Origin of the sequence: Thermosipho sp. 1244 (assembly GCF_018588215.1) — a bacterium.
Lineage (GTDB): Bacteria > Thermotogota > Thermotogae > Thermotogales > Fervidobacteriaceae > Thermosipho > Thermosipho affectus.
Map to the genome: position 1 here is coordinate 1 of NZ_LNGA01000011.1, position 48,488 is coordinate 48,488.

Below are 48,488 nucleotides of genomic sequence, written 5' to 3' on the forward strand. Positions count from 1 at the left end.
CGTATATATTCTAACACTTAATAACAGTATAGATAAAATAGGATATTTGATAATAGATAGAGATGTATAGTCTCAAAAAATATTATCATCTTCTTTTATTTAACTTCTTTAATTTATTTCTTCGATTGTAAAGCTTCATATTACCTCATCTATAATTAGATGGCAACCACCATAATGTTATACATAATAACGGTCAACAAACATATTAATTTTTGTAAATCTTATAGCACTATATTTTTAACTTCAAATATCTTAAAAGAATAAGTTTGATTTTAGAGCCATCAAACTTAAATAATACTTCTCAAGTCCATAAACAAAACTACTAGCCATTGCCAGAGGAATCTTTCTCCGTCATTTTGAGGGCGTAGGCTCCTTTGTTACTATGTTACTCAGAATGACAAAAAGAGGAAGTGTCATTCAAGATTCTTCAGCGCTTTACACCATTCAAATGACAAAAAATTTCAACACTTGCCAATCTCACTAATCTTTCTAAGCTTCTTTTTTCTTATAATCCTTATACAAAAGTATAACAAGAACAATTAAAAAAGCTATCATTAATGCAGGTACAACCCATAAAGTATCCAAAGTTAATTTAAGACTAACAAGTAAAATTGATACTGACATAAAAACTGACATCACCATAAAAATTTTAGTGCCATAATACCAACCATATGGAAAAAAGTGTGCGCTCGTTATCATGGCAAGAAAAATTATCATTTCTTCGGGACTTTTTATCATAGCCCATATCACTATTGGATAATATATAAGCTGTGCTATGTTTAAATAAAATCCCAAAATAGAAAGAGGATTATCGTCTATCTTCCATTGTGCCTTAAAGATTTTCGAAAAAAACATTGCAAGCGGAAATAACAAAGCCGTAGACCATAAAATCAATGAATTCTTTGTTTCTAATGAAAATGGGGATAACAATATAACAAGCATAACTCCCCAAACCACAGAAGCAGATAATAAAAACGCTATCCCATTTTTACACTTTACAGACAACTCTTCTTTCCAAACCTTTAAATCCATCATGAATCCCCCTCACCACTATTTGTTATATATTTCACATAGAAAATAAAATATCACACACATTTTAACATATCATTATAAGATCGTCAATTAAAGTTAGAATTCTCTTAAAAAATAAGAAACAAGTATTATAAAAAGCGTATTCAATGGGATGTCATCTAAAATCCTTTGAGCATATGCACTCAAAATGATTAAAAAGTTCAATACTTGCCAATCTTTCCAACTCTTTTTTCATTATTTTCTGAACATATTCATTAACTATTATCATCTGGAATATTCCAATAAATCTAAATATAACTTTTCATTCTTGATATAATTTAGGTATTAAATAATGTTGTTTGTTTAAATACAGAAGAAATTATTCAAATCTTAAAAACTATACACAAAAAAATAAATAGCGGTAAGCTTTCAGATTATTGGGATAACTTTAAACCACTTTCCATAGCTTTTTATGACAATTCATATGTATACATAATAGGTTTTGACAATCCTCCTAAAAACTTTATAGAAGAACAAGGGATTTTCATAGGAAAATGGAATGAAAACTTTGTAGGAAATACTGCTATCAATTTCAACGGAAAATATATGGGAATATGGAATATCTCAACAATGGATAAGCTCGAAACATTTCCATTTTTTTATTCGAAAATAGTACACGAACTCTTCCATGGTTTTCAATTTCTAAATAAAGATAAAAGATTTGCAAATGAATTTCTTGCCTTTCAATATCCATTCACCTTGGAAAACATTGCCCTGAGAATCTTAGAAAGAAAATACCTTTTAAAAAGTGTTTTTGAAACAAATAAACAATTAAAAACAAAATATGTGAAAAAATTCATATCCTTTAAGAAAAAAGACGACACTTAATAAATAACTTCCTAGATTACGAGCTTGAATTAGAAAGTACAGAGGGAACTGCAACGTATGTAGAATATAGAGCATTATTAGATGAAAGCAAGTTTCCAAAAAGCTTCTTAATTTCATTGTTTGATGAAGATTTAATAAAAATTAAAGATTTAAAAAACTTTAGAGCCAGTTGTTACTCAACAGGCATGTACACCTCACTCCTCCTTGATCAAATAACTACCAATTGGAAAATAAACTATACAACCTCAAAAAAATATCTTTATAACTTTTTGCTTGATATTGTAAAATATCAACCATCTGACTTAAAAGATTTACTTGCATATGAACAAACTAAAAAACTAGCGCAAATACTAATACAAAAATGTCGAAATGACATAACCAAAGCACTCGAAACGTTTGAAAAAAACAACGGCTACAAAATAGTGTTAGAAGGAGAATTTAATCTATCGGGATTTGATCCCATGAACATTCTCAAAAAAGATAATTTGCTGCTACACAAAACATTCTTGAAAATTAAATTTAAAGAGAAAGAGTTGTTTATAAAAGGTCCTGCTGTATCTAAAATGGATAATAATGTATGGAAATACAAAAAAATTATTTTCTTTTCAAATCAAAAACCAAAAATTGTAAGAGGAAATACGATTGAAATTGACGATGTAATTAAAATAGAAGGCACACTGTATGAAAACAAAGCAGGATTTTTTCATAAAAATAGTGTATAGACAATGGCAAGGTTTTACGTAAAAAGAGAGCACGTAGTGCAAAGGGAGCTTACACACTCGAAAAAACATTCAAGATTCTTTGTGCATATACACTCAGAATGACAAAAATCCAATACTTGTCTTGTTAAATACCATCTACTTTTCCCATATGGATGGTTTATTTGAAAAAGTGAACTTATCTATATTATTTTGTCTTATTTAAACTTTCTACATTATTTTCATAATATTTGTGCAGATTAACAACTAACTTCCTACTTCTATAAAAATATATAACAGTATCTACTTTACTACCCTACACTAAACTTTCCATAGCTATTTCTAACATTTCTTTTGCAGAATACTTCCCCGTGTCATATAATTCTCCATAAATTCTTAAATACTTATCCGATTTAAATTGAATTAAATCATAAGTAAGCTCTTTTGCGAGTACCATAGTATTGTAAAATTGTGCCAAACATTCATATGCCATATAAAACTGTTGAAAATGCTTTACCTCAGCTTGGGTTTGCAATCTATCATTGGAAATAAATTTTTTTATCATAGGAAGGCTCAAATCTATCAATATATGAGTACCAACCTCATGACTTATAAAATCAAGCAACCAATCTAACCTGGAACCAGAATAAAAAACATTTCTGTCATACCCTAAGGAATTAGCATTTGGACCATTTTCTATGGAAAATACAAAAACTATCTGATATTCTTCAAACTTAAAATCAATCCCAGTTACCTCTTCCCAAGACCTGATAAGATCCAACTTTTCCAACTCTTGATTTACAACTTTTGCTTTTTCCTCAATGTTTCTACTCACATCTGGCCACACCATCGATTCATAAGACGAGAAATTTTCCTTATAAATTTTTCCCACTTTTTCAATAAAATCTGCTTTATCTTCTATATTCTTAAACCACTCATCATTTATTTCTGGAAACCAAAACCTTCTCTTTTTAACATAATCAGCATACTCTCTTAAAAAATCCTCTTTTGTTCTTCTCTTTAAAGCCTTTAGCAATAAATAAAAATACTTTTGCAGCTTTTCTTCTGAGTCAAGATTGAGGTATGCTGGAAAAAAAATTAATGGATCTACAAGCTCTGAGGCAGTCCCATTTTGAAAACTAAGCATCTCTCTATTCATTTTAAGAAACTCAAGGTCCTCTTTTCTCAAAAAACAAGAATAGTCTTTAGTATAATCATTTTGAAAATTTACACCAGAAGCCGCAAGAACATGAAATATATAATTTACCCCCTTTTCAACTGTTGCAACCACTTTCTTCAAAAAATCACTCCCTCCCAAATAACCTGCCATAATCTTCACAGCTTGTATACAGTCGTTACACTAGTCACAGAAGGTAATATTCTAGATGCTAAATTTATTTTACCGGTCCCCTTTCAATAGATGTAGAAATTATTTCTTCAAACTCTTCTTTTGTTATATGTTGTGGTGTGTAATCTCCTCCTATATTCTTGAGATTTCTGTAAAAAGACCTCATGTGATTCCTTGAACCTTTCATTAAATTGCTATATACAGCTTTTATATCTTCGTTGTCAGCCTTTTGAATCCAAGATTGAAGATCAGCTATATCAAGGTCCTCTATTATCATCCCCACTATTAAAGCATCCTTGTAGGATTTTGAACCAATCTCAATAAGTTCATTATAAAGCTCCTGGATTTCTTGATTTACAAATTTTCCTTCTACATCTTCTTTCACGGGATCATCTATATTGTATTTGTCAAGTAATATCTTTACAGTATCCATATGTGTTTGCTCAGATTTTGATATATTCAAAAATATCTGTACTTTCCAAAGTTCATAAAGCTTGAAATACACATCTCTTGCAAGTTTTTCTTCCTCTCTCATAATCAAAAGCCCACTTATTTCATCTGATGAAAGTGCTTGTTTCGGCATAGAAATAAGCTGATCTTTTACAGAAACAAAATCAAAACCAGCATTCATTCCATTATTTAAAGGCACGTTAGGCCCAGCTGCCATGAATAAAACCAAAACAATCCCCAAAAATATTACCACACTAAGTTTTTTCAACATATTATCACCTCCTAGATAAATAATACACAAACAATCTTAGAATAATCTTAAAATACATTATTTTTTATCTATTTCCAAAATCTTTCCCACTACATATGGATTTTTCCTTTGTCCATCAATTGAACGTTTATCTGCTGTTATCACATACGAAATTTTTCTTCCAAATTTCAATTTATGTGAAACTTCTTTTACAATATACCCCAAAAGAGTTGTTCCACCTGTTAAGTTAACTACAATACTTCCAAAGTCTTTCAGAAATTCTTTTGCTTTATCAATTACACTTTTAAGCTCATCAATCCCCTCAAATGGATCATCTATTAAAATCTTTTCACATTCTCCTCTAAAATTTGCCTTTTACTTAATTTCATCTAAAAGCTTTTCACATTCCCTTGAGGTTATTACTACAAGTTTTTCTGCACTGTATTTTTTTAACACAGTAAAAAGCGCTCCTTTCGTTGTACCAATTTGATTTTTCTTCTTTAATTTTTACTTTAATCAAACTTGCTAAAGTCTTTGTATAACCATATTCTTTAAACAACTTTGCCGCATACAACCATTCTGTAAATTCTAAAACCTCTACTTTATTTAAAGCCCTTGTTTCATCTTTATCTTTATAATATTCCCCATACCAAATTCCTGTAATTTTTGAATTTTTCGCCTCTTTTAAATACATAGCCGCTACAAGTAAAACCATTGGAAACCATCTAAATGCATGGGTAATATCTATTTCAACTTCATCATTTTCGTCTATACCCCTTAAAATCTCTTTCAAAAAATCTTTTATTGATATTTCTTCTGATATATCAATTACATCATATGATATGTTTTTTCTCTTCAATTTAAGCTTTGTATATTTTATCCAATTTTCACTATCTTTTGCATCTTTAGTTAAAAAGAAGATAATTTCCAAATTTTTCGAATCTTTTTTTAATACTCAAAAAGCGCTAATGGAAAAATTCTCTGTCTTACTTGAATTTTCGCCATATCTTCCCGTACCCAAAAATGTTAAAAGTTTTTTCATAAAATCCCCCTATATCTTTTTATAAGGAATTATACCATTTTTTATTATTCATATTCTCCTTGCATCTCTTTAAAAATTTTGCTTTTTTCATCATCTCCTGAAATATAATCCATCTTTAATGGTGTAAATGGGGTTTCTTTGCAATATGGTGGTTTTCTTTTATATTTTAATATCGAAATCAACTTATTTTTCACAAAATTTAATACAAACATCCTTTCATTTCCCCTTCCATCAAACTTTTTTAGCGCGCATAGTAATATATACCATATAGTTTGTTTTAAGTCTTCATATGACTCACATTTATAACCATACCTTTTAAAATACCTCCCTGCTATCATATCGACCTCTTTTTTATACTTTTCATATACATCCATTAAAAACCCTCCCACCGAAAATTAAGAATATATAAGAATATATACATAAGTATACCATGTATACCAAAAAAACAGGAGGGGATAATCCCCTCCTGCAAAATGTTATTTAATCAAAATAAAATACCAGAGAGATAATCTATCGCAGGAGATAAAATCAAGTGTAGCATTTCCCTTGGTATATCAATGTTCAAATCATCAAATATGTTATCAACAAGTTCGATAACTTCTTTCTTTTTGTTTTCACCATCTCCTGGTCTTTCTACAAGAATCATAAAAAGTTTAACCACATCCCACAGCATACAATTCACCTACTTACTGAATTAAATCAAGAACAACGTTTGTGGTTGTTTCAATAACGCGTGCTTCATCAAATACGTATCCTGCTGGAACAAGTCCGTTGTCTATTAAACTTTGTGCGTCTTGTTCTAATTCAGTGGAATCAATATTGTCTATTGGTTCTGGGATATTGATCCTTAAACTTTTTCCTTCTGCTTCATTTCTATAAACCAAACTCAACCTTTTCATCCTTATCCCCCCTTATTTATTTTTTCATTCAAATATCATTATTACTCAACTATCTCATAAGTAACAACCATAGCAATATCTACGGAATAATTTGTGTATTTGTCAATAATCTGGACAATAGCATTTGCCTTAACAACATCAACAGTATCTTCAACATTTAATGTTTGTCTTTTAAAAACTGGTTCTCCATTTTCATCTGTGCCTGTAAGATACTTAACAGAAAGTTTTTTCATATCATTACAACCTCCTTTGATTTTTTTGCACGTTGGCCGGCCACGTACATATAAATATATCTACTCAAGATAGTCTTCTTAACAGTATTGTATACAAACGTATAGATATTGTTACATAAAAATTTTTGTAGTGTTCTATCAAATGTACGAATGATCAAGAAAGGGAATGGGGAAGACCAGAGAAATGGTATTTAAGCTCAAATAGATTTGACAACATGAAATCTGTTGTTGACTTTACTGAAATATGAAAAACATTCAACAATAACAATAACTAATACTCCGTTCTTATAATAAAGCGATATACTTGTTTTTCCTATACTATATCAAACAATATTAAATAGATTATTGCATCATTCTTACGTAATTTTAATCAAAGGAAAAATTTGAATTTTTCTCTAATTCTTCTAAAACTACAAGTAAATCTTTACCATCTCTATTTTCAACATATATCAAAAGTATAATCACGTACCATATTATTTATTCTATCCATTAAATGAACTAGTTCTTTATCTGGAATACTACCTATTTCCTTTGTTCAATCTTTTATTACAAAAATTACAATTCCATATGAACCAATTGCAAATGCAACAACAGTTTTTAAAAATGACTCTTTATTTTTACTAGAAAGTTTTTCTTTAAACTCAAGATTTTTATTTTCACATTTCTTAATTTCATTAAGTATTATTCAATCACCTTAGAGTCCAAAAATAAATTTGAAAACTTGGCATAATTCTTTTCTAATTTATAAATCTCTTTGTTCATTCTCGAAAGTAGTTTTTTTTAGTTTCTTTTATTACCCAAATATGATTCTTTTGAAAAATATCATCTTTATTTATTAAAGTTTTTATTTCAAAAATTTTTCAAGTTCAATAATTAATTTATAAACAAAGGTTTTGTATTACCTTGCTTTTTGTGCTTATTTTCCATACTTTTTGCATTTTCAATAGCTACATATTTTTTATCAACAATTCTATAATAAACATCACCAAAATTTTTCCTGTATACAGGAAATCTATCTTTTAGTTTTTTTATACAATCTTTAGTTGTTAATGGTGTATTATAATAATCAAAATGCAACAAAAACCAATATTCAAAGCAAAGAACTCGACTACTGCTTTTAATAACGTGGGATGAAGCTGGGTATCTAATTCATCTATAAACAATATTTTTCCCTCTTTTAATGCATAAATAATTTCACCAATTATATTGAAAAGTTTTTTTGTTCCAGCAGATTCTTCTTCTTCAAAATTAAATTTTTCTACATCAATAACATTTCCATTTTCATCGTATACATTATGATATGTATAAAGTTTTACATTAAATAACTTATCTGGTTCTCCAATATTAGCATCTACAATCGTATTTTTTACCAAATCAGGCAACTTCGATATATCTATTTCACTTTTTGTATATTCGAAATCTACTATATCAAAGTCTGCCTTTTTTAAAAAACTAAGTATTTCTTCCTTTGTAATTTTTCTTTTTTCAAATAAATTTAGAGTTTGAGCCGGAGAAGAAAAATAAGGAAATTCCCACATTATAACGTTAATCTTTTTGAAAAAACTAACTATTTGTCTTGCAAGCTTACTATTCCATTGAGCAAGAGAAGAAAGAAAAAGTGTGTTTTCACTTGTTTTCTCTTCCACACATTTTGCTTCAGAAAAATTCCCTCTTTCTATCTTTTGGTCTATTCTTTCAAATATTTTAGCTTCTTTTAATCTTTTGTTTTCAAGATTTGCGCGAAACAACCATTCGCTTTTAATTTTTTTACCATCAACTTCAAATCCATATCTATATATGAAATTTCCATTGATAAACCTACTCTCAAATATAGTATATAGTTTAGGAATAGAAGAAGTATCACCTGGGACAGTTTTTGTACATTTTTATTTTCCCTTCTTTATGCATTTTTATCTTGACTTTTACATTCGAAAGACAATCCAAGATTTTTCGCACATATCGTTCAGAATGACAAAAAACTTCAATCTCTCCAACCTCGCTAACACTTGCCAACCTTGCTAATCTATCCAACCTATCCAATCTCTCCAACACTTGCTAATATTGTCATTCCGAGCACATGCGAGGAATCTTATTTAAAAAAACAATAAAAATAAATAAGGGGGGATAAGGATGAAAAGGTTGAGTTTGGTTTATAGAAATGAAACAGAAGGAAAAAGTTTAAGGATCAATATCCCAGAACCAATAGAAAATATTGATTCCACTGAATTAGAACAAGACGCACAAAGTTTAATAGACAACGGACTTGTTCCAGCAGGGTACGTATTTATGGAGAAAATAAAAAGAAAGAAGTAACAAACTTAATAGACGAAATATTTGACGACTTAAACATCAATATTCCAAGAGAAATGCTTTATGCTATTTTATCTCCTGCGATAGATTATCTTACAAGTGTGCTGTTTTAATTGAATAAAGTTTTGCAGGAGGGGATTATCCCCTCATGTTTTTTTGGTATGCGTGGTATATTTATGTGTATATCTATGTATATTAATCTGTATGGTATATGCTTTTCATATTTTACCGGTGGTGTCATGGATGGAGATATATAAGAAATATAAAAAAGACGTTGAAATGGTGGCGGGAAGATATTTCAAACGATATGGTTATAAATGTGACTCTTATGAAGACTTAAAACAAACTATATGGTATATATTACTATGCGCAATAGAAAAATTTGATAGAAGGGGAAATGAAAGAATGTTTGTATTGAATTTTGTAAAAAATAAATTGATTTCAATTGTAAAATACAACAGAAAATCACCATATTGCAAAGAAACTCCATTTACGCCATTAAAAATGGAATATATCTCAGGAGATGATGAAAACAACTGTGCATTCAAAGAATTCCAAGGAGAATACATAGTATAAAACACATTATTAGCATAGTTAATGGGAGTGACATCTTCTCTTTTCTGTCATTCTAAACGAATTGAAGGGAATGTCATCCTGAGGAGTGTAACGACGAAGGATCTTAGATTCCTCAAGATGACATTTCCAAATTTTTGTTAATCTTGACAATTGTTTTCCATAATTTTTTGTGATAAAATTAGTTTCAAATGCGAACTGTTTACATTGGGGGTAAAACGTAATGGGTGTATATCGAAAAATATTCAAAATAGCATTGCCAATAGCTCTTCAGCAATTTCTTTTTACAAGTGTAAACTTTGTTGACACGGTAATGATAGGTAGACTGGGAGAAATTCCAATAGCTGCTGTAGGGCTTTCAAATCAGTTCTTCTTTTTGTACAATCTTGTATTATTTGGACTTGTATCCGGAGGAGCTATCTTTTTTGCACAATTTTGGGGAAAGAGAGACGAAGATGGCTTGGCACGTTCTTCTGCCATCACAGTTATCTCAGCTCTTGCTTTTTCGTTTATATTTTTTGTATTAAGTTTTTTTACCCCACAATTTGTAATGAGATTTTATTCTCCAGATCCTGAAGTAATAGCAGTTGGTATTACGTATTTAAAAATAGTTTCCTTTTCTTATCCCATATTTGCAGTAAGCATGGTATTTTCATTTGCCCTTAGAAGCGTTGAAAAGGCAATTGTTCCAATGTATACAACAATAGTGGAACTATTGTCCAACGTGTTTTTTAACTATGTACTAATATTTGGAAAACTTGGTTTTCCAAAATTAGGAGTAGAAGGTGCCGCGTGGGGAACACTTATTGCAAGAGTTATAGGTCTTACATCCCTTTTAATTATTATTGAGGTAAAAAGATTACCAGGTCGCTTTAATTTATACCACGTACAAGGATTTGCCTATTCATTTACCTTCTCTGTTGCATCTGCTGCGTCAGTTATAGTTGGAAACATCCTTGGGGCTTCAGAATATGAAAAAGCCTATGAAGTTTCTAAAAAAATTCTGAAGCTTGCAGAATTAGTAGCTGTAATTTCTGGAATAATTACTATCCTTGTTACTTTCTATGCAGTAAACCTATTTGATGTATCAAATGAGATTAAAAACTTGGTGAAAGTTACTATGATTATTTCCATGGGATTTATACCAATAAAAGTTTTCAACGGTGTGAATATAGTAGGTTTTTTAAGAGCAGGGGGCGATACTAGATTTTCATTTGCCATTGAAGCTTCAACGCTATGGTTATTGGGAGTCCCAATTGCAGTTCTTTCAGGCCCTGTTCTAAAAAAGATTAATCAAATCATTTAAACTAAACAATAGGATATTTCCACTAACCTTTGAAAAATTAACAACTTCATCTGTAAAACCATTTTTTGAAAAAAATACGTAAAATTTGTTTTTAAAATCAAACAAGACACTTTTGTCTATCATCTTTTTTACAATAGTCATATCAACCAAACCATTTTTCCATTTGCATTCTCCAAAAAGTATATTTTCTTTATCATAAGCAACTATATCTATTTCCTCTTCTTGCTTTTTTATAGGATTATTTCCCCACCATTTTCCTATTCTTTCAAAAACAAATGGTAATTTTCCATTTTTATTCATCTTTTTTAGATATTCAAAGGCTATATCCTCAAATACAACCCCCAAATAATCATTTATAAACGGTTTAATCTTTTTTTCTAACACGGTATCCGACAATCCTTGATCAATTAATTCCCTATTTTCAAAGACAAATCTGTACCAAAATCTGAAAAAATTGTCTTTAATTTTAAAAATGCTGCTTCTTCCAGTTTTGCCTATTGGTTCTGGTTTGATTTTTTCAACTATTTTCAAATTAATTAGCGTATCTATATATTTCGAAACCTTGGCATTATTAACTTTTATTTTTGTAGCAATTTCATTTAATTTTGTTCTTCCAGTCGCAAGTGCTTCTAAAATAGAATTGTACAACATTGGCTCTCTTAACTCTTCACGCAATAAAAATCTTGGCTCTTCGTATAAATAAGACAACTTATTTAAAATTTTTTGTTTTACATTTTCAAAAACATCCAAATTTTCATCAAAAGTTATTAGATATTGAGGTGTTCCACCTAAAATTCCATACACACTAACTTGACGTTTCAAATCATACTTTAGAAAGAACTTTCTACTATCAAAAAAATTAAATGTTGTGATTTCAAATTGTGCGGTTCTCCTACCATACAATGGACTTTCATATCCTAAAACCTCTTTTTCCATAAAACTAACATACGAACCACAGATAATCAAAAATAATTTAGTATTTTTTAAATGATGATCTATCAATTTTTGTAAAATCGATGGTATACTTTTGTTGGAATTCACAAGATATTGAAATTCATCTATTACAACAACCAGCCTTTTTTCCTTTGACCTTTCACCTAAAAAATTAAATGCCTCTTCCCATGTTCTAAAACTACTTAAACCATTTAAATGAAAATATGAAAAAACTTCTTTTGAAAACTTCTCTAAAGATATACTGTCTACAGATTCATCAGCTACATAAAAAATACAAGGTTTTTCCTTGCAAAACTCTAAAAGTAAAGTAGTTTTTCCAACTCGTCTTCGACCATATACAACAACAAATTGAAATTTATCATCTTTGTATAATTCATTCAAACTTTTCAGTTCTCTTTCTCTGCCTATGAACATATTGTCACCCCATCTATATACTTATAAGTTACTAACTTATAAGTAAGTAACTTGTGAGTTAGTAATATTATACCATAAAATAACATCAAAAATACAAATAAAAATTAAAACTCCTACTTTGTCATTCTGAGCATATGCGAAAGGTATGCCATCCTGAGGAACAAAGCGTCGAATGGGATGTCATCCTGAACGCATGTGAAGGATCTTATACATTCGAAAAATCATTCAAGATTCTTCGTCACTTCGTTCCTCAGAATGACAAAAAGCTCCAACTCTCTCCAACCTTTCCAACCTTGCTAATCTCGCTAATTCTTATAGGAATTGTCATTTGTTTTTTTGTCACAACTGTCACAATTTGTAGACAGTTGTCACATAAGTCACAATTTGTGCTATAATATTTTTAAACGGTAAATAAGTTTTTCAATGGCGGTGAGATAGTGAATGAAAATGAAATAAGAGAAATCCTTCAAGCGCTTTATGATACTCCCTTATCTTCAAAAAATCTGCTTGTTAATAGGGATGAAGAAATAAACTCCCTTAACGCTATATGTTTTTATCAACCAAAAGGGGTGTATGGTCTTTGCGGTGAGACTGGTGTGGGAAAAACAACAATACTGAACTTTATCGAACCTGGTGTGGGAAAAAGAGTTTACGTAAGGCTTACAGAAAAAGAAAGTAAAGAAATAATAATTGGTGATATGCTGTACAAACTTGCCAAAGAGATAGAAAAGCATGAAGAAAAAGGCAAGCTTTTAACTACTGCAAAAAAATCAATAGAGTTTATTATTGAGGAAAGAAGCGAGACCAGGTCTATAGGAGCAAGTGGGGGAATTTTTGTTAGTGGAAACTTCTCAAAAACTACTACTCACACAAGAAAATTTAATATCTATCATGCTTATGAGTTGTTAGATGATATTCTCAACTTATTAATTGAGAAATATAACAGAATAATATTACTTATAGACGAACTTGACAAAGAAAAAAAAGAAGAAGTATTAATAATTTTAGATTCATTAAAAAACATATTCGATAAACAGGGATTGATAGTAATACTATCTCTCCCATTTGCTATATATAGAGAATATGCAAAAGACAGATTAAGATGGAACGAATCTGGTAATCTGGAAAATATTTTAAAAGACACTTATTTTTTAGAACCTCTTAGCAATGAACAAATACAAGAAGTAATCTTAAAAAGGCTAAGAAAATATCCTGACTTTTTAGATAGCGATGCTTTATACGAAATAGCAAGATATAGTGATGGAAACCCAAGGGATGCTTTATGGATCTCTCAGCAAATAGTTTTAAACAACCTTCACAAGAAAAGAATAACAGGCAATATCGCTGTAAAAACCATTAAAAAAATCACAAAAAAATATTTTGAAAATTCATTACAACTTACAGACCTTCAAGAGGCAGTGCTAAACACCATAACCCAATATAGCAACAGAAATATAATTGTGAAAAAGCTGGAGGAAAAGGGTATAAAAAGACAAACAGCGTATACCTATATAAATCGTCTAAAAGAAAATGGATTAATCATTGAAAGGAATGGACAACTAAAAGTTTCCGGTAAAATATTTTATATAATATCCAAGTAGTATTCAAATAATCTGTCACAACTGTCACAATTTGTAGACAATTGTCACATAAGTCACAGATAAGATTCTTCACCCGCTTGCTACTCAAAAAGACAAAAAGCCTCTTAGATTCCTCACCCTTGCAGGTTCGGAATGACAAAAAAGGATTGTCATCCTGAGGAGTGTAACGACGAAGGATCTTACACATTCGAAAAATCATTCAAGATTCTTCGTCGCTATCGCTCCTCAGAATGACAAAAAAGCTCCAACTCTCTCAAACCTTTCCAACCTTGCTAACCTCTCCAATCTATCCAACCTCTCCAACACTCTCCAATCTTGCCAATCTTTCCAATCCTTGTATCCCACTAATCTTGTTAATTATAGCAGTAAGAATGCTATAATATATTTAGTAGAAAAAGTTAAAAAATTGATAAAGGAGGTCTCAAATGTGAACAGGCAAGAAATTTTAGAAGAACTCAAAAAACATAAAAAAGCTCTTGAAAATTTTGGAGTAAAGAAAATAGGAATTTTTGGTTCATATGCAAGAAATGAAGCAACAAAAAAAAGCGATGTAGATATAATTATAGAATTTGAAGAGGGAAAAGCAACTTTTGACAATGTTGCTGGTGTTGTAGATTTTCTTGAAGAGTTATTAGAAGCTCCTGTTGACTTACTCACACCGGCAGGTATAGAATCTATAAGGATAAAAAAAGTAAGAGAAACTATAAAAAAGGAGATTGTATATGCATAAGTAGAGTGATAAAGAATACTTACTTGACATATACGAAGCTTGTAATCGAATTCTTAGATATATTCAAAATATTGACAAGTCAGCATTTATGACAAATGAGGAAAAACAAGACGCTGTTGTGCACAACCTTGAAATCATAGGAGAAGCTGTTAAAAAACTTTCTGAACAATTGAAAAACAAATATCCAGAAATTCATTGGAGAAATATTTCAAGGACACGTGATAAGTTAATTCATCATTATTTTGGGATCGACTATGATATAGTATGGGATATAATTGCAAACGATATACCAAAATTAAAAGCACAGATTGAACAAATTATCGAGGGACTTCCTAACTACTTTTAACCTTGTAACGGTAATTCATATAAGCTATATTTTTTCGCTCGTTTTGTCATCCCGAGCGCATGTGAAGGATCTTACACATTCGAAAAATCATTCAAGATTCTTCGTCACTATCGCTCCTCAGAATGACAAAAAGCATCCAACACTCGTTAACCCTGCTAACCTCGCCCACACTGTCATCCTGAGGAGTGTGTAGATGATAGAATACAAATGAACGAAAAAAGCAAAAGTTTCAAGTAGATAATCTTATTATACTATTAGGTAATCCTACCATCCATCGCTTATCTTTGTGAGTTAAATCAATTAATTCGGATGTTTTCATTTGTCCATATTTTTCTATAATAGCCTTAATAAATTCTTTCTCATCTGAATCCAAATATTCTTCATACGAAAGTTTTTTAAGATATAGCAACGTTATAATATCACTGTCATATGAAGGATTTTTAACAATTTTATCTTCACACCCAATAACATTTGCATATATTAATAACTCAATAAAATCTTCATAGTAATTTGGTACAGGCCCCATTCGTAACCTTGCAAAAGCCAATCCTGTTAATGGCGCATTATATTTGTCCCAATAACCACTTTCAACAAACCATATCAATTTTAGGAATTTGGTCTTACTTACAAACTTTATTCCTAATTTGTTTAAGAAATATAATATCATACCCGAAACAGCATACAATTTCTTAAAATTTATATTCATAGATGAATTTCTTTTTTGAAACTCTTTTTCTAACTTTTCAAGAGTTTTGTCAGCATTATTGTCCAATTGTACCTGTAACAACTTTTCTAACGTATAAATTACTTTCTCGTATTCATTTTTTGATATATTCAATTTATCTTTTCTTGATTTTAGAATCATTAAAAAATTCTCTGGATTACTTACACTTTTAATTAAATTACTTATAGATTTTGTAGGCAGAGAGCCTCTTTCATAACGTTCAATGGTGGCTTTACCTATTCCAAGAATTTTAGCAAATAGCTCCTGACTTAACCCATATTTTTCTCTTATTTTTTTAATTTCTTCAGGTAAAACCAGCCCATGCTTTCGTACATATTTTCTATAAAGCGCCTTTAAATTTTCATTTTCTAAATATGGCTCAAACAATTCATTGCCGCATATTTTGCAAATAGCGATTCTGGCTTCTATTTCTATTTTGTCTCCCCTAATATTGTGCTCTTCCTTTTTTGTTTTTATTTTGTAGTCAACCAGGTCATCACATTTCTCACAATATAACTTTTTTGTAGGCGATACAATTTTTATCACACTACTCACCTCTTTCCTCATGGAACGAAAGAATAATAAAATAATTAGCTTCCGTTTTCTTCTTTATTTTTACGTACACTAACAAATGTTCAAATGGCATTTTAAATATGTACACAATACCCGAATCATAATTGGGATTGTTATCTGGTTCAGGTCCTTTAAATAAATGCAAAGGAGATAAATTTTCATACAGATAATTCACAACATCTTCAACTGTCCAACCTATTTGCATTATGAAGTCCAGATTTTTCTTCCTATTAACAAAATAATAATTTCCTGATACACATGCTTTTTTAAATTCTTTAATAAACAACTCCAGTCCAAGTTCTCCCACTTCATCCCTCCTAATTATACCATCAATTGATGGTATAAATCAATAAATATTTTTTTAACCCAGCATAATTAAACCTCTTTGTAAATAACTTCATTACGATGAAAAACAGTTGTCGTTTTAACTCTTTTTAATGAGTTTGATATTTTTTTGTCGTTTGTAGCTAAACGTTGGCAGAGACAAAAGAAATGGTATTTTGGGAGTTTTACTTGAAGGTTCTTATTTTACAAAACATTTTCTACTGCAATTTCTTTCATCTCACTTAATACAAGGTGTTTTCTCATCAAGTATTTGGATAGATTCATAACTATAGTTAACATCTTTTATTTTGTAAGCATATAAATATTTCAAACATAAGTAATGTTCAAAATACTCTATCTCACTATCTTTAGGTCCAAAAAATAAAACATAATTATAATACCCATCGTTTAAAGAGCTTTGATATTTTATTCCTTTATAACCAAGCTTTCTAATATACTCTGATAATACCTGTGTTGGTACATATTCTATCTCGTCGTTTTCATCTGGTATCATTGGTTTACTAATTTCTTCAGAAAATCTGTTTACAAAGTGTTTTGTAAGCATTCTTGTGTCGTGATCATAATTTTCACAAAATATGCTTTTTATAGGATTTCCAGTTAAATCTAATATCTTTATATCCTTTGTTAACTCAAATACACCAACTATAACTTTGTCGAAAAATTGCGGATCAATTTCTTTAAAACATGTTTCTTCATCTTCTGACAAATACATATATGATATACCAGCTGGACTAAACCTATTGTTTCTTGTTCTTTTTACAGGTGCTGGACCGATTCCATCCGGTCTTTTCAAGTTTTCTAAAGAATTATTATAAATTCTAGCCCTAAATAATCTTGTGCCCTTTTGAAGATTACTACTTAGCTTCCTGAATATAAATTTTAGTTTTTCTAACAATTCTTCTCTCTTTTTACCTTTACCTATATCAAAAAATCTATATCTATACTTAGTAACTTTCTTAAACTCATCCCATGTATAATATAATTTTTTACTTTTGCTTCACCCAAATAATATAATTCATCTTTTAACATCCAGTTTTGACTTTCAATATCAAAGTATAAATCGTCAGCTCCTCTGATCTTTTCACGAAAACTTGGTTTAACAGAATCCATTAATTTTTGTAAAAATTCTTTTGCTTTAGACTCACTAAATTCATTAGAAAATATTTCTTCCTCATAATACAAAATATCAAACATAGATTCTCCAAGGTTTGTACCTGTAACAGGATCCGCATACCTTTTTTCCTCAGAATCCCAAAACCCTTCATTTTCAATATTGTCATACGCTTTTCTAAAACCCTGTATAATAAATTCAGCCACAGATTTAAAGTTCATAACAAAAACATTATCTCTACCACACACGTCACAACTTCCTTCAACAGTGTTTTTTCTCACAAATTTTTTAATATACTCATCTTTAAAACATTCTTCACAGCAATATTTGTTGCTTTTTAAATTCATCTTTTCACCTCTAATTTGAATATAAATTATAATAAAAAACATCAAAGATTTGAATTTAAAAGGTTTTTGTCAAGAAAATGCTGTAAAAATAACCCTGCACCCCAAAATAGACCAATAGCCCATATCCAAGTGTCTTCTTTAAAGTTACCATTCTTTCTTAATATCAAGTAAGATTGCCACAGTTAACTTTAAAAATGTCCCATCATTTGGAAAAGCTCCTACTACTTTAGTTTGCCTTATCTTTTCTTCTATTTCTTGCTCTTTCGTAATAGTCTGCTCCTGCCTGCAAATATGCTTCATATTCCATAACTGTGTTCAAAAACCAGGTTAGAAGATTTCTCGTTCACTTTTCATTTTCTGTAAAAAAATTGTAGTATAATATCTTTGATTTCCATGGCTCTGTATCCCTCCTTTGTAAAAGGTTATCTTATTTATCTATTTTAGGATACAGGACCTTTCTTATTTTTATACCGTTTATTTTACACTGTAGATAATTATGTTTTGTATCTTTTTGATGTGTAAAAGTTCCCATATATTTTTCATTCAACAGAATTGCATATGAAACGTTTACCGTCCATTTGTTGCCTCTATGAGTTCGACGTCTTTACTATTTAAAGTATCATCTATTTTTCTCGAAAAAGCACCTTTATTCATATTCTCAGCTTCATTATACTAAATTGATTCAAAAAAACTAAAAAATATCGTAAACTACATAAACATTTACCCACATATGTTGCAAATACTTCAAAGTCTCTTAACTGATATCTCCTCGTCTGCGTGTTATTTCTCTTACTGCTAAAACGCCTGCACACTATGCACAAAAACAACGTACGCAAAATCTGACTTACAATCTCTTTCAAAGTTCTTAAAAACAGTGCAATCTTGTTTTTGACCTTTATATATTCTTTCATAATTATAAAACTTCTGTCTTTACTTATTTAAACTGATATCTACGTTTCAATCACTGAGTTAACTTCTTTTATCGCTGCTGCTCAACTGTCCTCGTTATAATTGTCCAGCTTAATTATTACTTAATAGCTCATCAGATAAATAAAACTAATTCCCAACAAAATGAACAAAAAGCCATAAAGTATTCCAAGTGAAAGTGTATAATCATCTATCCATTTTTCAAAATCATTTTTCGATAAATTTACTGAGCGAATAGCATTCTCAAGGCCTACTAAATTAAATGTTGCTTCATATCCTGAAGCAGATATAACTAGTTTCTTGCTTTTAAATAAATTCATGACAAAACTCTTTTTAGTATTTGTTAAAAAAAGGTTTGGATAAACTATTGTTGATTCGTCTATGGCGTACCATTCTGCTGAAATAGTTTTCTGTGCATCGAATTTGTATTTACAATAGACTTTAGCTATCGAATAAGTCCTTCCAGAAATTGCAGTACTACCTATTGTATAAAATGCTTGCGTTTCATTATACATCCTTAGACTTGTTCCCTTCCAAAAGACAAGCACTGTTATATCTTTTATTTTGTTCTCCTCATTTAAGGTTACCGCAAGTAGTAGTGTAGGTTTAAACAAAGTTTCATATTTAACTGCTACAGCAATGTTCTTTAGGATTACTACATTTTCAAGTTCTGTATTTGCTCTATAAACAATCCACTCAGCAAAAAATGTTGAAGTTACAATCAATAATAAAATGAGAGACAAAATTTTCTTCATAATTTTCCCCCCTCCAATTATTGCAAAGTTGAGTAATATTCCAGTAGTTATTTTCGATAAGTTTTTGTATTGTTTCACTAAAAATTTTACTAAAAATATTTGAACACATAGAATTATCTTATAACGCGGCTTTTAATATAAATCATAAATAGTTAACCAAATATAATTCTTTATTAATTGTGGTTTGTTTAAATCACTTATATCAAAAATAATTAATCCATCATCTCCATTTGCAATATATAAACAATTTCTTATTGTTGCAAATTTGCTTTTCAGATATTCAATATTAAGATTAGGAAGAAATTTTCGTTTTATCTCAAACATATTTTTTGGATCACTTATATCATAAATTTTCAAATGTGCCTCTAAATATAAATCGTCATTCGATAGGTAATTAGTGAATATCATAAACATTTTGTCATCGAAAATGTACACATTTCTTGGTTGTTCATTTAATCCATATTCTTTTATTTTAATTGGATTTTGAGAATTTGAAAAATTATAAACTATTAGCTTTTTAAAACTTGTCAAATATAAATAATTTTTATATATAAGCATTTCATATATATAAAAGTCGAAATCCAACTGATTTACTAAAATTGGTAAATAAGGAATTGATATATCATATATTAAAAGTTTACTTTTATTAAAAGTTTCTCTTTGTTTTACAAACATGTAATTACCTATTACATCGAAATTACTTACATCATCAATTTTTAATTCTGTTACTTTATTTATATTATATGGATTGGAAATATTTAAAACAACAATGCTTTTTGATTTACTATCTAATAGTAATGCATATTTCTTGTATATTAATCCCTTTATATAATAATCATTAAAAGTTGAAAAACGTCCTAATAATTTTAAATTTAATTCTTCTTCGTTTTCTAATTTAAAAATTTCAAAAGAAAAAGTTCCAATTAAATAAACATAATTTCCTTTTACAATTATTTCTTTTGCATCAAAGTAAGTTTTAAATTTTTTAACAAGCTTCGGATCAGTTGGAATAGTAGAATCAAATAGTAAAATTCCTTCTTTATCTGCTGCCATTAACATATAATTATCATTAATCTTAGCGATATCATTTGCATATCCACTAAATGTGTCATAATTAGCCAATAATTTTGGAAAATATGGTTCCTCTATATCTACTACATAAAGACCTTTTTGTCTACTTGACAAAAACGCATAATTATCAATGACTAAAATTTTTTCAACATCTTCTAGTTTATCGACTCGAGCAACTTCAAAATAATCAAAATTACCATAGTCATCATTTATTTTATAAATTTTAAATCCTCCGTAACCCAATGCAACAAAGGCATATTCTTCTTTAAATTCTATGTCATAGCCTTTAAGATATCCTACATTTTTAATATTGCTAAAATCAGAAAAATCTATTATAGAATATTTATCATAATCACTTTGAATAAATAAATAATTTTTAAATATTTGAATATCCGGAAATATTATTGAATCTAATTCAAACTTATATTCATTAATTAATTTCAAATCATTAGAATCGCTAAATTTATAAAACAATAACTCAAGGTTATCTAAATCTTGTTTTAAAAGAATCATATAATTATCATCAATTATTTTAAAATTCTCTACCAAAGCAAATTGTTCTAATTTACTTAGCGAATACATTTTAATAATATTTAGATCGTTTGTATCTTTTATATCCATAACTAATAATTTTCTGTCAATATCATTTAAAATGTATAAGTAATCACCCTTGATTTCTAGAATATCAGCTCTAAAACTGAAGTATCTAAATACTTCAGGATTTGATGGATCACTAACATCCATCAAAGTTAATCCTTTTTCTCCATGAGCAATAAATAAAATATCCTTTTTTATCGCAAGATCACTAATATTTTTAAAATAAGATATAGTATTCACTAATATAGGCTTTTGAAGGTTCGATACATCAAATAAATAAATTCCTTCCGCACCTTTTGCCACTAACAAATTGTTTCTTTCACTTAATTTATTTATGGTTTCTGATTTTACAAATGTATTATCATTATTATTGTCATAAGAAACTATCTTTAAATTGTCAATGTATACCTTATCGGAAATATCATCTGTAAAAGTTGTAATTGTAAAATAGTTTAATTTTTTTACATTTGTACTGCCTTCTCCTACTTTTGTATCATTTATGTATACTTCATAAACTCCACTTCTTTCTAAATCAAATTCCATTCTAATCTTATACCATTCATTTGGCCGTACTTTTTTTAACTTAATTAAATGCTCATCTGAGTTGGTTGAATATGAGTATAAATAATTCCCTTCAGTTGAATAATAGTTAACCCCAACATAAGGGCCTATATTTTCCCATCTGTATTTTCCATTTTTGTCCATTTCCCAAAATCTTAGTCCAAAATTAACTACTGGGTTATTTATTTCAGGAATATAAAATTCAAATTCCAAATACCCTTTACTAATATTTATATCTCTTGCGTATATTTTAGTATACCCATCATAAGTAGGATCGAAAAATTCTAACACTTTTCCATGTGATTTAAAATCTATCACTCTTGCATATGAAGTAGATGAAGAAACATATGTTCCCCATATTGGATTCGGCTTTGAATTTACTGGATAAGATTCAAAATTATCGTAAACAACAGTTGATTCAGATGATTTTATTGTAAAACTCCACACATCACCACTACTTATTCCTCCTCTACTATCTTTTGCTACTACTTTCCAATAGTAAGTTGTATTAAACTCTAAATCATTCAATTGATAACTCGTCGATGAATAATTGCTCTCTATAAGAGGAGGAATTGGACTCCTTCCAAAATATATTTCATATGTCAATTTATCACCGTCAGGATCACTGCATTTCCATTCTAAAATTGGATTTGTGTCTGTTATATTAACACCGTTATCTGGAAAAATTAGAATTGGAGTATATGGTTTCAAGTTACTTATTTTTGTTGTAAAACTCCATATAGGACTTTCTACTTCTCCGCCTTTTCCATCTCTAGCTATCACTTTCCAATAATATGTTGTGCCTTCTTTTAACGTTGGAAGTTCATAGTAATTTTTGAAATAATTGCTAACTAGCTTCTCTAAATTGCTTATTTGTTCCCCAAAGTATATGTCGTATGTTAATTTATCCCCATCAGGATCACTGCATTCCCATTCTAATCTTGCATTTTGAATATCTACAAACCCTTTGTTAATAGGTGTTTTATTTATTGGTGGTTTTGGGAAAGAAGTGGTCTTAAATTTCCATATTGGACTTTCAGTTATTCCTCCATTTTTATCTCTCGCAATTATTTTCCAATAATATGTCGTATTGGGCTTTAAACCTGTCAAATTATATTGATATACTTTTATATCTTTCGCTATTAATGGTGGTTGAACTTCTTCTCCAAAATAAAGATCAAAAAATATTTCATCTTTATCCTCATCATATGCAAACCATTTTAATACTGGAGATAACTCAATGTTAGAAGCATTGTCTTCGGGATAAGGTTCATTTAATACAACAGGTGGCATATTTGTTTCATCACATGAAGATAACAAAATGATAATAATTACACCGATAACCAAATAATAAAATTTGATTTTTTTAAACACTTCTCTTACCCCCTAAAATAAGTTTTATATCGTCAATATAAAATTGAATAAAATAATTAGTAACCATAAATATTCAGAATTTGTTAAATTTTTAAATTTGTATTATTTGCCTGAATCTTCTTACCTTTTAATTCTATATGCTTTGCTTGATTAATTGCGGATCAGTTCGTGTATCTTTTAATTAAATTTTTCCTATTTCAATAACCAATAATATTATTATTTCAATAAAGTTTCAACAACTTTTTCAATAACTTTTTCTTCAATAACCCTAAAACTTGCAAACACTGTTGACACTTTAGTTTTCGCTTGTGCTTTCCAATATATAGGCTTCCGTATATAAATTCTTCGTCGCTTACGCTCCTTGGAGTAACATAAAGGCTTTTATTCTCTACCACAGTAAAATTAATAATTTTTCAAGTCATAATAACTACAAACACATTCCTCAAAATCACTAATAAAATAGATAGAAGATTCTTTCATAACTATTCTTTTCTCGTTTAAATAACACTATTTCTTTTGTAATTTAAACAACAAGCTATTTAATCTTTAACTTTATCAAATAAACATATGGAAAATTCTTCTTCCAATCTTTTAAAAACATCAGGTAATTTTTTTAAGGTATTTATTGAATTATTATATATTTTTATGTTATACCTATTTTTTCCAAAATCTCTTATTCTTACTCTATTATTACCACCGTTTTTTTCTATATATTGTATGTGAATATGATTTCTATAGTTTCGTAATGAGTCTAATTCATTATGAAATTTTTTGTTTATCAATCCAGCATTTAATAGAAAATCTATTCCCTCTTTAAACTTAACAAATCGCTTTTTATCATATATCTTTTTTAGATTCTTCTTTAAACTTTTATTTTTATATATTGATTTTTTAATTTTAGAATCACATTTTGCTTGCTTGGTACATTCATAACATTCGTTTATAACCTCTTCTACCATTCCCGCTATATAAGCTTCTATTACAGTAACAACACTTATAATGGCATTTTTCCTAAAAATCGAGCCAATCGATAAACCATTATTTCCCAAATTTGTTCTGTTAAAAATATAGTTTAAAAAATCTGTATACTGAATAGCATAAGCTATATTCCTTGCCAGCGTCTTGTCATTAAAAAAATATAACTTATATCTTTCATATATATCTTTAATTTTTCTAAAGTATCCCCTTGGAAAACTTAATTTATATGGTATTCTTACCAAGTCTTCTGGTACATTAAATCCTTCACTTTTGATAACATCTTCTATTTCTTGCAATATTTTTTCAACTTGTTTTAATTTTTGTTCTATCACTGCCTCATTTTTTAACTCATTAACCTTTATTGATATCCCCCCATTTTAAATAACTTTTTATTATTTTCTACAATATTATCGTCTTTACTAAGTTAACATTTCAGTTAATATCTTCTTTTTTTGTATATTTTTACAGCTTCATAAAAAGGTAAATAAAACTGTGAAATTATAGCTTCTTTGTTCGCAAACCTTCTTTAAATCGTTTCATGTTCACCAACAGGTCTCGATATCAAGCTTGAAGTAATTTTGTAATCATATTCACTATTTGACATGTAACTCCCTCCTTTATTAATTCTCTATAACATACTCCTCCCAAAAACGTATAGAAACAGTTTTATCATAATACGCCAAAATTATCGAGGTATCTAGATATTGCATATCTCCACTTGCCCACAACGAAATCCAATATTTATTGTTTATATTCCAATCGATTCTTATTTCTACAATTCCTCCAGTAATATATTTCCACATTTCCTCATCATTCAAATTTAAACTTTTTTCAAATGCTTTTTTATTACCTTCAAATGATATCTTTCCTGTTCCATATTTTTGTTCAATTTCATGCTTCAGTTGGTTAAAAAATTGATTTATCTAAGAAATCTCATAATTTCTAAAATTAATTCCATAAATCCCAACTATTAACACATCATCATAGAAGTCATACATTACAACTCCTTCTTTTTCAAAAATGTTTTTGATGTAAACCAATCGTGCATACTTTCCCTTTTTATCAAAATACTTCGGTTCTCCTTTTGTTTCATAAACTTCATTTAAAGTAGTTTCAGATAATACAAACTCTCCAAATTTCAAAGATGAAGAAGTTTGTAAATTAACCTTTTCCTCCTTTTTAAAACTTGAGAAAAAGCTAACTATTTTGTTATAAATAAATTTCACTTCCCCAGCATATTTGGGAAACATTACCATATTCCAGAAAAACACAAATACAATTAAAAACACTAATGATAAAATCATTCCTATTTTTCGTAAAATATATACCACTCCTTTAATTGGTATTTACAGAATTAACTTAAAAACAACTTCATACTTCATATTACTTCTTTAAAAGGAATTTATCTCACACCATCAATTTTTACATATTTCCATTTTTCTTATAAAAGTACTTTATGTGAAAAAGAGAAATCTAGGCAATAATTATTAGAAATATGTACCTGTCAAAATGAAAAATTGTGTTCAGTTTATTGTAGACTTTTACAGGCAGAAGTACTAATTTGCTTGATTTTTGAAGCAAAGTTGCAAGGCGCCCTCTTTCTAAAAACCAACTTTAAATCTTTAAAGAACATTTAATATTTTTCTGCTACCTCTGAAAACTTAGCTTTTTCACCAATTTACATTACTTTGCTATTATTCTACCTACAAAACCTTTTATTATTTTTTTATCATCAAACATACAAAATGTAGGTTCTTTTCCTACCATGGCTTCCAAAATTTGCATGTATTATCTTTCTATCAACCGCTTCTTTCTTTGGTTCATAAGTATGTTTCAAATACAACAAATATTTTTCCAACCCTTTTCTTAAAAACTTTTGACCAAGCGCAACAAACCTTCTACATCATATTCTGAATAATCTCCAGTATATTCTTTACTAACAGGAAGGAACAATTGAGATTACTGGTTATTCTAAGTTATTCGTCATTACCAGATAGGCCAAAAAGGAAAGGAGGGATTGATTTTTACAAATTACTTGATATAACTGTTTCATTTATCCCTATCCCCCCTGTATTTTATAACTCCCCCATTACTATATTATCATTTTCATATTGACAAAGTCAAATTTTAACAACATAATTACAACAAAATGTTAATTATTGTTTTTATAACGCATTTGGAAGAATCTTGGATGATTTTTCGAATGTATAAGATCCTTCGCTTACGCTCAGGATGACATACCCTTCATACTACGTGTTCAGGATGACATCCCCTTCGCCTGCCCGCTCCTTTCGGATGACATTCCCTTCGATTACGTTCAAGATGACATCTCCTTTTCATAGTCATTCCGAGGAGTTACACGACGACGAATCTTTCCCTGTCATTCTGAGCGCGTGAGCGCGAAGAATATGATTCTTCGTCACTTCGTTCCTCAGAATGACAGAAAAAGGAAATGTTATCCAAGATTCTTCGCCCGCTTGCTACTCAAAATGACAAAAAAGAGTGCTTCTTCTTTCATTGTCATCTTGAGCAAAACAGTAACGGAATCGAAGGGTAGGTCACCCTGAGAACGAAGTGAAGAATTTCTCCAAAAATTCTTTAAGATTCTTCACCCACTCGTTCCTCTGAATAACAAAAAAGGAATTTCTTAGGATGAAAAAAGGATATTTCTCATGGTATAACCTTTTAATTGCCATAATGAGTGAAAAAAACTTATTTTTAAATCCTAACAAATTCATTCCTTCTTTGGGAATTTTGCTTAGTGGAAAAATTCATAACAGAAAATTTCTTGCCAAATTTATATAATTAATAGTCTCTACTTTTGATTCAAGCATGAAAATTTAAATTAAAGGCGTCAGAAATCACCTAAAAATTTTCCAAAATTCTACCTACATACTTGAGCAATTTTTACTAAACACCGCTTCTCAATAAAAATACTAACATTTACTCTTCTCTCCAAATCTTAAGAAAGCTTACTATGTTATTTTCTACTCGTTATGGTTGTTTTAAAAGCCATCAACAAACCTTACTGTTGCAACTGCTCTATTCATTTTAAGATAAACCACACCATCTGAAACTTCTAATTTTTCTATATCACGTTCCCTTGCATCACAAAGGTATGCTTCTTTGAATTCAAAATTTGGTATTATCTTTAAAACCTCATTCACGCCAAAAGGAGCATAAAATCTTGCAATTATTCCATTTCCTTTGAAAGCTCTCTTTACAGAAACTGTTAAGACCTCATCCGGGTAAACTTTTATCAAAGAATCAAATTCTCTTTTTAGCTCTTTATAACCATCTTCCCAAGGAAATGATAATTCTTTTAGAGATTTTATTACTTTCTCTTCAACATCATCCTTTTTATCAACCAGCATCACACCATAATCTACCACTTCATGTTTATGTTTTTTCAAATTCACAGGATTGGCTGGAAGACCTATTATTCCAAAAGCTTTCTCCCTTTGAGCACTTCTCATAAGAGAAATTTCTATCCTTCCATTTTCCTCACACGAAATAGCCCCCGGAAAAGATTTAAATATAACAAGATGATAACTTTTTGCTTTAAAAAACGCAAACTCATTAAGCGGCCAGAAGGTGGGTGCATATATTTTTTTACATGGACGGTGTATAACGCCCCCTGGAGCATGCATGTATATACCATGAAAAGATGCATTAAAGTTAAAACGAACGCTAAGCGCGTAGTCTTTTTTCAATCTTCCTTCTACTCTGAAATATATTATTGGATCTTCATTCTCTATCCATATCTTTTTTTTGAAAACATTTCCTAATATGCTGATAACACTGACAATTTCCAAAGCATTATTATGTTCTATAACTTTTGTTTCGTAAACTTTTACTGGCTTTTTAAATTCTTTCCAAATACCCCCATTAAACTCATATCCCATTCTCCAAAGTCCACCAGAGTCGCGGTAAAGGGCACTATCATTTGAAGGTAAACTTAAAAGATTTTCCTTGTCTTTAAAACAAAGGCGTGTTATAAGAGAAGTCCTTTTGTTAATTTCAATTTCATAGCACGTCGTTCTTATGAAAATTTTCTGATTATTTTCTGAAAATTTTGGAAAAAATCTAAAGTTTTTTTCTTTTTTAGGGGTACGCTCATTGACTTTTGCAAAAACTTCTTCTAATTCACCTTCTGCGTCTTTTAACCATGGAAGCTGCTCCCTTTCAACAACTTCGTCAGTAGATGTCCCGGTTATAAAGTCGTGATGATTGGAAAGAGAAGCTATCCACCAAACCTTCTTCACCTTCTCCCAATCAGATCCATTATAGTTTTTTGAATAAATGAGCATTTTTTCAAAAAGAAGCGCTTTTTCCACAAGAGAATGGGTAAGTTTTTTAACCTCTGGTCTTGATACGTAAAAGCCGGTCCAGTAAGGATTTGGATCCACTTCAAGGACAGGTAATTTATCCTCATGAAACCCAACAAGGGTAAGATAATCATCAAGGCCTGCAACTACGGTCCATATTCCCGTCTTTGAATAATACTCTCTGTTGTAGCGCTCAAGTAGCTCTACAAGATCGGAAATTGGCTCTACAAAATCGAATCCTATTGGGCATAGCATGTATGGCGTTTTGCTGAAAGGTTCTAAGATCCTAACATAATGGTGAACTTTGCGGGCAATGTAACATCTTGCCCTTAAAGGAATTGCAAATCTTGCAAGATATACCCTGCTTATTCCTATGTATGAGAGCATGTCCCCCATACCATAGGTAAAAGCATTCCAGTGAGCAAGAACTTTTCCTCCATTTTTGTCTTTCCAGATAAAATCAAGAGTCTTTTCCTTCTTTAGCAAAATTTCTGCCGTTGAACCTTCTCTTGGAAAATGTTTCCTGCTTTCAAGATCACAACCTGGAAAGTACATTCCATCCACACGAGTTATAGCCGTCTTTTCAAACCCTGCAGCGTTTAAAAGGGATGGAAGAAAAGGTGATGCTCCAAAGCTATCGGGGAAATATGCAACTTTAGGTTTTTGAGTCATTTTGTTCTCTTCAAGCCAAAGCTGCCCAATCAAAAAATCTCTTAAAATAGACTCTACTTTTGGAAGAATGGTATCTGCCGAAGTTGGTGCGCTGCTCATAAGGCGAAGCCTTCCCTCGTTAACAAACCTTTTTACAACTTCTCTCTTTTCCGGATTTTTATCCCAATACATCTTCAAAAAGAAAATGTTTTCAAGTGAGTAAATCCTTCTTGGCTCTTTTTCTAGTTCCTTAAGTGCAAGATCAAGGTTCTTCTGGACAAATCTCCCAAAATACTCCTCTGATGTGTAGAGCCAGTTTGGATCCCAGTGGCTAGATTCGGTGAAAATAAGCAACCTCTCTGCGTCATTTGGAATTCCAAGGCGCCTCCTTACTTCAAGTTCTTGTGTCATATTTCACCTCTACGATTTTTTCAAAAGATTTTTTATACTTGGCTTTTTCTTTTTACTTCTAACTCCTGGAAGAAGTTCAACAAACGCATAACCAACGTGTTTTCCATATAAATCAATTACCTTTGCCATAAGCTCAAAATACGCTATATTAACTTGACCATCCATCATGGGAACTACTTTGTAAAATTCTTTCTTTACACCTGGAAGCATAACATCCCACCCAAATGAAAAAACATATCCATCCACCTCTACAAGTTCCTTCTCTTTAACCGTAAAATCGCAAATCCTCTTGCTCTTTCCATATTTGTCAACGTATGTTCCATCCTGATACGGATGTTGTGGAAAGGAAAAAAGCATAACTTCTTCATCATCAAAAAATCGAAGAGAAAACCACTCCCAGTGCGTTGCAGGATCAACAATGTTAAAAGGTCCCCATTGCCTGTCAAACCATGATTTTCCAAGAACATCAAATTTTCTTTTTTCTTCTTCAGACTTTATAATAATCCTTCCTTCTGTTGGCATATTCGTAAAAGAGTAATAAACAGTTCTTTGCTTTGAATCTTTTGGAACGCCCATTATCAAAACTCCATTATCTCCATGCCACACTCCGCCTTTCCCATAGCCAAGTTTAAGCTCAAAAGAGAATTCATCAGTATTCACCCAAAGATTCATTCCATCCTTTGATCTCTTTAAAACGGCATAAGGCAAAACATCTATGGTCCTTTCGTCTTTAAATACTTTTCTTTCAAAAAACAATGCCTTTTGTTTAAAATAGTGCTTCTTTCGTGAAATATCTGTGAGAGCAAGCTGGAGCACTTTCAGAGTAATACCATACACTCTGGCCCTAAGAAACGTGTATTGATACGAAAAGATTCTTTCTGAACTTTCTTTATCCATAAGATATCCTGTGATATACCACCATCCAGAAACCCCTTTATGAGGAAACCATTCTTCTTCAAAGTTTTTGTGATCTTCCTCTTTATATGGTATTAACAAACGCTTTCTCATACTTACCATCTCCCATGAAAGTTTATATTCTAAAAAACGTTCGGTAAACACTATATGAATTAGATAAATATCCGATAACTTTTTATTTTAATTATACACTTATTCACAACTAATACAAAAACATTTGCAGTATTGTTTAAAATGATTCTATTTTAATTATTTTTTTAATTAAAAAATGTTATAATAGATTAGCTAACTTTTTATGAAAGAAGGTGCTATCATGGCAAAAGTAACAAGGGAAATGGTGGAAATGGCAGGAGTTGATGTGGACCAATTACTTGAGCTTCTTGTAAAAAACGCGGCAGCAGAGCTTACAACTTACTATTATTATACGATTCTCAGGGCAAATCTCATTGGAATGGAAGGAGAAACTCTAAAAGAAATAGCAGAAGTTGCAAGGATAGAAGATAGAAACCACTTTGAAGCTCTTATTCCAAGAATTTATGAACTTGGTGGAAAGCTTCCCGATGATATGAAAGTCTTCCATGACATGTCAGCATGCCCGCCGGCAAGGCTTCCAGAAAACGTAACTGCAGAAAATATCTTAAAAGTGCTTGTGGAAGCTGAAAGGTGCGCCGTTCGTGGATACACCCAGATATGCAACATGACATTTGGGAAAGACCACAGAACCTATGATCTTGCCCTTGCAATACTAAACGAAGAGATAGAACACGAATCATGGTTTTCTGAGTTCCTTGGAGAGGGACCATCGGGACACTTCATGAGAAGAGGAGAAACATCACCGTTTGTTTCCAAATTCCTAAAATGAGAGTTTTTACAAAAAAAGATCTTTTAAAATATAATGGAAAGAACGGTCGCCCTGCTTATATAGCTTACGAAGGTCTCGTTTACGACGTTACGGAAAGCTTTTTGTGGAAAGATGGAAAACATCAGGCACTTCACAAAGCAGGACAGGACCTAACAGAAGCTTTAAAAAGCGCTCCTCATGGAAAAGAGTTTTTGAAAAAATTTCCAGTTGTTGGTATTTTGAAGGAATGAAACTTATCAAAATGGAAAAAGGTGGAATCTTCCACCTTTTTCTGATTTCAATTTTCTTTAATAAGATTTTCTATATCTGTAGCATGTATACCACTCCTTGGAAACTCTACAAGCCTAACCTTTCTACATTTGTAAAATGAAGAGGAATATGTTTCTTGGAATAACAAATAAAAAATAGTATTCTAAATAAAGTGAAGAATATGATTAAAACTCTCGAAAAAACGATAACTTCATGTTTTCATATATTATTAGAGTTAACTATTTCAAAGAATTTTTTGAGCTCGTCTATTTCCTCTTCTTCTAACAAATCACTTAAATTATTTACCAATCCAGCTAAATTTAAACTTTGTTCTTTAATCGTTTTAAATCGATTATCTTGTAGAAATGGAAAAATACTTTTCGACATATAATATAGGAAAAACTTTAACATTTTAACGCTTTCAAACTCCTGAAACCCTCCATAAGCTTTTCCAAATATCATTTTTTCTGAATCCACAAAGAAATATCTTTCTAAACAACTATCTAAAAACTCTCTAAAAGTTTTAAGGTCATCGCCGTTAACTATTTCAAGAAGCAAAGATAACATTTTCTCGTGATTTTCTTTACTTTCAAATATGATAGAATCCAAGACAGCCACAAGAGTTCTAAGTGCTTTATCTACATATTCATTCTTGCATAGTTTATTTTTATAACAATGTTTAATGATAAATCCTCCAAGCAATAATATACCGTATATAATCTTTTTAACAAACAAAGTTTTTAAACAAACTTTCTGCTCATCTTCTTCAATATTATTATCAAAAATAATTTCTAAAACCATTTTAAAAATATTTCCAGGCCAAATTCCAGTAAGATACTCCCAAATAAAATTATCTTCCTTTTTAAGGTATAGATTGAATATGAAATCTACAACTAAAGCCGCTGAATAGTTTTGAAGTTCATAATTTTTGGCTATTTTCTCTTTGAACTTGGTAAACATCACCATAATAAGTTCGTTGAACCTTCTTATATATTCATAATTTTCATCGACTTCGATAAATCCCCTATTATAACTTAACAAATTATTAACTAATGTTTTAAAAATTGCATCATCCTGTTTGTTAGTTAATCTGTAAATAGTGGAACTTAAAAATGAGAAATCCTTAAATAAGTATATTTGATAAAAACAAACTTCCAAAATTTCATCAAGTACTATTTTTTTATATTTACTTTCCAAATTTTGCTCGTTCTTTATGAATGAAGATATAATAATATCAAAGTACATTAACCGTTTATCTTCAAAAACTTTTGAGGCTATTTCCAAAATGTTTTCTATTTCCTAAACAAATCTTAATAAAATTTTGATCCTTAGTTTTAAATATATTATCCAGAACATATGAAAATAATTCCTTTTTATCATATTTAACCAAATTTTTTACTAAGTTTAAAACATCATCGAAATTTTTCTTAGAAATTATTCTATCAATTATCTTTTCAGGTTTATATTGCAAGATTGATACCCGATAATATAATAAAACTCCTATTATCATATAAGAAACTCCTATAAAATCAGAAAGTATAGGAAATTTATTATACAAAAAAATGGAAACTATCATCCACACCACAAAGAAAATAGAAAAAAGAGATAAATAAACCAGACTATTTCCCCCCATAAATCTTTGTACAAGCTTTTCTGGTAAACCCTTATCTACAATCCTATTGTAAGACCAAACACTTAAACTAATTAAAATAGATAAAACCGTTAGAAATACTCCAGCAAAATTTGCCGTAGATTTCATATATTCGTAAATATAATTATTACCAGACATTTCAAAAAACACTTCTGGAATTATTATTTCCGTATCTGTCGAAGAATTTAATGAACCAAATTGAATATTTACAGATGTTTGTGTATCTAAAGGTATCTTCAATACTGTCTGTGAATAACCAAAAGCAAATAATATAAATAAAAAAGTTAAAATTAAACCAAACTTTTTCACTATACTCTATCCTCCTTGTGATTTAATTTTCTAAATAAAAAGCAGAAAAGAAATTCATTTGAATATAAACACTAAGTATTAAGTAAGATGAAAATTTTAATAGGCGGGAACGAAAATAGTGGAAATTTTCTTAAGGACTTTAATGTCTAATCTTAATACCTTACACTAATTTTTTTGTGAATCATATCTTGTTTAAACCTTATAATTTTTCCTCTTTCAGTCTCTTTCCAGCACTTTTCTTTATGAGTTAATTCTGACAATTTTTTCGAACTTAAATTACCGTATTCTTTTAAAACTAAGTCTATTATCATGTCTTCTTCTTTTGAAAGATTTTTAATTGATTTATAATTTTCACAGTAATTTAGACAGTATTCTTTATCTGGATGTTCTGAAACCACACCTTTTTTCTTGAGATATGTAAGAATAAGATCGTAATTATAAGGTGTTGGACCATATTTATTAGATTTATATCGCAACCCAGTGATAGATTTATCAATCATCGTATAAGATACTGCATCTATATAAAAAATTAATTTGAATAACTTCATAATATCTAAGGTTTTTTTAATGGACATTATTCTTGATACAACACTACAAAATTTTTCTCCATCAAATACTGTATATCCATTCAAATCAGAAGGAATATTTCCATGTTCTGATAAAATTTCTTGTTCAAATATTACATCGATTGTGTTATTTGACAAAGCAATCCTTTTTAAAAATTCATCTCTTTCTTCTTTTGTAATCCTTCCCTCAATTAAAGCTTCATTAACAAGCTGTGCAAAATTTTCCCCGCCTGGAATTATGTAATCTAAATACAATTTAAGCAATGGCTCAGTCAATCTTCGGGTCCCATTTTCGAGCTTTGAAATTAATGATTTTGTTCTTCCTATTATTTTTGCAAGCTCTTCTCCTGTTAATTTAAGATTTTCCCGAGCCCTGCGTAAAATATCCGGAGAAGGTATATTGTTTCCTTTTTCATATTTATTCCATATATCTCTCCATGCTTTTTCTATTGAAGAGAAATCTATAAAACTTGACTTACATTGGGGACAAACAAAAACATCATAGGAAACTTCTACTTCTTTTCCTTTAAACATTTGTTTCTCTTTTCCTCTTCTTTTTTTCAATTCTGCTCCACATTTCGGACATTTCATTATTTCACCTCCCTTCAGAGATGTATTCAGGTAAATGCAACGAAAGACAAATAACATTTTCTGAAGCATTAAAACTCAATTTAAAATAAACAAATTCGTCTGATGCATAACCATTTGGAGGTTCAAATTCTTCAGGTAAAAGATCCAGATTTGAAAGAATTTCATCCAATGGCAAGAATTTCCATACAACCAACCAATTCCCATCTCTCATTTGATCTTCGTCTATTTCATCGGGTTCATATCTACACGCAACATTCCAAACAGATTCAAGAATATCGTATCTATCCAAAACACCAGCTTTGAAAAATGATTCTATTAAATCTTTATTTTTCTTTCTTTCATATAAAAATGATATATCAACTCTTTTCTCTTCTATTACCTTATTAATTAATTCTTTAAAATACTTGAAAATCTCTTTTCTAAATTTTTCCAATAAACTCACTCCTATTATACATCTTTTGTGTCAACTTTGTCAACTTTTTAATGGGCCTGTTTCAAAAATAGGAAGAGATTAATCCAAAAAGACAAATTAGATACAAAAATATAATGAAATACTTTTGAATAACCTTTGAATAGCCTTTTCTAACAATAAACAAAAAAATTGCTACATACAAATTGTAGATTAAAAACTTTAATAGAGCCAATATTCTTGCCATATCTTCTCTGTAGGCATAAACATATCCACCAAGTTTTGTTTTTATGTTTCCAAATAAATATTTCGTTTCTTTGTTTGTAATCTTTTTCCAAAGGTTGTTTTCTAAGAGAATTTTTCTTTCTTTTAACATCGTATAGTTTGTCAGCTATAAACTTTTTTCCTTTGAGTTTTATCTTACTCAAGATTTTTTTAAGAAGTTTTATCTCACTTGAGTATGCTTTATCTACTTCCACATACTGAAAAAGTTTATACTTTCCTTTTGTCAGAATCACTTCACATCTTACATGATTTTTTACTTGTCTTACATATGTACCTCTCATCCAGTGTAAAGAAGTTTGCTTCTTAAATCCTATTCCTGTACCATCTACAATAACACTTTGTATATCTTCTTGAAGTTCGTCGTGAATGAATTTTATAAGAAGTTTTATAACTTCTTCTAACTGAAGAAGTCTGTAATGAAAATCTCTAAGAGATGGAACTCTCTTAAAGTATAATGCACCCATTTCTAATGTCTCTCTAAACGAAAGAGCAAACAGTTCTTTTAAAACTGCTTAGGTCTACCTTTGGAGGTAAATTTTATCATTTCCTCTTTTATTTTTGAACCTCTTCCTCTTATTTTTGAAACAGTCCCGATTATAATTGAGTAGCTCCAACCTACAGTTCTATTATTTCACAATTATCAATTTTCTCTTTATACTTTTCAATAGTATTCTTATGCACAGCAATACAAAGTAATTTTTTAGGTCGACTCATACCCACATAAACTACTTTTAATGTTTTTAAGATGTCTTTATTCTTGTTTTTCTTCTCAATGAACAAGTATTCTAATACCCTTCCAATGTCAGTTTTTTTGTTAAAAAAAGTCTCCAAATATAACGTAGCAGTGTGAGTTTCACCTTTTACCCCATGAACAGTATCAATAACTATTCTTACGCCATTTCTAGTATATTCATTTTTTTCATTTTTCCTTGCAAATATTATTTTTTTCATGTGCTCTTCAAGTTTTTTTCTAAAACTCTCAACTTCTAAAACACCAAGTTGCTTAAAAAGTCCTTCATTGATAAAGTTATAAATTTCCTCAGTTATATTTTCGTTAGTGTTTCTGCATTTAAAATACCAACTTATGCATTTTGTCCTTAAGTTTACATAAAAATCATTATAGTTTTCTTTTAGAAAAGATATTACACTTTTTTTGTTATTACCGTTGGGAATACTACTTTTGTCTTTTAAAAAATCCATAATACTAATTATTATGACATCAAATAAGTTAATAACTTTGTTGCTTTTCATAATGGTGCTTTTGTTAAATTTAGGGTAATATGACTTTATTGACAATTTTTTATCATCACTAATACTTTTTCTCCAACCAATCGCTTTAAAAATTCCCTTTTCTTTTTCAAATTTATATTCCTCTATTAAATCGACAAATTTATCAAGAACCTTATCAATACTATTATCATCAAAAATAATAATATGTGGTTTAAAAGAATCAACTTTATCGTTTCCTTTTATTTCAATCCCATTGTTTGTTTTTAATTGATTTACAAAAAAAGCTATATTTTTACCAAATCTTTTACTCGATGATATATACATTAGCTTCTCTTTTACGTCCCAATCTATATCTATACTGTCATCTTCATCATTAAAAATAGACTGATTTGGATCACCAAATCTTTGAACAATGATTTTTTTATCATCAAATATCCTATTCAGCACATCAATTTGATAGCTTCTCGTATCCTGCATCTCATCAATAAAAACACACTTAAATCTACTCATAAAATAATTCTTCAACATTGGAAATTTATCTATATATGCGTTGGCAAAAGTATAAGCTAATTTGTATTTTAAAATCCCATCTTCTTTTATTACTTTCTCCCATATAATCTCTTTTGCTTCTTTGTATGCTTGCCTGCCCTTATCTTTTAAACCATTCTTTTTATTAAACCTAAACTCTATGTCATTATTTTCTTTTATTCTAATATCCATTTCTTTCAAAGTATTCTCTTTCTTCTGAAATTTATTTTTTCTTTTCTTTTCAAGAAACACCGATAATTTTTGATGTTTTTCTAATTTGAAATGTTTTTCTATTGCTCTTAAATACATTATATCATCTATAGCCCTTAAATTCTTTTTAAACATATGCTTATACATAGGTATTGTTAAAAATTTATCCACAAACTTTTGAATAGTTCCAAAAAAATTGGGATAATCAAATAATATTTTACTTCTCTCTCCCAATTTATTTCTAATTTCGTTAATAGCAACATTTGTATGAGTCAGCACACAAATACCTTTTCCCTCAGGAAATGGCATTCTATTTAATAATATTATTTAATAATATTATTAATTTTGCCAACAAAACTGTCGTTTTACCGCTTCCAGGCGCAGCCACTATATCAACAGACCTATCAAAACATTTTATTATTTTCCTTTCTTCCTCTCCAAAATATCCATCACGCGGAAGTAGTATTTTTTTAATATTATTTATTTCTTCATCACTAACAATAACAATTTTCCTATTAGTCATACATTTATTCACCTTCAGTTTTTGTAACAAAATTTATAGCATCAACAATGTACTTTATATAAGGATCTTTTTTAATGATTTCTTCTACTTCATTTCTATTTTTCAATAAATTTTTTGCGAGATATTGAGCTACAACTGCTTTTGAAGCTTGTGATTTAAAGAGAAGTTCATAAATCTTATAAGCAATTTTTTCATTGTCATATCCTTCTTCTTGCCATTCTTCAATTTCTTTTCTAGCTTCATCTAAAAATTTTTCGAATTCTTCTTCTTCAAATTTGTCGTTATTTTTTATATTTTTAGCAATCTTTATAGCTGCATACAATCTATCTCTTATTCCACTTAATCCTAAATCATATTCAAGTGTCCAATTATTTGTAAACGTTTTTATTATTTCACTTTTATCATATTTCTCCTTCTTTTTCTGTCTAGCTTCTTCCCTTTGTTTATTTATATCTATTTCATTACTATCTTCTTTGTTTATTTTGCCTCCTTTTAAGTCGTAATAACATTCAGGCTTTACATCAAGGTCTGTTATAATTGCAACCTTTACTCCTAGGCCTCCTCCTTTTTTTCTTAAAAATATTTTTGAGTATCTTAAAAAAGCAAGGTTACCAACATTAACAATAGAAACTCCATATTTATCCAAAGGTTTATTTATTATCTCTGCAATAGCGGGAACTAAAAGATTTTCAGCAATTCCTTCAACCATTATGACCCCTTTAGCAAAAAATAAATTTGCTTTTGTTGCATCAAGAAATCTTTCAAGAAATTCATAGTCTCCCTTTTCAAGTTTTGTATAATTACTTCCCATGGGATAACACTGATTATTGGAACATATGATCAATCTTTCAAGATTAACAACTGATGCCAAAGTTATGCTGTGGGTTGTTAAAATATATTGACTTTTTTCATTGCTCTGTTGTTGCAGATATTTTATAAGTCTCAACTGTGCCTGTGGATGTAAATGGGCTTCAATTTCCTCTATTAAAATAATCTTCGAAACCTCACTTTTTTTGGAGAGTAATAATTCCATTGCTATATACAATTGATTTAAAGAACCCAATCCTGTTTTATTTTCTTCAATACTCAATCCCAATTTTGATAATATAGAATACAAATCTCCACCGGATATATTCACTTTAACTTTATAATTCTTATTTTTATAATCTATTCCCATAAAGCTTTTCAGAGTATTGTTGATAAATTCTGTAACTTCTTTTGCGCCTTTTTCTCCTTTTTTTATATCAAATTCTTTATTTTCTTCTAAAATCTCTGTTTCAAAGTAATTTTCTATGAGAAGGTTTGTTTTATCCATATATCTTTCTAAAACATGATTTTTTTCATCATTTTTAAAAAACAAATCATAGCTTTTCAATATTTGATAAAATCTAGATCTATATCCAGGAGTTAATTCATTTTCTGCATCTCTTAATGGCTTAAGATACGTTGTTCTCAATAAATCTCTGGCTTCAAAACTAATATCAAGATATTCTTCTCCAGCAGTAATTTTTGTTGTAATCTTATTATCTTTCATCTTAGCTACGAGTCTAACTTTTAATTGTGGAATATTATCTTCGTCAAATGTAATCCACTCTAAAAATCTTCCCCCTTCATCTTCTGTTAAATCTCTAAATATACATTCAATTTTTAGTTCTTTTTTTATCGAATCTTTATAAAAATCTCTTTCATCAATCCAAATTCTTTCGTAACTTTGAGTTCCTAGAACTAATTTTATTGCGTCAATTATTGTAGTTTTACCACTATCATTTTCCCCAACGATCAGGTTTAGACCTTTTTTAAAATCTATAGACACTTTTGGTGGCCCGTCTAATTCAGCATAACCAAACTTTCTAAAGTTCCATATGTTCAACTTAGCTAAATACATAAAATCAGCTCCTTGCATATTTAAAAATTTTATCGTATTTTTTATTCTGTTGTTTCTTTGTACTTGATAGAAACTTTTATTTTAAACTGGTTTAAACACTTTTTATAAAATTTCTTCCCTTTCGGAGAACCCTCATACCCTTGGCAAACTTCTAATGTTTCCAACTCTGTTTGTCTGTTTTTGACCATGTTTCGTAGTATCGCTCCCATAGAAAATCCTCCATTATAACAAAGAGGATTCCTGCAATCAATATATTCTCCGGGAAAGTTTTGTTTTGTATAAGTACGTTTATAATTCCACTTATTAATCCACCGACCTGATTCCTCGACATTTATTACTATATCTTCTATTTCCAGAAATGCTTCTTCAAAACTTACTTTTTCACCAAATACGTACTTACTATTTTGAAAAACATCTGAAGCTTTTAATCTTTTTCTATGATTTGACATTTTTTCACCTCAAATTTTATAGAAGTTTATTTGTTGCCTTTGCCATTCTGACCAGAGATCTCAATCCTTATAAATTCCACCAAAATTTTTTATTTATCACAACCTACATATTTCTCCAAAAATTGACTTAGAATTTGTAGCAGTTACTAAGTTACTACTAAAACTCTAAAACGTTGCTATACTTCCTTGTATTCTTATCCAAGAGAAAATGCCTCAAATTCCTAATTTTCAAACCTTTCATTCAATCGTGATACCACTTTTTTGTAATCTTGAGCGCAAAACTTTCCTTACGTTTCAAATGTTCATTCTTTTTAATATCTGGCAGTACAAATTTTAGATATTCAATATAACCGTTACTCATTTCCTTTGTCCATGAAAAAATTAATTTGTTTAACATTCATATCAAACAGTTGATTTGTTTACAATCTTTTAAATTTATAACACTTTTAATTATTGCTTTTATTTTTCAAAACACATTTTTAAAAAGTGTTCTTTACATACATTTTCTGGATCTACCGAAAATTTTTCACAATAATAATTGATAAATTTTTCGACTATTGTTCTATTCTTAATTGAGGTATCTTTTGACAGGTTAGTAAAAATTGTTTTAAGATTGTATGCTGATTGGCCAGATGCAAGTATTTGATTTATGTTTGCTTTTCCCACTCCTTTATTTTCCTTTACTTTTTCAAATAATAATTTCAAATCTTCTCCTTTTTCGATAAGATATAGTAAAGGCGCAAGAACCTTTTTTATAAATCTTGCAGAATAATCAAAAGAACTAAGCTCGGGAAGTTTGAATATGGCTGTTTTTAAGAGTATTTCTCTAAGTTTTTTAGAAAAATACTCAGAATGATAAATTTTATAGTTCCTTAGTCTTTCTAGGTTTATATAATCGATATGTTCTTTAATAAAATTTATAAGTTCTTCATTAACTCCTTTATTTAGTTCTTCAAGTATTATTCTTAAAAATATCAAGTTTTCAATTTTCTCCACAGAAAAGTCACCAAAAATTTCAATAAAAGGATCTTCTTCATGTTCTCTAATTAGTTCTTTTATAGTTTCGTCTAAGTATTTTACAATCTTACTAAAGCTCAATTCTAAATATCTAATTACGTTAGGTACGTCCATTATAAGCAATGTTAATTTTTCTATCTCCTCTTTAGAGCTTATATTACTAAAATATTTTCTCACTTTTTCTTCATTAAAATATTCTGATTTATACCTTAATAAAACCACTAATAAATTTCTAAGTTTTTTTATATCATTGTTTTCGTTAAAGTATTTCTTAATAGTTTCCCATAAAAGATTTTTAATAAAATATTTTCCACCCTTACTAATGTATTTTTCTAAAATAATTCTTTCAAAATCCTCATAAAGTTCCGGAAAATATTTACTAAATATATCATCAAACACATACTCAATTGCTTTTATTTAAAATAGGAGGTTGAGACAATAGTATCTCTATAGCATTTCTAATACACATTCTTGCATCCTCGGCAGTAGGTGCAAAATATTTTTCTTTTATTATATACATTGACATATGTGCAGACATATTTCTAAGGTTTTTAAGACAGTTTCTTGAGTTCTAAATTATCAATTAAATCAAGTTTTTTATAAATATATTCTTCTATCAAGTCCCATTCTCTTTTAATATTTCCGCTTTTTAGATTTGTTTCAATTTTTGAAACAAGATCTTTAGCTTGATTATCTTCGAAATTTTCTGCTAAATACTTGTCTTTTTTATAAAAATCATACAAAACAGTATTCCAAGTAAGTATAATAGCAGCCCTATATGCTCCTATGTTATAGCAATCTATTGCTTCTTTCATAAGTTCTTTGACTTCTGTATCGTAAATTGTAAGCAATGATTCTTCTAAATCTACTATTCCCTGGTTATAAGTCATTAAAAATCACATCCAAATAGAGAGACTACTAATTAGCAATTCCTTCCACATAAATTTTGTAATTTATCTCCTTGTCTTTTATAAAGTTATCCCACCACAAAATTTTAAGCTTTAAAATAAATGAGCCTAAATCATTAAGATTAAATTCATTGTTTTTAATTTTATCTGAGTATGTCTTTTGTTTAAAGCCTAATAAGAGTGCATAAGTTTTTGCGTTCAAAATTTCTTTTATTTTCTCCATACCAATGTTATCTAATTTTCCCTTAAGTTTTTCTGATAAAACTGCTTTACTATCTTCGTTCAAGCAATAAACTCCTTGATAAGCTTGATCAAATGCATAGCAAAAAGCTGAATTATCATCTCCTAATTTTATTGTTATCAATTCTCTATTTTTATATAAATCAGCTAATTCGATGTTTTTAACTTTGGTTTCATTGAAAGAAAAGTTAATAAATACCTTATGAAGTTTGATAGCATCTGGAAATTTATCATTTATCTTTTTTATATATTCATTTTCATCTTTAAAGTCTTTTATCCCAAATTTGTTTAAAAATACTTTTTCTCGAGTAATTTCATTTAACTTTTTTTCAACTAATTCTATAAAGGAATTGTTATATTCACCCCAAAAACTTTCATTTAAAATATACCTTTTTTTATCATTCTCTAAATGAACCAAAAGCAAATCTTTTAATTTCAATACCTTTTCCTCTGACTCTTGCCCTTCAACAACTACTTCCACATTTTTTAGTTCTTCAACATCAAATTCACTTAAAAATTCGCAAATGTTTTTAAGAGTTAGTCCTTCATATTTTTTTGAATGTTTTTTGTATTTAATAATACACATTTCATTTGTTGGTAAAGTTCCGTATTGAAGAAAATTCGGAAGAGAATCTATGATAATTTCAGCTTTTTTAAAATCATTATTTTTTAATCTCTCTAAAAGAATATTATCAAGCTTTTCAGTAATAGAATCGGACTTTTTATATCTAAAAATTCTTGGGAAATTAAGCGTTGTAGTTGTTGACAAAATTGTCCTTACTTTCGCTACAAATTCAGTAATGTTTACCAAAGAATTTCTATCTTCTAAAACAAGTGGTTTTGAAAATTCCACGGAGAGACCACATTTTATTCTTTTTCCAAAATACATATCTTTAGGTTTTCCAGAAACAAGATAAAAACTTTCCCCTGGTTCATACCGAAGATTACTTCCATGCCTGTAACTAATCAACTCCTTTATTTTTGTGCTTTGAATGAAAAATGAACTTTTTAAGTCAACACTTGAAGGCTCTATTTGTACTTCAGCAAACTTCATTGCAAATTCTGGTTCACATATTTCGCGCAATATATGAAATGCATATCCAAATGGGATTCCAAAAAAGTCTTCATTAACACTAACAATCAGTATGGCATTATATATTTCTCCAAAATTGAAATTCACTTCTTTCAAGTCAAATATTTTAATCAACCTATCTAACCATTCTTTTTGTTGTCTATTCTTTTTATTAATATACAGATAAACAATTCCACTACTAGTTTCCACTTTACTAGCTAATTTATAACCACTCTTTTTTAATCTTTTAGAAAGTTCTTCAACACTTTTGGAATCAATTTTGTAAAGGTTGATTTTCATACAACCTTCACCTTTTGATCAAAATTTTATTTAAAAAATTTTTAAATATATTTATTCTTTCACCATTTTTAAAAATCTTTCAACATTTTCTGGAACAGTACTCAGATTTTCAAGTGTTCTTATAAACTCATCATTTATTTCTTTTTCTAAAATTTCACGCTTGTTTTGAACAAGTTTCTCAAAAATAAAATTGAATTTTTCAAAAATAAAATCAATCTCCTTTTCAGATTGCTCTATATTATCAGTTGAATGAGCTTTAGTTTTAATTGATTGCTTAAAATCTTCTATAAAATCTTTTATAAATGAATTACTCTGAATAATTAAAAAATCAGCTATTTTTTCAATATTATCTTTACTAAAATTTTCTAAATTATCCAAAATTGCTTTAAATACGTTTTTGTGCAAATTCCCTATTAATTTAACTTGATAATTAGCACAGCATTCATAAAAAACAGGTTGAGTAAATAATTCTTCTCTGATATTTTTATCTATTTCTTTGTTTATAATTTTTTCAAATTCCTCAATTAATTTTTCTTCATTCCTTATACCAAATAAATAGTTTAATAATTCGATACTATGTTTATCGATTCTTACATTATCAAATGAGAATTTACTACTTAATCTTTTTACACAGTTTTTGATTTTTTCCAAAGAAACTTCTAAATCTTTTAAAAGTTTGTAAAGATTAAAAACCCAGCTTAAATCATATTCTTCTATTTCTAATAAATATTCGTATATATTTCTATATAAATTCGTTATCTTGTTCTTTTGTGAAGATACATTTTCAATGAGATAACTATAAGTTTCAAAGATTTCTTCTTTTTTAAAAAATTCTTCCATTTCATATTCTTTTTCTTTTATAAAATCAAAAATACCTTCAATATCTGCTGAACTAAATATCGAATTTAAAAAATTAATATTTATGTTCTTTATGTCGTTATAAACCAGAAAAAACGTGGCAAGACTTGAAGGCAAAACTTTGTTTTGATCTTGAGGTAAGTTAGAAATAATTCTTTGATAATTATTGATTGAATTAATTAGCTTACGTATTTCATTAGCCGTTTCTAACGAATAAAAATAGCTATAAAAAGTTAGAAGGAACCGTATGTAAATAAAATCCCTGCTAAAATTATTTACTGATAAAATCTTACTTAAAAAGATGGAAGAAAACTTATTTAAAACCAGTGTTTGAATTTTCCCTTTTTGTTCAGCAAATTTACCAAAAAGCAGTATTCTCCCGAGACCTTTCAAGAAATCTATGATTTGCGAAAAATAATCATCGTTTGTGGGGGCTTTGTTGATTTTATTGCTAAATATTTTCAAACATTTGTCAATCATATCATCGGTGACAACTATGCATTTGCTTATTATACTCTTAATTAACTCATCCGTCTTTTTATCAAATGTTTTTCCAATATAATCCAGTAATTCAATCAAATATTGAGCATCTCGTTCTAAATCATAGAATGTTTCTCTTAGCATTTCTATATCTAAATCAATCTTATTCTTATTTTCTATTAAGCTTTTTAAAATTTCTACTTTGTATCTTGAAAACTCTAACATTTGATTTATCAAATCAAAATTTTCTTCTTTTTGAATAAACAAAACAGATTCAATTACATTTAATAAGTTAGACGTTTTATCATTTAATATTTTTTCGTCTAAATTTGAAATAAATGATTCAGTGTTGGCAACGTTACTTTTTAATACATCAAAAAGTTTATCTTTGATGGATTCATAGACCCCATTAAAGTGTTTTTTTAATTCTTTTAAGTAAATTCCTATTCCAATAATTAACTGAGGCTCTTTACTATATATTGTGTCAGTAATTCCAATAATGAGATCCCTCAACCTATCTTCAAAGATATTTTTAAATGAATCTGGAATATTTGAAATAATAAGATCAAATTCTTTGTTATACGATGGTTCAGATAGAATCTTTCTAAGCGTTGGAATTTGCAAAACAACAAATCCAACTTGAGGTTCTTTAGCGTAATATAATGCTTATATTTTGTAAACAATCTCTTTAGAATTTATAAAACTATATGTATTATATCCCCTCTCAGTAAGATACAATTCAAAAACTGATTTGTTTTCAATGCTTTTTTCTATAAACAACTTTTCTAATTCATTTGAAGAATTAATCATTCCATAAGTTTTTAAAACAGCAAAAAGAATATAAGGAAAAACTTCTTTTTCTTCTTTTTTAATTAAATTTTTAATTTCAGGATACTGCTGAATAATAGTTATGTAATTATTTAAAAATTTCTTTATCTCTCTTGGAGTAGGTGGAATAAAAATTTTTTCAATCTCGGAAAAGGATTTTTCATCTTCTGAATTTCCTTCAAAATTTTTATCTTTTTCAAAAGTGTTTTTTGATTTTAAATTCTGATCTCTTTCTTTGACCTCTATATAATTTTTAAATCCAATAACTATCTGGAATGCTATCTCAAACAGATAGGTAGGTATATTTATTCCTATTTCTTTTGAGATTTGTTCGAAATACTTTTGCCAATTACCATATATCGGTTCAGGAACATAAAACTCCTTTTTAAATAGTTTATTAAAGTAATCATATCCACCTTTATCTGTTCCTATTCTAATTCCATCTGGATCAAATGGTATGATATAAAATACATTTTTTAGAACATTATCCTTTTCACTTTCATCGGATACCATAAACGGTTTTAAAGCAGCGAAAACTTCATCAACTTTTTCTTCCGGAATTCTATCAACATTGTCAATTACAATTACAATTTTTCCCTTATAATTCTTAGTTGCTTTCATTAAAATATCTACAAATTCGTTTCTAAAATCCAAAGAATTATCATTTAAAGATTTTGTTTCTTCACTATCTTTAATCTTTCCAATTAAAAGACCATTATACATGGATACAATTGGAATCATATCTTTGCTATCTTTCATAAACATCGCAAAAAGCCATACAAAAATAGAAAATGAAAAGTAAATAATAAACGCGGTTTTCCAAAACAAGAAGAGTGAGAAAGAAACATAAACTAGATACTCAATAGAAAAAAACAACCATACACCATAGGAAAACAACCATATTATAAAAATTGTACGCAAAAAGATTTTTATTAATTTTTTTGAAACTTCATTTTCTATACTTATAAAATAATATACAAGCAAAATTGTTAATGGAAATGAAAGAATCGAAAGCAAGCTCAAACTTTTTATAATCCCACCCGACAAATTGCTTAAGAAAAAAACCAACATGTTAGGAATAATAGTTATCATTAAAATGAATATAAATAAATGCAGCAAAGCAGTTCTTCTGGTAGGACTAACTTCTCTATAAATTGTTTTCTTTTTTCCTAAAATTTCCAATCTTTTACTCATGTAACTATTATTGTCTTTTTTTAAAATTTCTTCTTTCGCACTCCAATCTAAAAAATTTAGCAAAAATGCTTGTCTAAAGTTATGCCCGAGTTCCGCCCAAACATCAAAAACAAACACTTTATAACTATTATTTTTACTTTTTTCTTTAAGCATTTCAATAATACTTGATTTCCCACTCCCCCATTTTCCTTTCAAGGCAATTGTTGTTCCTTCATTTAAATCTTCAATAAAATTTGACATTTGCTCGGCTGTTTTTTCATGAATTTTAAAATAATCATCAGTTGTTGGATTATCTGGTATAAAAAGTTGTTTGTTTTTTCCACTCATATAATTCACCTCATTTTATAGCATCTTTTATTGCACTGAACCATTCTTTAATTTCATTGTAAGCTTGTAGTTCTTCGAAGAGCTCTATTGTCATTTTTTCAACTCCCTCCGTACATATTTTCTCCTTTATTTTTGATTCTCTTAAATTATTAACCATATTTTTTATTTTTTTAGCTACATCTAATTCATTCCACTCAACTATCCAATCATCTTGCGCTCTATTAATTAATGTGTTTTCACTTAACTCCCTAAAAATTTTCTCCGGGATTTGCGGGTGTACATAGTTCTCTATTTCTCTTTTTTTAGTAACAAAACCTTTATTTTTTCCCCCTCTACTGTTTACTTCCTCAACTTTTTTCTTATTCTCAATCTTGTCTCCGTCATAAATATGTATTTCAGGTTTCCCCAATTTTCTTAAGTAATTATTATCAACCCAATGTTTTAGAATTGATCTTCCTAAAGGGATAATTACAACTCTTTCGTCATTTTCCAAGTCAACTGGGAGTGTTTCAAAAATAAGAGGAAGTGGTTCAAAAATAAAAGGGGAGATGATATAATCTCCCCTGATATGAGAAGAACTAACATAAAGAAAATACTCAAACTTGTTAAAAAATTTTACAACAATATTTTACCACAACTTCCTCAAAAATCTACCTCCAAAGGTAGACCTAAGAAATACCCAGACGCACTAATTCTTTCCTTAGCAGTTTTAAAAGAACTGTTTGCTCTTTCGTTTAGAGAGACATTAGAAATGGGTGCATTATACTTTAAGAGAGTTCCATCTCTTAGAGATTTT

At 29.1% G+C, this 48,488-nt stretch carries 52 protein-coding genes and 2 pseudogenes; 13 read left to right on the forward strand and 41 right to left on the reverse strand.

The genetic code is table 11. The features are described 5' to 3' along the window. Nucleotides 1–489: 489 nt before the first annotated feature. Nucleotides 490–1,032 carry a DUF7010 family protein gene (locus AS157_RS01640; RefSeq protein ID WP_077289157.1) on the reverse strand — a complete coding sequence of 181 codons (543 nt, stop codon included), beginning with the start codon at nucleotides 1,030–1,032 and terminating at the stop codon, nucleotides 490–492. 609 nt (nucleotides 1,033–1,641) lie between these two features. Between AS157_RS01640 and AS157_RS01645 the strand changes: the two genes are divergently transcribed. Beyond that, nucleotides 1,642–1,899 (forward strand): hypothetical protein, encoded by a 258-nt coding sequence (locus AS157_RS01645; RefSeq protein ID WP_143611757.1) that lies wholly within the window; start codon nucleotides 1,642–1,644, stop codon nucleotides 1,897–1,899. A 116-nt stretch (nucleotides 1,900–2,015) separates the two neighbouring features. Next, entirely contained in the window at nucleotides 2,016–2,621 is a 606-nt protein-coding gene (locus tag AS157_RS01650) for a hypothetical protein (RefSeq protein WP_077289159.1), read from the forward strand. Nucleotides 2,622–2,913: 292 nt separating this feature from the next. Here AS157_RS01650 and AS157_RS01655 read toward each other — a convergent pair whose 3' ends face one another. The 10 genes from AS157_RS01655 to AS157_RS01700 form a co-directional block, all read right to left on the reverse strand. Continuing rightward, a complete protein-coding gene (locus tag AS157_RS01655; RefSeq protein ID WP_077289160.1) occupies nucleotides 2,914–3,897 on the reverse strand; it encodes a hypothetical protein in 984 nt (327 codons plus the stop codon). A 94-nt stretch (nucleotides 3,898–3,991) separates the two neighbouring features. Further along, complete coding sequence (locus tag AS157_RS01660) at nucleotides 3,992–4,666, reverse strand: DUF2202 domain-containing protein (RefSeq protein WP_077289161.1); 675 nt, start codon at nucleotides 4,664–4,666, stop codon at nucleotides 3,992–3,994. 57 nt (nucleotides 4,667–4,723) lie between these two features. Then, nucleotides 4,724–4,870: a hypothetical protein gene (locus AS157_RS01665; protein WP_156033493.1), complete on the reverse strand. Its 147-nt coding sequence runs from the start codon at nucleotides 4,868–4,870 to the stop codon at nucleotides 4,724–4,726. Between the two features lie 175 nt (nucleotides 4,871–5,045). Further along, a complete protein-coding gene (locus tag AS157_RS01670) occupies nucleotides 5,046–5,576 on the reverse strand; it encodes a CRISPR-associated DxTHG motif protein (RefSeq protein ID WP_077289162.1) in 531 nt (176 codons plus the stop codon). Between the two features lie 155 nt (nucleotides 5,577–5,731). Beyond that, complete coding sequence (locus tag AS157_RS01675) at nucleotides 5,732–6,061, reverse strand: sigma factor (RefSeq protein WP_077289163.1); 330 nt, start codon at nucleotides 6,059–6,061, stop codon at nucleotides 5,732–5,734. A gap of 110 nt (nucleotides 6,062–6,171) precedes the next feature. Further along, nucleotides 6,172–6,360 (reverse strand): hypothetical protein, encoded by a 189-nt coding sequence (locus tag AS157_RS01680; RefSeq protein ID WP_077289164.1) that lies wholly within the window; start codon nucleotides 6,358–6,360, stop codon nucleotides 6,172–6,174. Between the two features lie 13 nt (nucleotides 6,361–6,373). Next, entirely contained in the window at nucleotides 6,374–6,586 is a 213-nt protein-coding gene (locus AS157_RS01685) for a DUF2922 domain-containing protein (protein WP_077289165.1), read from the reverse strand. Nucleotides 6,587–6,627: 41 nt separating this feature from the next. Next, complete coding sequence (locus AS157_RS01690) at nucleotides 6,628–6,819, reverse strand: DUF1659 domain-containing protein (protein WP_077289166.1); 192 nt, start codon at nucleotides 6,817–6,819, stop codon at nucleotides 6,628–6,630. An 873-nt stretch (nucleotides 6,820–7,692) separates the two neighbouring features. Next, the gene (locus AS157_RS09685) at nucleotides 7,693–7,899 is read right to left on the reverse strand and encodes a hypothetical protein (protein ID WP_197023192.1); all 207 of its coding nucleotides are present in this window, start codon (nucleotides 7,897–7,899) and stop codon (nucleotides 7,693–7,695) included. Beyond that, complete coding sequence (locus AS157_RS01700; protein WP_077289168.1) at nucleotides 7,866–8,669, reverse strand: AAA family ATPase; 804 nt, start codon at nucleotides 8,667–8,669, stop codon at nucleotides 7,866–7,868. The genes AS157_RS09685 and AS157_RS01700 overlap by 34 nt, the downstream gene beginning before the upstream one ends. Nucleotides 8,670–8,949: 280 nt before the next feature. Between AS157_RS01700 and AS157_RS01705 the strand changes: the two genes are divergently transcribed. The 3 genes from AS157_RS01705 to AS157_RS01715 all read left to right on the forward strand — a co-directional run bounded on the left by AS157_RS01705 (nucleotide 8,950) and on the right by AS157_RS01715 (nucleotide 11,008). Next, nucleotides 8,950–9,132, forward strand: coding sequence for a DUF2922 family protein (locus tag AS157_RS01705; protein WP_077289170.1), 183 nt, complete (start codon nucleotides 8,950–8,952; stop codon nucleotides 9,130–9,132). Between the two features lie 240 nt (nucleotides 9,133–9,372). Then, on the forward strand, nucleotides 9,373–9,705 hold the full coding sequence (locus tag AS157_RS01710) for a sigma factor (RefSeq protein WP_077289171.1): 333 nt from the start codon (nucleotides 9,373–9,375) through the stop codon (nucleotides 9,703–9,705). Between the two features lie 220 nt (nucleotides 9,706–9,925). Further along, nucleotides 9,926–11,008, forward strand: a complete 1,083-nt coding sequence (locus AS157_RS01715; RefSeq protein WP_077289172.1) for an MATE family efflux transporter — start codon at nucleotides 9,926–9,928, stop codon at nucleotides 11,006–11,008. Here the strand turns inward: AS157_RS01715 and AS157_RS01720 are convergent. Further along, nucleotides 10,982–12,376 (reverse strand): ATP-binding protein, encoded by a 1,395-nt coding sequence (locus AS157_RS01720; RefSeq protein ID WP_077289173.1) that lies wholly within the window; start codon nucleotides 12,374–12,376, stop codon nucleotides 10,982–10,984. The genes AS157_RS01715 and AS157_RS01720 overlap by 27 nt on opposite strands. A 437-nt stretch (nucleotides 12,377–12,813) precedes the next feature. Between AS157_RS01720 and AS157_RS01725 the strand changes: the two genes are divergently transcribed. From AS157_RS01725 to AS157_RS01735, 3 genes are all read left to right on the forward strand, one after another. Further along, nucleotides 12,814–13,977, forward strand: coding sequence for a P-loop NTPase fold protein (locus AS157_RS01725; protein ID WP_077289174.1), 1,164 nt, complete (start codon nucleotides 12,814–12,816; stop codon nucleotides 13,975–13,977). 427 nt (nucleotides 13,978–14,404) lie between these two features. Further along, entirely contained in the window at nucleotides 14,405–14,707 is a 303-nt protein-coding gene (locus AS157_RS01730; protein ID WP_077289175.1) for a nucleotidyltransferase family protein, read from the forward strand. A gap of 28 nt (nucleotides 14,708–14,735) precedes the next feature. Next, nucleotides 14,736–15,053, forward strand: a complete 318-nt coding sequence (locus tag AS157_RS01735) for a HepT-like ribonuclease domain-containing protein (RefSeq protein ID WP_197023208.1) — start codon at nucleotides 14,736–14,738, stop codon at nucleotides 15,051–15,053. A gap of 229 nt (nucleotides 15,054–15,282) precedes the next feature. Here AS157_RS01735 and AS157_RS01740 read toward each other — a convergent pair whose 3' ends face one another. From AS157_RS01740 to AS157_RS09565, 12 genes and pseudogenes are all read right to left on the reverse strand, one after another. Further along, on the reverse strand, nucleotides 15,283–16,323 hold the full coding sequence (locus AS157_RS01740; RefSeq protein WP_197023194.1) for a type II TA system antitoxin MqsA family protein: 1,041 nt from the start codon (nucleotides 16,321–16,323) through the stop codon (nucleotides 15,283–15,285). A gap of 1 nt (nucleotide 16,324) precedes the next feature. Next, the gene (locus tag AS157_RS01745) at nucleotides 16,325–16,657 is read right to left on the reverse strand and encodes a hypothetical protein (protein ID WP_077289177.1); all 333 of its coding nucleotides are present in this window, start codon (nucleotides 16,655–16,657) and stop codon (nucleotides 16,325–16,327) included. Nucleotides 16,658–16,912: 255 nt separating this feature from the next. Then, a complete protein-coding gene (locus AS157_RS01750) occupies nucleotides 16,913–17,590 on the reverse strand; it encodes an RES family NAD+ phosphorylase (RefSeq protein ID WP_197023197.1) in 678 nt (225 codons plus the stop codon). Nucleotides 17,591–17,613: 23 nt separating this feature from the next. Then, on the reverse strand, nucleotides 17,614–18,153 hold the full coding sequence (locus tag AS157_RS01755) for a HEPN-associated N-terminal domain-containing protein (RefSeq protein WP_077289179.1): 540 nt from the start codon (nucleotides 18,151–18,153) through the stop codon (nucleotides 17,614–17,616). A 144-nt stretch (nucleotides 18,154–18,297) separates the two neighbouring features. Beyond that, complete coding sequence (locus AS157_RS01760; protein ID WP_197023210.1) at nucleotides 18,298–18,453, reverse strand: hypothetical protein; 156 nt, start codon at nucleotides 18,451–18,453, stop codon at nucleotides 18,298–18,300. Then, nucleotides 18,398–18,548 (reverse strand): annotated as a pseudogene (locus tag AS157_RS01765) (IS256 family transposase); the annotation flags it as partial. The pseudogene AS157_RS01765 and the gene AS157_RS01760, both read right to left, overlap by 56 nt. Nucleotides 18,549–19,184: 636 nt before the next feature. Then, nucleotides 19,185–19,835, reverse strand: coding sequence for a hypothetical protein (locus tag AS157_RS01770; protein WP_077289180.1), 651 nt, complete (start codon nucleotides 19,833–19,835; stop codon nucleotides 19,185–19,187). 132 nt (nucleotides 19,836–19,967) lie between these two features. Next, a complete protein-coding gene (locus AS157_RS09690) occupies nucleotides 19,968–23,438 on the reverse strand; it encodes a hypothetical protein (RefSeq protein WP_077289181.1) in 3,471 nt (1,156 codons plus the stop codon). Between the two features lie 539 nt (nucleotides 23,439–23,977). Beyond that, complete coding sequence (locus tag AS157_RS01780) at nucleotides 23,978–24,748, reverse strand: hypothetical protein (protein ID WP_077289182.1); 771 nt, start codon at nucleotides 24,746–24,748, stop codon at nucleotides 23,978–23,980. A 288-nt stretch (nucleotides 24,749–25,036) separates the two neighbouring features. Next, nucleotides 25,037–25,219: a hypothetical protein gene (locus AS157_RS01785; RefSeq protein ID WP_143611758.1), complete on the reverse strand. Its 183-nt coding sequence runs from the start codon at nucleotides 25,217–25,219 to the stop codon at nucleotides 25,037–25,039. Between the two features lie 120 nt (nucleotides 25,220–25,339). Next, complete coding sequence (locus tag AS157_RS01790; RefSeq protein ID WP_143611759.1) at nucleotides 25,340–25,642, reverse strand: hypothetical protein; 303 nt, start codon at nucleotides 25,640–25,642, stop codon at nucleotides 25,340–25,342. Nucleotides 25,643–26,148: 506 nt separating this feature from the next. Further along, nucleotides 26,149–26,274: a hypothetical protein gene (locus AS157_RS09565; RefSeq protein ID WP_255373655.1), complete on the reverse strand. Its 126-nt coding sequence runs from the start codon at nucleotides 26,272–26,274 to the stop codon at nucleotides 26,149–26,151. A gap of 95 nt (nucleotides 26,275–26,369) precedes the next feature. Here AS157_RS09565 and AS157_RS01795 point away from each other — a divergent pair, with 95 nt between their 5' ends. Continuing rightward, entirely contained in the window at nucleotides 26,370–26,531 is a 162-nt protein-coding gene (locus AS157_RS01795) for a hypothetical protein (RefSeq protein ID WP_197023198.1), read from the forward strand. A 537-nt stretch (nucleotides 26,532–27,068) separates the two neighbouring features. After that, nucleotides 27,069–27,221, forward strand: coding sequence for a hypothetical protein (locus AS157_RS01800; RefSeq protein WP_197023200.1), 153 nt, complete (start codon nucleotides 27,069–27,071; stop codon nucleotides 27,219–27,221). A 200-nt stretch (nucleotides 27,222–27,421) separates the two neighbouring features. Here AS157_RS01800 and AS157_RS01805 read toward each other — a convergent pair whose 3' ends face one another. Both AS157_RS01805 and AS157_RS01810 read right to left on the reverse strand, forming a co-directional pair. Beyond that, the gene (locus AS157_RS01805; RefSeq protein ID WP_077289185.1) at nucleotides 27,422–29,806 is read right to left on the reverse strand and encodes a glycoside hydrolase family 38 N-terminal domain-containing protein; all 2,385 of its coding nucleotides are present in this window, start codon (nucleotides 29,804–29,806) and stop codon (nucleotides 27,422–27,424) included. A gap of 9 nt (nucleotides 29,807–29,815) precedes the next feature. Continuing rightward, nucleotides 29,816–30,814 (reverse strand): lipocalin-like domain-containing protein, encoded by a 999-nt coding sequence (locus tag AS157_RS01810; RefSeq protein ID WP_158071825.1) that lies wholly within the window; start codon nucleotides 30,812–30,814, stop codon nucleotides 29,816–29,818. Nucleotides 30,815–31,034: 220 nt separating this feature from the next. Here AS157_RS01810 and dps point away from each other — a divergent pair, with 220 nt between their 5' ends. Both dps and AS157_RS01820 read left to right on the forward strand, forming a co-directional pair. Then, the gene (dps, locus tag AS157_RS01815; protein ID WP_214494948.1) at nucleotides 31,035–31,583 is read left to right on the forward strand and encodes a DNA protection during starvation protein; all 549 of its coding nucleotides are present in this window, start codon (nucleotides 31,035–31,037) and stop codon (nucleotides 31,581–31,583) included. Then, on the forward strand, nucleotides 31,580–31,813 hold the full coding sequence (locus AS157_RS01820; RefSeq protein ID WP_077289188.1) for a cytochrome b5 domain-containing protein: 234 nt from the start codon (nucleotides 31,580–31,582) through the stop codon (nucleotides 31,811–31,813). The genes dps and AS157_RS01820 overlap by 4 nt, the downstream gene beginning before the upstream one ends. Before the next feature lie 238 nt (nucleotides 31,814–32,051). On the opposite strand, the gene AS157_RS01825 is transcribed toward AS157_RS01820, so the two are convergent. The 15 genes from AS157_RS01825 to AS157_RS01895 form a co-directional block, all read right to left on the reverse strand. Then, on the reverse strand, nucleotides 32,052–33,077 hold the full coding sequence (locus tag AS157_RS01825; protein ID WP_143611760.1) for a hypothetical protein: 1,026 nt from the start codon (nucleotides 33,075–33,077) through the stop codon (nucleotides 32,052–32,054). A 13-nt stretch (nucleotides 33,078–33,090) separates the two neighbouring features. Further along, a complete protein-coding gene (locus AS157_RS01830; protein ID WP_077289190.1) occupies nucleotides 33,091–33,792 on the reverse strand; it encodes a hypothetical protein in 702 nt (233 codons plus the stop codon). Between the two features lie 152 nt (nucleotides 33,793–33,944). Beyond that, nucleotides 33,945–34,949, reverse strand: coding sequence for a type II toxin-antitoxin system antitoxin SocA domain-containing protein (locus tag AS157_RS01835; RefSeq protein WP_197023202.1), 1,005 nt, complete (start codon nucleotides 34,947–34,949; stop codon nucleotides 33,945–33,947). A 4-nt stretch (nucleotides 34,950–34,953) separates the two neighbouring features. Beyond that, nucleotides 34,954–35,382: a hypothetical protein gene (locus AS157_RS01840; RefSeq protein WP_077289192.1), complete on the reverse strand. Its 429-nt coding sequence runs from the start codon at nucleotides 35,380–35,382 to the stop codon at nucleotides 34,954–34,956. Between the two features lie 149 nt (nucleotides 35,383–35,531). Next, nucleotides 35,532–36,107: a hypothetical protein gene (locus AS157_RS01845; protein ID WP_214494949.1), complete on the reverse strand. Its 576-nt coding sequence runs from the start codon at nucleotides 36,105–36,107 to the stop codon at nucleotides 35,532–35,534. A gap of 151 nt (nucleotides 36,108–36,258) precedes the next feature. Next, nucleotides 36,259–37,890 (reverse strand): UvrD-helicase domain-containing protein, encoded by a 1,632-nt coding sequence (locus AS157_RS01850; protein WP_197023204.1) that lies wholly within the window; start codon nucleotides 37,888–37,890, stop codon nucleotides 36,259–36,261. Between the two features lie 31 nt (nucleotides 37,891–37,921). Then, complete coding sequence (locus tag AS157_RS01855) at nucleotides 37,922–38,134, reverse strand: UvrD-helicase domain-containing protein (RefSeq protein ID WP_077289195.1); 213 nt, start codon at nucleotides 38,132–38,134, stop codon at nucleotides 37,922–37,924. A 4-nt stretch (nucleotides 38,135–38,138) separates the two neighbouring features. Beyond that, complete coding sequence (locus AS157_RS01860; RefSeq protein WP_077289196.1) at nucleotides 38,139–40,019, reverse strand: AAA family ATPase; 1,881 nt, start codon at nucleotides 40,017–40,019, stop codon at nucleotides 38,139–38,141. Nucleotides 40,020–40,060: 41 nt separating this feature from the next. Beyond that, on the reverse strand, nucleotides 40,061–40,468 hold the full coding sequence (locus AS157_RS01865; RefSeq protein ID WP_077289197.1) for a hypothetical protein: 408 nt from the start codon (nucleotides 40,466–40,468) through the stop codon (nucleotides 40,061–40,063). 459 nt (nucleotides 40,469–40,927) lie between these two features. Continuing rightward, on the reverse strand, nucleotides 40,928–41,884 hold the full coding sequence (locus tag AS157_RS01870; RefSeq protein WP_077289198.1) for a hypothetical protein: 957 nt from the start codon (nucleotides 41,882–41,884) through the stop codon (nucleotides 40,928–40,930). 152 nt (nucleotides 41,885–42,036) lie between these two features. Continuing rightward, the gene (locus AS157_RS01875) at nucleotides 42,037–42,375 is read right to left on the reverse strand and encodes a hypothetical protein (protein WP_077289199.1); all 339 of its coding nucleotides are present in this window, start codon (nucleotides 42,373–42,375) and stop codon (nucleotides 42,037–42,039) included. 28 nt (nucleotides 42,376–42,403) lie between these two features. Beyond that, entirely contained in the window at nucleotides 42,404–44,005 is a 1,602-nt protein-coding gene (locus AS157_RS01880) for a TIGR04141 family sporadically distributed protein (protein ID WP_077289200.1), read from the reverse strand. Between the two features lie 51 nt (nucleotides 44,006–44,056). Next, the gene (locus AS157_RS01885) at nucleotides 44,057–45,967 is read right to left on the reverse strand and encodes a hypothetical protein (protein WP_077289201.1); all 1,911 of its coding nucleotides are present in this window, start codon (nucleotides 45,965–45,967) and stop codon (nucleotides 44,057–44,059) included. A gap of 42 nt (nucleotides 45,968–46,009) precedes the next feature. Beyond that, nucleotides 46,010–47,692, reverse strand: a complete 1,683-nt coding sequence (locus AS157_RS01890; RefSeq protein ID WP_077289202.1) for a P-loop NTPase fold protein — start codon at nucleotides 47,690–47,692, stop codon at nucleotides 46,010–46,012. A 10-nt stretch (nucleotides 47,693–47,702) separates the two neighbouring features. Further along, a complete protein-coding gene (locus tag AS157_RS01895; RefSeq protein WP_077289203.1) occupies nucleotides 47,703–48,185 on the reverse strand; it encodes a hypothetical protein in 483 nt (160 codons plus the stop codon). 75 nt (nucleotides 48,186–48,260) lie between these two features. Here AS157_RS01895 and AS157_RS01900 point away from each other — a divergent pair. Continuing rightward, a pseudogene (locus AS157_RS01900) lies at nucleotides 48,261–48,488 on the forward strand (hypothetical protein); the annotation flags it as partial.

What these genes read in the sequence shown, in the direction of transcription:
- AS157_RS01835 (WP_197023202.1), bottom strand. Translation starts at nt 34,949, where the DNA reads ATGAAATGTCCGAAATGTGGAGCAGAATTGAAAAAAAGAAGAGGAAAA.
- AS157_RS01760 (WP_197023210.1), bottom strand. Translation starts at nt 18,453, where the DNA reads ATGAAGCATATTTGCAGGCAGGAGCAGACTATTACGAAAGAGCAAGAA.
- AS157_RS01810 (WP_158071825.1), bottom strand. Translation starts at nt 30,814, where the DNA reads ATGAGAAAGCGTTTGTTAATACCATATAAAGAGGAAGATCACAAAAAC.
- AS157_RS01705 (WP_077289170.1), top strand. Translation starts at nt 8,950, where the DNA reads ATGAAAAGGTTGAGTTTGGTTTATAGAAATGAAACAGAAGGAAAAAGT.
- AS157_RS01660 (WP_077289161.1), bottom strand. Translation starts at nt 4,666, where the DNA reads ATGTTGAAAAAACTTAGTGTGGTAATATTTTTGGGGATTGTTTTGGTT.
- AS157_RS01640 (WP_077289157.1), bottom strand. Translation starts at nt 1,032, where the DNA reads ATGGATTTAAAGGTTTGGAAAGAAGAGTTGTCTGTAAAGTGTAAAAAT.
- AS157_RS01680 (WP_077289164.1), bottom strand. Translation starts at nt 6,360, where the DNA reads ATGCTGTGGGATGTGGTTAAACTTTTTATGATTCTTGTAGAAAGACCA.
- AS157_RS01865 (WP_077289197.1), bottom strand. Translation starts at nt 40,468, where the DNA reads ATGTCAAATCATAGAAAAAGATTAAAAGCTTCAGATGTTTTTCAAAAT.
- AS157_RS01715 (WP_077289172.1), top strand. Translation starts at nt 9,926, where the DNA reads ATGGGTGTATATCGAAAAATATTCAAAATAGCATTGCCAATAGCTCTT.
- dps (WP_214494948.1), top strand. Translation starts at nt 31,035, where the DNA reads ATGGCAAAAGTAACAAGGGAAATGGTGGAAATGGCAGGAGTTGATGTG.
- AS157_RS01825 (WP_143611760.1), bottom strand. Translation starts at nt 33,077, where the DNA reads ATGTACTTTGATATTATTATATCTTCATTCATAAAGAACGAGCAAAAT.
- AS157_RS01855 (WP_077289195.1), bottom strand. Translation starts at nt 38,134, where the DNA reads ATGACTAATAGGAAAATTGTTATTGTTAGTGATGAAGAAATAAATAAT.
- AS157_RS01880 (WP_077289200.1), bottom strand. Translation starts at nt 44,005, where the DNA reads ATGAAAATCAACCTTTACAAAATTGATTCCAAAAGTGTTGAAGAACTT.
- AS157_RS01800 (WP_197023200.1), top strand. Translation starts at nt 27,069, where the DNA reads ATGAAAAAAGGATATTTCTCATGGTATAACCTTTTAATTGCCATAATG.
- AS157_RS01845 (WP_214494949.1), bottom strand. Translation starts at nt 36,107, where the DNA reads ATGGGTGCATTATACTTTAAGAGAGTTCCATCTCTTAGAGATTTTCAT.
- AS157_RS01710 (WP_077289171.1), top strand. Translation starts at nt 9,373, where the DNA reads ATGGAGATATATAAGAAATATAAAAAAGACGTTGAAATGGTGGCGGGA.
- AS157_RS01875 (WP_077289199.1), bottom strand. Translation starts at nt 42,375, where the DNA reads ATGACTTATAACCAGGGAATAGTAGATTTAGAAGAATCATTGCTTACA.
- AS157_RS01785 (WP_143611758.1), bottom strand. Translation starts at nt 25,219, where the DNA reads ATGTGGAAATATATTACTGGAGGAATTGTAGAAATAAGAATCGATTGG.
- AS157_RS01755 (WP_077289179.1), bottom strand. Translation starts at nt 18,153, where the DNA reads ATGAATTTAAAAAGCAACAAATATTGCTGTGAAGAATGTTTTAAAGAT.
- AS157_RS01860 (WP_077289196.1), bottom strand. Translation starts at nt 40,019, where the DNA reads ATGTATTTAGCTAAGTTGAACATATGGAACTTTAGAAAGTTTGGTTAT.
- AS157_RS01685 (WP_077289165.1), bottom strand. Translation starts at nt 6,586, where the DNA reads ATGAAAAGGTTGAGTTTGGTTTATAGAAATGAAGCAGAAGGAAAAAGT.
- AS157_RS01770 (WP_077289180.1), bottom strand. Translation starts at nt 19,835, where the DNA reads ATGAAGAAAATTTTGTCTCTCATTTTATTATTGATTGTAACTTCAACA.
- AS157_RS01890 (WP_077289202.1), bottom strand. Translation starts at nt 47,692, where the DNA reads ATGAGTGGAAAAAACAAACAACTTTTTATACCAGATAATCCAACAACT.
- AS157_RS01720 (WP_077289173.1), bottom strand. Translation starts at nt 12,376, where the DNA reads ATGTTCATAGGCAGAGAAAGAGAACTGAAAAGTTTGAATGAATTATAC.
- AS157_RS01820 (WP_077289188.1), top strand. Translation starts at nt 31,580, where the DNA reads ATGAGAGTTTTTACAAAAAAAGATCTTTTAAAATATAATGGAAAGAAC.
- AS157_RS01805 (WP_077289185.1), bottom strand. Translation starts at nt 29,806, where the DNA reads ATGACACAAGAACTTGAAGTAAGGAGGCGCCTTGGAATTCCAAATGAC.
- AS157_RS01645 (WP_143611757.1), top strand. Translation starts at nt 1,642, where the DNA reads ATGGATAAGCTCGAAACATTTCCATTTTTTTATTCGAAAATAGTACAC.
- AS157_RS01675 (WP_077289163.1), bottom strand. Translation starts at nt 6,061, where the DNA reads ATGGATGTATATGAAAAGTATAAAAAAGAGGTCGATATGATAGCAGGG.
- AS157_RS01690 (WP_077289166.1), bottom strand. Translation starts at nt 6,819, where the DNA reads ATGAAAAAACTTTCTGTTAAGTATCTTACAGGCACAGATGAAAATGGA.